The following is a 55,905-nucleotide window of genomic DNA, read 5'->3' as shown; positions in this document are numbered from 1 at the left end:
CTGGGCACAGCGAATGAACATCTTGCCGACCGAGGTCGAGGGTTTTTGCAGGGTCATTGAGACTCCTCCAGTTCAGATAGGGAATTCGATGGCCAGCCGAAGCGGGGACATCGGAGAGGTATAGCGCCGCGCCCTGAACGGGCGCGGCTCAGACGGAAACCTTGGCCTTTGCAGACTTCCGGGTCTTTTTCACAGGCGGCTTTGGCGCGTCATAGCCAAAGCGCGCCCATGCCGCCGGGTCGATCGGAATCGGATTCGTTCGCCCCGTTGCGAGGTTCACGAATACGCCCGAGAAGTTGAGGCCACCATTGCGAAACAGCGACCACAACAGATTGAACGCCTGCACCGAGATCGCCTGATTGATGACCAGCGACTGCTTGCGCAGTGCATCGGCCATCGAGCAGGACGGCGCATCGTCGCCCTTGTCATTCTTCGCATTCAGCAGGTCGGGGAACAGGTCGCCCACATGGGGCAACCTGTCATGCCGCGCCTTGCCGAATTCGCCGAGAATCACCTGGCCACGATCCGTCTCGTTGCCGCAGTCGAGGTAATAGCGAACCTTGCCTCGCTTCGCTGCCTGCGCGATCGCGTGACGCGCGCGACGTGAGTCGACGCAGCCGATCACCATATCCGCGTATAGCTTCAGCTTCGAATCCACGCGGCGCGGCTCGGCTTTCCAGTTCGTCCCCATCAGCAGATTCAGGCGATTCACCAGCAACGTCGCCTTGTACTGGCCGACGTCGTTGGGATAGAAGCCCTGCCTGCCGACGTTGAACTCGCTGACCGTGTCGTCGTCATAGACCACGCATTCGATTCCGCCCGGGTGCCCGAGCTCGATCATTGCGTGATGCAACCGCGCAAGCGAGGGAAGCAACGCGCTGCCGGTACCGCCAGCGCCCACAACCACGATCTTCCACGGTCCGCTCAGCATGTGCGGCGGTGTCGTATGTAAAAGCGTCATACGACCTCCGCCGCCGACGTAGCCAACGCAGCCCGCCAGCGCTCAGGTACAGCACGCTGGACCTCGAAGCGGCCCTTCGCGCACAACCGCAGCGCGACGGACGGCACCTGATGGCAGTGACCGAGCACCAGCGCCAGCTTCACATCGTGCTGATCGTCACGATCGTCGGTCGATGAGAAGTACGCCCGGCCGCGACCATGCGAATGACAGTCAACCACCAGCCATTCGTCAGCTTCCAGCTCCGGTCGTTCGTAGTGCAGGTGCGCCGGGCTGTGCGACAACGAAGGGAGCGGCACCAGCCGGAACGCGCCGGTCGACGCATTCCACGTGATCCACGCGCCGACCTCGTTGGGCAACGCTGCGCGCGCCATACGAGCGAAACCGGCCACCAGATCGGTCGGCACCGCGCCACAGCGGACTTCCGTCGCGTCGGCCGCCTCGCCATACGGCACGGGCGTGCGCCAGCTGAACGAGCCCAGTCGCCGCACCAGCCGTATCCACGGACGGTCGATTTCGAGAAACACGCCGTTGGACGCAATCAGCAGCCGCTCGCCCGGTGCGGACATCGGGACGACCGGCTCGCGCGTCGGCACCATGACGGACGGAAACGAGCCCTGTAACACCTGATCGACTGGATTCATTCCTGACCTCCAATCGCTCCGGCGACGAGCTTGCCCGCCGTGGCGTCTTTCATCTGCACCAGGACCTCGAGCGGGAAAGCCTCGAAGCTGCCGTCGAGCATGTCTTTCCAGAACGCGTAGAAGCCGTTCTTGTACTCGACCCGCTTGCCGCCGTGATTCGGGTGGGTGAACGCGGAGGCGAAGAAAGCTTCCTCCCATCCGGCGATCGCCGAGACCTCAATGCGCCGCGGAACATTGGCCGATCCGATGCAGATCTTGCCGCGGTCCCACGTGTTGAAGTACGGAGGCTCGAAAAGCGCCGTCGATGGCTCCGGTCTGCCGTCGCCTTTCAGCGCGAAAACCCGGAAGCCATTCGTGCTGGCCTGAAACACCAGCCCGGGATGAGGCACCACCGAACTGCGCTCGCCAAGCTCCTCGCACCTGAAAAACACGCGTCGGAGCGCCGGCGGGCACCACCACGTCACCGCGGCCGATGTGACGCCCAGCACCGTGGCCGGGAGAAACTCAGCCTTGGGCGCGGCATTGCGATCCAGTTGCGCGAGGGCCACGACGAGCGCCTTGCGATCCAGCGGCCGGCCTGCACCGATAATCGGTCGTCCGGTCTTGGGCTCGGCCCCGACCGGATGCGCCGTTGCATAGTGCGCGCCGTTCGGACCGGTATAGAGCAACAGGGCCGATGACAGCGTCACGTCGTGACCCGTCTGGCCAATCGAAACATCATTCATGGGAAAACTCCTAGGTAGGGTCCACCACCAGCGCCATCAGGTGATCGAGGTGATGGAGCATGCGTAAGCCGAGGCTCCATTGCGCGTACTGCGCGCGGATAGCCCGCCGGTTGTCGGAAAAGGAAATGAAACGGCTGTACTCGGACGATTCGCCTGCCGAGAACGCGTTGTTCATGTGGTCGTCGAGCAATTCGCTGGTCCGCTCGTTGTGAGCGAGCACGAACGTGCAACCGGAATAGATGGGCTGTGCGTCATAGCCGTCAGCCAGACAGTCGGACTTACCAGCCTTGCGCAACAGCTGCTTCAGAACGAGAAGGTGATCGCAGACCCTCGCGACCAGTCCAGGTGAAGCCGTGCGTAGCTGCCGCAACTCGTTTTCAGAAAGGACCGAAGAGCGAACCCGTCGCCCTTCGACCTTGTCCGGACCACGAATCTCATTGGGACAAAGCAGCGGCCGCAGTACGGATGGCAGGTAGCGCCCTATTACGTCGTCATCCCCACCATAAACGTCCTCGAGCCACTCACGCGCGTCGTCATCCGTCGCGCTCTCGTTACCCTCCCAGTGCAGGCACGAGGCCTCGCACAGGAACCAGCCGGGAGTGCGAACAAGAACCGTCTTCCCGGAAACCCGATCGACGATATTGAAAATCGTGTGCCGCAAAAGCGGATGGGCTCGGCGCAGCGGTTCCGCAAAAGCGCCCACCTCGTGCACCCACTCATCGGTGCACTTCACGCCCAGATGCAGCGGCGTGCGAGGTTTGAAGTCATCGTGCTCATACTGATGCTGGATGGCATCCATCACCGCCTTGGTGTCGCAAAGCTCGAGTCGGAACGACAGGAAGCGAAGCGGCGCCGGCAACTGCCGGCGCACCCACGCAAAGAATGCCTGCTGAAAAGCGTCAACCGGACTGACCGGAGCATCAACGTCCTCCGCCCGCAGCGGACCGTGCCGGAACTGCTCGAGCACGATCGCATCAAGCGATGCATCGTCACGCCATTTGACCGACGCACGCGCGGGCACTTCCTCACAAACATCCGGCAGCGTCAGAACACAATCGGCAGGTCGATGCTGGGCAACGGCAGCGACTGGCGGTTGCCAGGACGCACCGACGCCTGCATCGACCGCTCTATCAGTGAATGAAGGATCGAACAGCATTGGCGGACCTCGTCGTCATATAAAAAAACCGCCCTCTCGGGCGGTTCCTGATTGAACCCGTTGGCCGGGTCGGCAAGAGCCTTGAGAAGCGTCTGCTTACGCATACGAACCCTTGGCGCCCGCCGCGCGGACAAACTTGTAGGTCGCGACATCTCCGGAAATCTCGGGGCCATCGACGGACGCAGTCGTCAGCTCGGGGTACTGCGCCGAGTAGAGATCGCGAACGTCTTCAGCCGAGAACGCCGGACCGGGATCGGCAAATGCAACGCCGTTGTACGAGAACTGGCGAACGAGAGCGGTGATCGAAATCGACATGACCGTGCCTCCTTAAAAGAGCGAAGCGAGGTCGGTGCCGCTCGAAACAGGCTCAGCAGCCGCCGGAGCGTCCGTTTTGCCTTCGTTCCCTGCGGCGGGCGCGTCCGACACCGACGATTCACTGTCGTCATCCCCTGCGTCCCCGTCTGGCGCCCCTGTGGCAGCGGCCTGCGTGCTTCTGCCTGCCTTGCCCGAGAGAGCTTTGGTCGCTTTCGTGACCTGGGCTTTCTGCGCCTCACCGAGGATCGCCGTCGTTGCGGCCACCTGTTCGGCCAGCGACACATGAGCGCCGGTGTACGTCGCCAGATGTTCGGCGAAGCCGGCATCCAGTTCCGCCGCCGTCGCGGTCATGACGAGCGGCTGACGCAACGCCGTGTCTTTCGCCTCGCCTTCCGGCATGACGACCACGGCCATCGCATCACCCTTCATCTTCAGAGCCAGCTTCAGCCCACCGCACGACTTCAACAGCGCTTCAAGTTCAACGAACATAAATGCTCCACAAATAAAAAAGGACCGCCCGAGGCAGTCCATGAAAGAAATGAAGCGGGCAGGATCTATCCGCTTCGGTCGATGCACCAGAGAGTGCGTTAATACTTGAGAACCTTCGGAACCTTGCCGTTATAGTCGAAGCCCTTGACGTTGAGCAGCGCATCGATGACCTCCGCCTTCGATTTGCTGAACACCTTCTTGAACTCGTCGCCGAGCGCGGCACGGATGCCAAGCTCGTCGGCCACCACCATCATTTCCGACTTCGTGATCAGTTCCAGAAACTCCTTGCAGAGCTTCCAGTGCTGGTTGAGGTCGAGTCGATGATGACGACACAGACTGGTCAGATGGTGAATGTCCAGACCCTGGATCGCCGCGATCGTGACGCCGGTGACAGCAAGCGCGAGCTTGGCATCATCAGCGGCGGCCACAGACGTCGCAGCCTTGGCCACGTCGGACACCGCGATCTTCTCTTCGGTCAGCTTTTCCCAGATGCCCTTCATCGTCGAATCATCGACGCAGCGGGCCTGTCCGGCGAGAGCGAGCGAGACAAGGTATCGCTGGGCAAGCACGGCATTGCGGCCAACCTCGCTGCGCAGGGCTTTACGCCACAGCGCCACGCGATACGTCTTGATGCGGTCCGATTCGGCAACGACTGTCGCCGGCGGATTGCCCGTCGTCGAGTGGGCGGCGCCGGAGGCCTTGGCAGCCGGCTTCGCTGCACCAGTTCCGCCGCCCTTCGCTTCAGGCTTCGGCTGGGCAGCAGCTTTTTCAGCCTGCAGGCGCTTCGCAACCATCTTCATGTTGCAGACGGTGTCGAAGCACTGGCCCTTGTAGACCTTGCCGATCGAGTCAGGCAGCCCGCTCACCGCAGCGCCGTAGTTCTGGCATGCGTGGCAGGCTTTCGCCTGTTCCTCGCCGACACCCTTTGCACCCTCCACCGCAAGCTGTATCCGGGTGTGGTTGTCGCCCGCGCGCACGATGCGCACGACCGGGAAATCATCGCGAAGATTGGCGGCGACCGCCTCGAGCTGTTTCTCCGTTTTCTCGTTGAAACAGGTACGGTTCGTACAGTTGCCCGTGGCGATGGATTCGCCGAACATCTCGCCCTGCGTGGACGAGTTGTGGGCACAGTTCGCGCAGTCGGTCTTGTCGAAGATAGCGGCAGACAACGAACAGGCAACCTGTTCGATCGTCTTCTTCAATTCGGGGACCGGCTTGCTTTCCTTGATGATGACGGGCACCAGCTTGTCCTGCGTCTCCTTCGGAAGCGCGGCCAGCAGCTCCGCGTGACCCAGAAGGATCTGGCGGGTGTTGAGCGCTTCGAGAACGGAAGCACTGCAGTTCATCAGTGCCAGGCGCTTGTCGAGCGTGGCGCGCGACCATCCGAAGATGCGCGCGACCTCGTCGCGGTCGCCCTTGCACAGGCCAACCTGCTCGGCCGCGGCTATCGCCTCTTCAGCCGGCGACATATCCGCACGCTGGATGTTTTCGATGATCGCAAGCTGTTTGGCTTCGACCTCATCGATCTCCCTGACGACGACGGGGATCTCGTAATCCTCGCCATGTGCCGTCATGGCCGCCCTGTATCTGCGGCCACCTGCGACGAGGGCAAATCCGCCATCGTCGAGCGGGCGAACAATGACAGGCTGGATGACGCCCTTTTCGCGCACCGAAGCCGTCAGCTCTTCCATTTCCGCCGCGTCGAAGTACGTGCGGGGATTGGCAGCGATGGTGATCTGTTTGAGGGAAAGAGTAGGTTGCTGTTGCATTGTGGGTCTCCGGGGAGGGAACCCAGCCCAGCCGGGAGTGAGTTCCCGAAGGGTTGAACAACAATAGACCGGCCAAAGCCGGAGAGTCGATGCGTCAGGGACGCGGGTGATAACGCAAAGATACCGCCGTCCACAGCGCCAACGGCGCGCAAAGCTTGCGTAAACACCGTGCCTCTCGCATAAACGAAAAAACCCGGCGCGTGGCCGGGTTGTGGAGGGAGTGAATGTTTCAGATGCGTGGGCATTGAAAGACATTGTGATCGTCGAAACAGAAGGAGCACATGTCCCCATACTCTCCGTCCGACTCCCACTGGATACAGCCGTCCCGCCATGCCTGGGCAAGGGTCGGCTCGTCGGCAAAAAATGTCGGGATCGGCGGGTCGCTGAGCAATGAGGACTCTGCGTCGCGATAGCCCAGCGCCTGAGCGTCGGCCAGTGCGAGTCCGAGCAGACCGGTGTTCGGGTCGGTGAGACTCGCGATTTTTGCCAGCGCAAACGCTAGGCGGACATCTAGGTAGGCGCATGCCATAACGGGTTCTCCATTGCCGGAAACCCGTCCCGTACGGGATCGGGCCCCGAACGGTTAAGGAAATTAGAACAGCGCTAGCTGGTCGATCTTCGCGAAAAGCTTTACAGACGGTTCAGCCTGCACGACATCGAAGTCGAAAGCGGCGTGCGCTGCTTCGATTTCTTCGGCGATGGCCACGTCACCTTCCGTATCGATTCCCGGCTCAACCGCTTCCGGCACGTCTAGTCGTTCGGCGGACGCAGGCGCACGAGCTTCCACGGGCACTGCTCCAATCGCCTCGGCCGCAGCAGCTTCAGCTTCCCGGCGGCGCAGCTTCCAGCTCCATCCTCCCAGAATGTGTGCGGGCGTGTACCACGTCCCCCAGACATCGAGAGTCAAGGCATTGCCGTGGACAATTACAGCAGGAATGTGAAGCAAGGCCAACTGCACGTAAGCCATGTGCACACAGCAGGGGTCGATATCCACGCACGTAGCATGCATCGCCTGCTGATAGTTGTGCCCGGCGTCGTGAAGCGATTCCGCCACTGCGACGACCATGCCACCAGCGCCGCAGGCCGGCTCCTGAACACGGATGAAACCGTGCTCCCGAACTGCCGGACCGCCGTCTCCGATGGTCATCATCGCCATCATGCGACTGACGTGATAAGGCGTAAAGAACTGACCTGCCCGCGAGTTGCCAAGCTCCAGCATCATGTACGTTTCACCGAGCACATCGGTCAGCCCGGCCAACCCGACGCCTGTCCCACCGGCTTTCCGCATCATCTCAACCCGATGCTCGAATGACAGCGTGAGCTCGCCGAGCATCTGGGGAAAGAGAGCCTGCTCCGTTGGGGAATACTTCGCGATGATTTCGAGATAGCGCTTCTCGCGCGGCTCGAACTGCTTCAGGTCAACGCTGTTGCTGATGCTAAGAGCGCACATCTCCACGAAGTCCGAAAACACCGTGTGCGTGTGATGTCCATAGCTGAAACGTTTAATCAGGGCGACGAAGTTCTTCTGATGCGCGTCACCGGTTTGCTCATGTTTGCGCTCTGCGCTCTTGCGGCTCATATGATGTCCAGATGAGTAGGACGAGCACGCGCCCATAGGAGCTTGTGCCCCTACGGGATTGAAAAGATTGGCAGTGGATGCCGTGGTCGATGCGCGTGTGCGCGGTTGATGTGAGAACGATACGGCGCGTAGGCTCCTCGGCGCGGTCGAATGACGGCGATTTCGCCTAGCCTCTTTCCCCGGCCCGCTCAGAGTTATCCCCACTTTCGGGGGACAAACTTGTGGATAACTGCGACACCGGACTCGAACGCGGCCGATGCCTCTGACGCTGCGGAGCAACCGCCCTTCAAGGGCAAGTTCCGCCATCGTTTAACGCGTTACGGACCTATCCCGGGAATGGTGGCAATTTTGCTATCTCTTTCCAGCCATGCATTTACATCACGCTTTCAAACTATCGGCATTGAACAGGTTGAATGGTCCGGTTTTTCCGGTCCCTTTGTCCGGCCGTGAGAAGGGCGTTCGCCTGAAAATAGCGAGCAGTGCCGCCCTCGCGGCACCGACAACATCGGTCATCATGAAATTCAGTCAACGCGCCACGCTGTCCATCCTCGCCATCGCCGTGCTCACGTCGACGGTCACGATCGGCCTTGCTGGGATCCAGTTGCAACCTCAACGCGCAGCCGTCGGCGTTGTGGTCGACACCGCAATCGTTGCGGAACTGACGGGCGTCTCGGATGCGATCGAAGATTTGCCGCCTGACCTTCGCTCGGGCGTTCTGGCCCGTCACGAAGTGCGCTCGGAAGAGGCGCTGCGCCAATCACTGACTGCGCAGCGCGCCAATCTTGCGGTAGCCGAGCGGGAGCGCGCTCAGGAGATCGCGGCGCACGACCGGCGCGCAGCGTGGCTGATCGCCCTCGCCCTGTTTAATACATTCGCTACAGCGGTCGGTGCCATTTCGCTCCTCGACGCGTATCGGGCGAAGCACAAGCCCACGCGGCCCTGACCGGAATGCGACTGGCGACAGATCAGTTGGAGCCCGCCACGGGCTATTGCATCGAGACGCGCGCGCGCGCTGTCTAACGGCTACTTTCCCGGCCTCGTGCTTGAGCGCACCTTCATCCAGAAGCATGTCGTCGAAGGCGTGACCTTCCTTGAATTCCAGAACGCGACAGGCGCGCGCCACGTTATCGACGCTTCGACCATCGAGCGCATCATCCCGCTCGGGCGGATGGCCCGGCACGGCGACGCTCTCCGTACCGCAGAAATTCCATGACCAGAATCGTCCTTGAATTCCTAGATACAACGCGTGGACAAGGTGCCAGCGGTGCCACCGCGCCAGGCCTACCGGACTGCTGGATGGACGCGCTAATTGGCGACGGACATGTCGAGGAGCGCGACTACATCGCGCCCGGCATACTGCGGCGCGTAGTGGCTCGCTTCCCGACCGAACATCACCTTAACCAGTTTGCCAGCAGCGTTCGTCAGGTGAGCAAGCTGCTCGGTACGCGGGCTTTTCGCGCTGCCAACGGCATCTCGATAACCGATTTCCTCCGGAACTGACCGATGACAAACGTCCGATTCGATGGCCTGGTGACGTCGCTGGAAGACGTGCAGGACAATCCCGCGCGCTTCGCGATACGGCTCGAACGGGCGAAGCGGTCGCCGGGCTACGCCGAGTGCCTATGCCGGTCCGCCGCCGGCGGACAGCCGTTACGGCTCGTCGTTCGCAGGTACGGCGCACTGTTCCATCTGGCGCGCTGGCCGGAGGAAGGGGCTCATCACGACCGCGACACCTGCTCCTTTTTCGCCGTGCCCGCGGAATCGGGAGCGTCTTCCGGGTCCGAACTCGAAGCAATTCGCAGCACTCCGATGGGTATCAACGCGAGGCTCGACGTCTCACTTACCGTTCGGACCGTAGGTACCGTAAGAGGCGAGCGCGCGGCAAGCGACAGCACACGTTCCGCGACGCGCCGATCGGCGCCCCTTCTCGGATTCCTGCAGCGCCTCTGGCACGAAGCGCGCCTGAACCAGTGGTCCGGCGAAGCGCAGCGCAACTGGGGAACGTGCAGCGCGCAGATCCTTGCCGTGCTCGGCGAGGGTAAGATGAACGGGAAACCTGTTCAGGATGTCGTTCACGTCATGCGCCGATACGAAGAAAGCGAAATCGCGACGATCAAGGCCGAGTTCGACGCATTCCTCGGCCGCATTCACACGACTCCCACAACCTCGGATCGCGGCGTGATCATCGCGGAGATAAAGGCGATCGACCCATCGAAATACGGTTTCGTCATTCGGTTGCGCCAGACCTTCGAAACGTTCTATGCATCGAAGACGTTGATCGAGAATGCGGCCCGGTCTTTCCGGCATGCATGGCCGATGATCGGCAAGCCTGAAGCGCGCATCGTCGCCGTGCTCGTCGTTGAACGCACGAAGGACGGCAATCTGCGAGCGATCGATCTCGCGCTGCAGCTTTGCAACCGCGCATTCATTCCCTGCGACTCGAGCTACGAAGTCGAGATGGCGAATCGTCTCGTCGTGGAACGCCGGCGGTTCGACAAGCCGCTACGCCGCGACGAGTCGGACGACATGCTGCCCGACTTTCGCCTGACGGACACGGCGCGCCCAACCGCCATCGAGATCTATGGCATGGAATCAAACGATGCCTACCGCGCGCGCAAGTTGCAGAAGCAGGCGCTGTACGCTTCACGCAACGAGCCATGCGTTGAATGGGTACCGCCGTCGCCGCTCTCCTCGGTCGCGCTTCCGGCGCCGGCTTGACTTGCTGACGATTTCGATAGGGTGAGCACACTAGCTCAAAACAGGACCGTCACAGTGGAATCCAACTCTTTCTTTCTCCAACGCACTGTTGCGCGCGGTGCCGACTGGCACGTCAGTTACCCGGCACTCTGCATGGCGAGCTCGACGGACCCCGTCGACGAGCGGCGCAAACAGATCGTCGTCGCGACCGCGAACGACAGTGGCATGCGGATGGCCTTCTTCAGCTCACTCGGCGCCATTCTCGACTTTCAGGCGTCCTGGGCAGAAATGGATGGGGCCACGCGCGGCTGGCTGAACTTCACGACACGCTGGAATAGGTGGTGGTTACCGGACGCGGCCGCTCTGGGCAACATCGAGCGTCACGCCAACGCGCCAACCGACGTTCGGTTCACTGCGAGCAGCGGGCGCGTCGCGCCTGCCGACACGGACGGATTCCGTCGTTACCTCGACATCATCGAGCAGCATTACCGCCGCGACGAGACCATCTCGCGCACCCTTTTTCCACCCGACGCCGCTTCCGCGGTGCGGTCGCGGGCCACCGCCCCATAAATCACTACCTTTACGACCACGCGCATGAGCAGTGTCATCCCGTTCGCGCGCCTGCGCGTCACTACCGACCAACGCACCCACCGGCCCGGCGAGTGCGACCATCACAACATCCGCCTTGACCCACGCGGCGGAATCGTTACCTGCCGGGATTGCTCGGCCGCGCTCACGCCTTTCTGGGCGCTCACCATGCTCGCCGACCAGTACGCCGTCGCTCTGGCTCACATAGAGCGCCTGGAGAGAAGGCTTGCGGGCGCGGACGCGCGCATTCTCGACCTGTCGGCCGAGCTCGATGCCAAACAGGCAAAAGAGCCGTCAAAACACTCTCCAACCTTCCCTTGACTGAAGGACCCTTCATGGTCGAATGAGCTATCAGCTATCCCAAGGACAACATCACCATGAAGCGCAACTTCCCCTGCGGCCACTCGGGCAAAGGCAAGTACTGCCATACCTGCGCCGCCATCACGCAAGCGAAGGCGGCACACGCGCGCGAGCGGCAGCACAAGCGTCGCGCCAAGGCGGAATCGGCCGCAGCCGATCCGATCGATCTGTCTTGCGTCGAGCACCTTCCATCGGTCCAGAACGAGGCTCGAATGGTCCTGGCGAAGGTGCGGGACGGCACGCACCCGTATGCCCTGAAGGGAAAGCCGATCCGGTCCTCGAATGGGCAACTGCTCTCTGTGCCGGTTGGATACGCCTACCGGCTGATGTTCGACTGTGAGTCGTTGCGCCCGCTGCGTCTGCTCTCTCACGAGGCGTACAACCGGGCCGCCGACATCCTGCGGGCCTAACCGCCGCAATCAGTGCTTTTTCCTCTCATCTCATGCGATTGACGCCGGTCAGTGAACATTACAATTCACACGACATACACTGACCCGCGGAAGCTCCATGACTGATGAACTATCCCCCTGCGCACACTGTGGCGGCAACTGGGCGTTCGGCTGGTCCCAACGAGTGATTGGGGGCCGCATCAGGCCTTCCACCGATGTTTTGCAGATCAACGCCAGTACCGCCCCCGTGATGAACGATATGGAAGCACGGTCTCTGTCGGAGCCGCCGACCGAGAAGCTTTGCTGCATCCTGTGCGAGGACTGCGGGATGCAGACGCCGTGGATCCCGTTCACCGACAACAAGCACGCCGCGCTCGATGAAGCCGGGAAAATCTGGAACACGAGACTGAATCGACCGGCCGCTTCGGAAGGCGACCTGCTTGATCTTGTCCGCAAGGAGATCTCGCCGATCGACGCGCCGTACGTCCTTGATCTGCTCGCGCGGACAGCGGAGGACTGGGAGAAGCGCGGCCCGATCCTGTCGATGCTCGCTCAGAAGATCGTCGACGGGAAAATCACGACTCGCGACTTCTGGCCCATCGATCCGGTGCTGGAGGACGCCGCGCGCTACCGCACCCTGCAGCAGATGGCACGCTTCGTCTACATCGATGGCGTGGCGTCCGTGCAGTTTCCGCGCATTCCGGCGACCGGCGGTGACGAGGAGTGCTCGTTCGAGACACGCGTCTCGGCAGCCGTCGACGATCTCCCGGATCGCAACCGCTGGTGACTTGACTTCTTGGGAGCGGCGTCATACTGAAATCAGTTCTCGCCGCATCGGTGAGCGAACAACCTTTCGGAGAAAATATGTCACCTGTCGATTACATCCGCGCCGCGTACCGCCACCGCGAGAAGCTGGTGCCGCAACTGCTCACGCTTCTCGCGATCGGCATCATACTCACCTACCACGCTTTGACGAGCCCAATGCTGAACTGGCTTTTTCAGTGACAGCCCCGTTCTAAAGACTCCGTCCGGCCGTGTACACGTAAAACGCGTTTTTCTGCGCAAGTTCCTACGCCTTTGATTGCACAGGATTTTTAATTGTGTCGTTTATAGACCAGCGACCAAAACGGCACATTGTGTGTACACGTTCGGCTGCAGCCGGCTTTCACGCGTGGTATCGCAACGCCACGATCGCAAAACGAACCGGTCGCGTTCTGCCGTTACGAGCCCAATAGCTTGTAGAGAGTCTGACGCGACACTCCGAGCGCTACAGCGGCATGAGACTTTATTCCGCCGGCACGGGTCACCGCTTCTTGTGCCATATCCCGCGTGATCGAACGTTTCTTTCGAGCGTTCATCGCCGCATGCGTTGACAGGTAAGCGTTCGCCTTTGTCGCGCGACTGTGTCCGGCTGCCTCGACAATGCGCTGCATCGCAGCCTTGTGCGCCTCACGGTCTACCCGTTCCGTGGGTTGCTTGATCGGCGCCTCAACGCCAGTGATCCGCTCGTACATTTGCTGTAGGTACTGGTGGCGAAGACCATGGCTCGTAACTCCTATACCTGCCTGGGTGACACCGTGCTTTTTGAGCACATGATAGTAGTGTTCACGCCACTGTTTTTTTGTGTATCCATGCGGGATCGTTGACCCGGTATAAGGGTTCGAAAGCGTCGCCGCTTCCTCGAGCACGGCAAGCTTGAGTTCTATCGGCACGACGCGCTCACGGCCGCCCTTTGTGCCGTGGCTGACGTCAAGCAGTTCGTCGTTACGCACGGCCTCCAACGGTCGAAGCAGGAAACTCTCTTCAACGCGAAGACCAAAAGCCGCCTGGAGTTTCAGTTGCACTGCCACGTTCGGGTGACTGACAGCGATCTCGTTGATCTTGGCTTCAGCGTCGATTCCATTTCCTTCCCACGACTTGTCTCGCAACGCGACGTACGAGCGTACGAGGTTGTGCTGCTCGCGGTCGACATAGTCCGCCAGCGTGCCGATCAGATTCGGCTTCTTCATCCACACACACAGGGCTCGCAGATACGTCAGCTTGTTTTCGATCGTCCCTCCTGTCTGTTTCGCATCGATCCAGAACTTGACGAGAAACTCGACGTGCTTGTGCTTCAGTGAGTACGGAGATTGCAGCGAGAAGCCATTCCGGCGCAACTCTTCAAACGACTTGCAGATCGCCAATGTCCGGCGCTCCTGCGTCTTAATCGAAAGCGGCTTGGCGCTGATTCTCGTCCGGCTATGGACGCGATTCACGTTTTCCAGAAGCAGTTGTTCCAATGCAGCCTTGAAGTCGGCACCCAACCAGTAGTCGCGCAGCACCGCGCGCACGTTCAATATCGCTGACATCCTGATGTCCCCATGCATATAGCGCCGCGCAGCCATCGTTGCACAGCTACCCGTCCGCACGCCGCGGCGCCGGATACCGTTTTCAACGTGACCGCTTCGCACGGTCATCGTCGTTTGCGCTGCGGGCGGGACGCCGGGAGCCTATCCCCTGCATCAACCTGACCGCGCTGCGCGTTGCGTGCCCCGCCGGGTACTGCCTTCCCGTCCTTTAGCGATTCCATTCGATCAGCCCCGCACGTGGAAGAAACGTGCATCGACTGTCCAGATTGCTGCCTGCTGCGAGACGCCGCGCTTACGCGCGATGCCTGCCTGCGATATCTGCTTTCCTGCCATCACCGCACCGGATCTGCCTTTGCAGAGTCCATCGTCGTTGATCTGGCCCGCTGTATCGTAGGTCGGGCAGAGCTCTTTCGCTCCGCGATCCCGACTCCGCCGACTGCTCTGGCTGCCGTGCCGGCCTATGACACGCTTCGCGTGCCCGTGTGCTCCTGTCTCTCGACTCGCACGACTGCGGCCAACTGCCCGGCAATTCCTTTTGCGCTCTTCTTTCTCCGGCTGCGCCCGCCGTTCGTCTTCCGTACAGGGATGTGCTCGCTTTCACGGCGACCACATACCCCCACCCCCAAGTCCGTTCAATCTGCCGCTGTGTATCGGGCTTCATGCAACGGTCCCAGCTTCGTGTGCTGAAAGGGTGTGTCCATGCGGGTCTGAGTCGTCGTCCGCAGTGTCAATCTGTCAACACTGTCAACCGTACACAACGCCTCATCGCGCAAATCCGGGCAAAACCGCCCGCAAACCCAATGGATATCGCGTGTCCATGGTCCTCAGTGTGGATCAGGGTGCACTTGATTTGATTCAGAAAAAGGCCGCGTCAGATTGCGGCCGTTGACAGGAAGGGGTTTCGCCAGGCAAAGCGATCCCTTCAATGGTGAAACTCGGAGGTCGATGCGCTGATCGCGCGGTGGGTAACGAAGAGAATAGCCGTGCGCGGGGCTTCGAGCCCTGCGAAAGCTACGTAAATGTAGCGGGCTTAAGTTGCCTTGACTTTGCAGAGCGCGGGATAGACTGAAATCAGGCAGAACTGACAGAAAAGTATCAGTTAAGTGTCACTTTCGGCTTCGGCAATCTTCTCGCCCCAGCTATCTGACACTTAAGTGTTAGATAAGTGTCACTTTGCCATTAGCGCAAACTAACCTTCGAATGGAGTCACATTGAAAACTTCCGTCTTTGCCGTCGACGTCGGCTATGGCAACACCAAATACGCGTACCGCGCGGCAAGCGGCACGATCGCCACCGGCATGTTCCCGTCGCTTGCACCGCTCGCGGCCACTCGCGCTCTTTCCGCTTCCGGCGAGGCCGTGCTTACCTCCCGCAACGTCGCAACGATGATCATCGACGAAGTCGAATATGAGGTGGGGCCAGACGTGCCGTTGACCGCCGCCTATGGCAATACGGGCCGCGCGCTTTCCAACGATTTCGCTCTCTCGGATAACTACGCCGCGCTGCTTGCAGGTGCGATTCACTTCTCAGAAGTGACACACGTAGAGAGGCTTGTTCTCGGGCTGCCGGTCCACACGATGCATAAGCTCTCCGAGAAGCTGAAGGAGCGCTTCACTGGCAAATGGGACTTCGGCGCTGGGCGCGTGACAGTCGACAAGGTCGTCGTCATTCCTCAGCCGCTCGGGTCGCTCGTATCGGCGTCGGGCAACCGGCAGAAAGAGTTCGGCCGCGATAGCGCGCATCTTGTCGTTGACGTCGGATATTTCACGACTGACTGGGTCTATGCAAACGGCTTCACCATGGACGACAGGCGAAGCGGCGGAATGCCTGGCGGCGCCTCGCAGATCTACCAGCGTATTGCAGGCCTGCTCGCCCGCGACCAGGACGAAGAGGTCGAAGATCTGGAGCTCATCGACAAGGCTCTGCGGGAGCGGACGCCTTTCCGGTTTAATGGCCACGAGATCGACCTCGACCCGTATCTCGACAAATCGCAGCCTTTGATCACTGGCGTCGTCAAGGAAATGCAGAACAACGTCGGACAGCTTACCAACGCGAGGTCGATTATTCTGTCGGGCGGCGGTGCCGCGCTTTATGCACCGGCGATCCGGCGTGCGTACCCCCGTGTCACGATGGAAATTATCGACGCCCCCTGCCTTGCCAACGTCAAGGGCTTTCTCGTCGTCGGCGAGGCGGGGCTTGCACGTGAACGCACTCGCGAGCCTGCGAAAGCATGAGCGACAAGCTCCAGATGAAGGTGGTCATCGACGAGGTGACCACACCGCTCCTTTACGCGAGACTATCGGCGGCCCGTTCGCCTCGCGAGCGGGCCGCGCTACTGCGATCGATCGCGGAAGCTGGACTGCGAGACGCAGTCAACGGCGAATCCAGCCGTGCCACCCGCGCCTCCGCCGATGGTCTCGTTGTTGCTGGGCGGCAGTCGGAATCACAACCGGCTCCGTTCCGCGAAGTGCAGTCGCGGCCCCACGAGTTACCGCTCGAAGTCACTTCCGTCGACAGCTTTGATCATGCACACGACACCGACGCGCTGGCCAACGAATTCGCATCGTTCTTCTGAGCGCGGAAATCCCCACTTGACTTCTTCCCGTGGCTGCGAAGATAGGTCCATCGGCCTGCGTGACGGGTCTTTTCAATGAGGTAGGAAAATGGATTTTTTGCACGTACTCACCAACGCGGACTGGACTCGTGCCGCACGCTTCTGGCTCCTCGTGGCTGCGGGCGTTGCTGCCTGGGAATCGGCGTATCACCTGCGCGGCGCGGTACTGTCGTGGCTTCGAAAGGATCGCGACCATGCTTGAGAGATTCTGGGCTCTCGATCCTCTCGCACGGCGCGCGGTTACCGCCGTCGGCCTTTTCGGATTGATGTTTATCGTCCTTCTCTTTCCGACGTGCGATTTCACGGTTTGGCTGTTCTTCACACTCAGCACCGCCTTTCTTTGGGCGATCGGGATCCTTCGCCCGTTCCTTGTCATGATGTACTACCTTCTGCAGACGGTCCTGCGCATCAAGACGCGGCCGTGGTGGTGGTGATAGAACGACGAGCGGTTCATACAGGCGAAAAAAAACCCGGCCATCGGCCTAATGCCGTTCAGTTAAGCGACTGAACGGCATTTTTGTTTCCCGCGCAAAGTAGTTGTAAACGGGGCATGGCGATGTTAACTTGCATCGCCATGCTGGTTGATGATCTGCGCCTCCTTGTCGACTCACAGCCGCCGCTCGAATGGGACCGGCTGGGCCAGCATCTGCCATACGAATGGATCGAGTCTGCCGTGCAGGATAGTGGCAGCGCCAGCGTACGTCGGCGTCGACTTCCCGCGCAACAGGTCGTCTGGCTGGTGATCGCGCTCGCGCTGTACCGGCACCGGTCGATCAGCGAGGTGGTCGATGAACTGGACCTTGCCTTACCTGTGGCTGATGCGTCGTTTGTCAGCAGGAGCGCTATCACCCAGGCGCGGCAGCGCGTCGGCGCGGCGCCCCTGGCGTGGCTGTTTCACGAATCAGCCAGAAACTGGGTTGCGCAGGATCAGGAGCGGTACCTCTTCAAGGGATTCTCGCTGTTCGCGATGGATGGCACCACGCTGCGCACCGCCGACAGTGCCGCCAACCGCAGACATTTCGGCGCCTCTGCCGCCGCTCATGGCCGCATTGGCAGCTATCCCCAACTGCGCGCGGTTACGCTCACCGCCCTTGCCACGCACCTGGTACGCGATGCAGTGTTCGGCCCTTACGACATCAACGAAATGATGTCGGCGCGCGAGCTCATTGCCCGTGTGCCGGCCAATTCCATCACCGTATTGGACAGGGGGTTCATGTCGGCCCAGCTCCTGTGCAATCTGGTCTCGGGCGGCGAGAACCGGCATTACATCATCCCGGCCAAATCCAATATGCGGTGCGAGGTCGTGAGCGGGCGCGACGGTGACCAGATCGTGCGTATGCGCGTCTCACCGCAGGCGCGCACGAAGTGCCCGGATTTGCCCGAATCCTGGCAGGCGCGCGCCGAGCTCGCCGTGGATGCAGGTGGGCGGCAACGCACGCTGCAGACCTCCCTGACTGATCGAAGGCGGTTCAAGGCTGCCGACATCGTGTCGTGCTACGAGCGTCGCTGGCAGATCGAGACCAGCTACCACGAGTTCAAGCAGTCGATGCTGGGCATGGAGCTGACCCTTCGCAGCCAGACCGTGGAAGGCGTCTATCAGGAATTCTGGGGCGCCCTGATCGCCTATAACCTGATCCGTCTGGAGATGGCCAAAGCGGCGATCGACGCCGGGCACGCGCCAGATGAACTGAGCTTCACCCGCGCGTTCCACACCATCCAGTACGAAATGACATGGGCGGCCGTGACGCGCTCCTACGGCAAACTGCCCGCACTGCTCAAGCGACTGCGCGAACGGCTCAAGCAACTTCCCAACGAAAAACGGCCCGGACGCTCTTGCGTTCGGGCCGTCAAATCCAGACCATTTCGTTATACCGTTCGAGTCCTCAAAAGAGACCTTAACTGAACGGCATTACGGCCATCGGCCGGGTTTGTCTTTATGAGTTTGAGTCAATGCAACAACGCGATACCGCGAGCTCGTCCCTGATGGCGAACGCAATAGCTCCACGCGTCATCCAGTTCCAGGCCGACCTTTTCAGGCTTCGCATTTACTGCCTGACGCCGGTCGAGCACATCGTAAGCCTGCGCTTCCGATTTGCCGACTCGCGCCGAACCGTTTTTGATGCCGGACGTAGCAACAATCTCGAACCGGCCAACAATCATCTTGAACATGCTTCTCTCCATGAGGGAAGGCCCAGACGGATTGCGGCCCCGGCGGGGACGAATCCCCACCGGGCGGTTAAGAACAACTACTTAGCGGCCAAAGCCGCCACTACTCAGATATGCAGTGCCTCGCGCGTCCTGCCGAGCCGGACCGGGACGGCAGGACTGCGAGGCTTGCTACATGTCGCCACCCATTCGTCCGCGAAGTCGGTGCCGCGGACTTTTGGGCGGTGAACGATCGCTGTATAGCCGTCAGCGCGGAGACGCCTGGCAAGCACCAACGCATCAGCCATCCCAGGCGACTTTCGCGTTTTCGGATCAACCGCATCAAAATCCGCGAAGATGTGCACGACGCGAATCCCAAGGCCATCAGGTACAACGAAATCCGAAAGCAGCACGCGGTTAAGGCAGTACCAGACGGGCACACCGAAAAGCATGTGCGCGCCGAGCACCGATTCCAGCCCTTCGCCCACGCCGATCTCGCCGTTGACCGGCTCCATCAGCCGGACTGCGCCGCCGTTGAGTTTGTTCAGCGTCACGTCGTTCATCTTTGAAGGCAGAACTTCGCCATCGTTAGTGATGATCGTCGCCTTCGCGGGCTTCGACCGATCGAGGAACGTCCGGTGAAGTGTGCCGAGGCGTCCATCGGGCAACGTGAATCTGGCCAGAATGCCCGGCCACTCTCCAATGACCTTCTTTTCGTGCCGGTACTCGAGCATGGCCAGACGCAGCGCCGGCGACGGCAACAGGTCAAGACCAGGCACACGCGCACGCAGATACCTGGACATGAGATCGTCGCGCCCGTGCACAACGGCGCTGTTCCACATCGACTCGAGCCGCTTTCGGGCCCATGCCGGATCGGCCTTTCGGCCGGGCGACGGCGCTGTACGTGAAAATCGCGGTGTGTCGCTCGCCGGCAGCGGTATGCCGCCGGCGAGCTCGAGCATCAGCTCCCGAAAGGTGATCCCCGCTGCTTTGCAGATAAGCTCGAACCCGTCGCCGGCCTTCATGCTTCCTTCATTGCATTTGCGGCACACCCAGTCTCCGCGGCCGCGCTTGTTGTCATAAGTGAAGCGGTCGTTGCCGCCGCAGATGGGACAAGGCGCGCCTTTCCCGGTCAATGAGGTTGCGGGCACTCCGTACTTCTGGAGCAACGCTACCCACTGTTCCGGGGACAGCTTCAGGTCCTTAACATTCATATGTCACTCCAGTAGTGGTGTGGTTGAGGTCGATGCCTTTACAGGCGGTGAAACCGTTGCTCAGAGAAGCCGTCCGTTACGCGCACGTCACGCGGAACGGCTTTTCGCAGCAAGGACGGCGCTGCCGGGTTGAGTTACTGAAAGATGCGAGGAAGAAGAACTCACCCTTCGCGCCCGCCCACCCCATGAGGGATGGTCAAAGCAGCGAAAAGGTGAGCCAATACAGGAACGAAGGTGAGGACTTTCGGGATCAGATGCGCTGAATGTCCATTACGACTTCTTTTTGATGGACCACAGCCACTTGTCCCACAGGACCTGAGCGCCTGTTGCATCAAGAATGGGCTCCCCGCGCGAATTGACTGCCGGCACCTTCGTTTTTCCGAGCCGCCGGACCTCGACCCGATCACCAATGCGGCAATGGGTCTCGGCGATTGCGTCACGCAGGCCTTCGCCCTGCAACAGGCGGGTCTGGCCACGGTTCTCCAGCGTCAGGCAGAAGGACTCATAGGTCTTGCCGGGACGCTTTCCATCGGGGAACACGCGCTCACCCCACGCCGTTACCACGCCGTAATGCGAACGCTCCGTGCGATGTGCTCCCGGCACTTTCGCGGACGATGCCAACGCTGGCGCCGCATTCTCGGTCACGACCGGTGCGGTCGCTGGCTTGACCTGCACGGGTGCACGAGGACGCTCTGCCTCTGCGGCCTCACGCTCCCGGGCGACCGGCGACGCCGCTGCCTTGATCGCCGCAGCGATCGCGTCCCTCAGCGGGCCGGGATGTTCGTCAACGACGGCCCAGTGAGGTTCGAGTGACGGCACGAGCTTCATGCCGACAGGCGTGTCGCGCAACTGGTAATCGAAGGCCGGCCGAAACTGAACGACCACATCGCCCTCGTCGCGAAAGAGCCGCGCCTCGCCTGCGATCATGACCTGACGCTCGTTGCGGCCGCCCTGGCCTACCACTACCGGCGCGGGTTCTGCCGACGCTGATACAGGATCGCCCACCCCGAAGAGTCCGCTCAGGACTTTGCCGAATATCGTTGCTGTCATCTCCGGCTCTCCTACAGCAACGAGCCGAAGCAGCAGCGACGAACATCTTCCATGTCGCGCTTCAGCAGCGGGTTACTGACGATCACGTCCTGCAGGATCTCGGGGTCGACGCCGTTGATAAGGCAGACGTACCGGTACGGCACAGCGCCGTCCCAGAATTCCATCACCCAGCCGAGGGTTGCCCGGTAGTCGTCGAGTTCGAGCTTTTTGCGGTTCCGAAGCCTGTCGCTAAAGAGCGTGCAGCAGTCCATCAGCGACTCAGGCATGTTATCGCCGCGACGACTGTCAGTGGCGAGGCCGACGAGTGCGTCGACCATCTTGTCTCGCACCGCCTCGCTCCAGAACTGCGGATCGGGAAGCGGATCAGGCTTGACAGGTGGGGGGGCAAGGATCGGCGATTCCCCGCCGAACATATCCAGTTGCCATGCCGTGATTTCGGTTGCCATGGGTTAACTCCGGTGAACGGGAACCCATGCCCGCAACGGGTTGGTTCCCGTTGGGGTGAAGTTGCAAAGACGCCCTTGAGGGCATCTTTGCGATAGTGGCGAGCCGACTATTCGTCGGTGCCTGTTTTAAGCGGAACAACGACAGGCGACTTGGCGTACTGTCGTTTGATAGGAGTTACAGCCGCCGTCGCGACCGCTTCGGCCTGAGGCTTGGCAGTCGTGGACGATGCCGGTGTTGTATCGCTCGTCTCCCTTTCGTCTTTCAACGCGTCGCGGATAGCTGTTCTGATCCACGGGATAGCGAGGAAGCCGACAAAGAGTGCGGCGAAAAACGAATGTGCCGCGAGCCAAAGCGCAAAGCACACTGCGAGAAACGACATGGGCGAACGGGTCGCCTTCATCAGGAACTGCTTCGGCATTTTTCTCTCCAGAAAAATTAACGCACTAGGGGATGTCCAGGCTGGAAGGCACTGGACCGTTTCGATGCTCGTGTGAGCAGGGAAATCGGGCGCGCGGAGAGACGCTTTCCTCACGACTCGGTCAAGACGTGACAAAAGCAACTATCGGCGGAAGCAACACGGGGATAGAGCGCGGCCGCAGCTACATCAAGGGCCAACACACTCGAGTCGATGCGTCCAGGACGCGGGGATAGGAGTGACTTTACGCATCGCCACTCAGGCCGGCGGCGGAAAAGCTTCAGAAAAGAGGTGTCCTTTCGCCTTTGCAACATGAATTCGGCGTCTTTCGCTTCCTTGACTTTGGAATAGCCGTGTCAAGCTGATCTCATCATCAACACATGGGGCAGCAATGTTTCTTGAGATTCTGCTGGGAGTCACCGCGTGGCAACTCGTCACTCGAAAAAAACGCCCGTCGTTCGGCAATCTGTTCCGCCCAAAATCCACGGACCGCAGCGCGACGCTCGGAAAAGCAGGGGAAGCGAAAGCCCACGCCGCGTTGCGCGACAGCCTGACCGCTCTCTGCGGCGCTGATTACCATCTTTTCAACGGCCCGATCATTATCGAGCACGCGCCTGGCGCGGACTTCCCCACCGCCGAGATTGATCACCTCGCCGTTACTCCATTTGGGATCTTCGTGTTCGAGACCAAGAACTGGTCGGGCTACGTCGGTCCTGCCTCGGTCCCCGGCTTCCTGACGAGGACAGATCGTGACGGCAACGCACAGGAACGACGTTCACCGCTCAAACAGAACCGGACAAAGGTCGCGTTTTTCCGCGGACGCCTTCCCTCGCTGTGGCCGGTGGCCGGCGCAGGGCTGCTCGTTTCTGACGATGCACATCTCAGCCCCGCACTGCATTCCGACCTTCTGGCTCTTAGCGACCTACCGCACTGGCTGCGCGCGCGACGCGACAGCTACGGCGGGATGCCACCCGTCGATGTTCAGAAGGCAGCCGGAGGAATCGCGCTTCTGATCGATACGTCAGGTGCTGCGATGGACTCTCATCGGGCGCGGCTCACGAGGCAAAACTTACCATTTCGCTTTCCGCAATAGAGTAAACGTTTCACAGATATGACTAAATGTTTCCGTAATGATACCGATAACTATTCTTAAGCGTTTGCCGGAAAGCCATGTATGGCCGGCTTTCCCCTCGAAAGACGGCATGAAAGCGCCGCCTTTCGCAGGTTGAAGGCGGTTTCGCCACGTTACTCTCTCTTACGAATCGCGCAGTGAGGTCTTCACATTAGTGTGGAAAACGACGACGAGTTCCCCGCTATCACCAATATGCGCAATGCATGACGGCGCGAAACCGCGCCTCAAACGAGGGCAAAAGCCCTTCACACGGCGACTACGAGGGTGGCCGTTCTAATAACTAACTTCTGGAGAGAAGAATGCAAAATGGCAAGACGTCCAGAACTGACCTCCGGCTTTCTGGCCGGGCTCCAGTTCCGGGGTTGATTTCGAAAACCACATACCAAGACAATGACGCGGCATCCGCCGCGGATTTGGTTTCGTTCGACCCGATGACCGAGTTTGTCTTTAGTGTGCAAGACCCCAACGCGGTGACGCGCGACAGGATCGCGGCCGCCGCACGGGAGATCTTTGGCACGGGGTCCGAAAGCAGCGATTTCATCGCCAAGCTCGTCGAGCATATGCTGTCGGTTGCAGAGTCACGCGCGAAGATAGTTCAGGAACTGATCATCCTCGGCGGGAACCTTCAGCAAATGGTGAACATGGCCATTACTCATCACACCGGCAAGGTCGGTGACACTCTTGCCGCGCGCAGGAAGGCTGCACAACTCTGCTTTGCATTCTTCAAGACGGTGCTGGGTATCACACAGCCCAGCGCTCGGGGCTACATCCGCTGCCATCAACGATTTGCGGACGATGCTGAGGCGATCCGGATCTTCAGCTATGGGGAGCTTAATCTGCTAGCCGCCCAGGACGTTACGGACGAGCAGATCGACATCATCAAGCTGAAGAAAAAGGAAGCAGAGGAGCTTAAGGACCCCAGCAAGAAGATGACACGGGATGACGTCGAAAAGCTGCTGCGAGAGCTACAGCTCAAGGACGAGCAGGTCGAAGACGCCGCCCGCGAACTCGAAAACATCCACGAAATACTTGAGGATCACAAGACGCAACTTGAGGTCACTGAGCGCGAGAGCCAACACCTCAGGGAGCAGCTTGCGACTTACGAGCGTCACCTTGCAGAAAAGGAGAGCAGCATCGCCAACCTGCGCACCGCCCTGACCGAGCGCACATCCGGCTACCCGGCGATGGAGCAGGAACTGGCTGCCAAGAACAGGAAGGTCGCTGAGCTTACCGAGCAAGTCAACGCGATTGCCAATGCTCCGGCAAAGGTAGAAAAGGTCGAAGTACCTGTCGAGGTCCTGCCTGCAGGCTACGCAACTGCGAAACAGGCAGTGATGGCCGCGTACGAGGAGCTCGAGGACGTAAAAGGAAAAACGCACGATCTTCTCAGCCAAAAAGCGGAGATCGAGGCGGAGATAAGTCGCCAGCAGGCCGAACTAAATGCCGGTAAGGCGGTGCAGACTTCTCTTGAGACACTGACCACCGCCTGGGAAGACGTCAGCGGCAAGATGAGTTCTTTTCAACTGGCGGTGCTGGCATCCGCGGATCCTACGCTGTATCACCCGGCGCTCGAAGCCCTGGCTGCGCAATTGCGCAAGTACGTCGCCGAAATTGAGGCTGCGTTGCAACGGCAATAGCCCGCGACGCGAGAGAGAGGCGCCTTAGACCAGACGCCGGATCAATGAAAGAAAAAGCAGAAAAAAATGTCTACTGAAAAAGCACTCAGCACCGAAGCACGCAACGTCTTGCTCACCCCGTGGTTGGCCGAAAAAATCCAACGCACTAACTTTTCGCTTACCGACTTCATGTTCCTCGCGCTCGCGGGGCACTCCGAGCTCGAAGGCATCTTTGGTGTCTCCCACGCGAACATGGACACCTTCCGGCAGCATTCCGCCGCGAAGGCTACGCTGATGAATCTCCCGTTCGTCGCGCTGGCGCCAGTTCTTGAAGATCCACGCGACTGGGAGACCTTCGTCGACGGCGCTATGGACTCGCATAAAGTCGCGCGGCTGACCAGCGAAATGCCGCGAGTGGATCAGATCACTAGCCGCGACATCTATCACTACAATCAGGCTTACGTCCAGTTGCTTAAGGACGTATTGCACATGAACGTCGCGGCGATCCCCCTGCTTGGCATCTCGAAGGAACTCGCCACGTATCTCAAGGCGCTGCCAATGGCGCGGCTCGATAACGCGATCGGCGCGATCAAATTCCCTTTGTTCCGGTGGCGCTTTCACGACTCGAATTTCTGGATGGAATTCAGCGCTGGTTGGCTTACGGAAGAGACCGTCGCCCACTATCTGATGAGCACCTCGCCGGTGCGCACTGCATCGCTGCCTTATCAGAACGCCTGGACGGATCTGCGGCTTGAACGCAGTGACAAGGAGGTTTTCGCACGAATGATGATGGCGCAAGGCTGCCGCGCGTCGACTGCAACAAACCTTTTCAACCTTAATCCGGGCAAGGCTCGCGCCACATATAAGCACATCCACGGCGTTAGCTCTCCCTGCGGATGCAACCCCACGTCGCTCACCTGGTATGTCGAACAATCGGTTCATCGGCTTCAGGCGACGACATACGTGTGGCTGTACCGTAGCGCGCTGGACAACGGCGGGAATATTCCCGAAGCGCTGATTGCAGCGAACGACATCATGGCCAAGACGTTCGGCAAGAGCCTGGTGATTACCGCTGATCGTGGAAACCACCTGACGCGGGCGATGGCGCTCGACTCTCGCCTCACGATGGCGGCCTGTCGCGGTTGCGGCACCGACTATGTCCTTTCCAACGGCGAGGGAAAGATCGAACTGGCGAAAGACTTTAGCTGCCCCGGATGCAACTACCTTCTCTCGCCAAAGAGCCAGGTCAGCAAGCGGAAGCAATCACATTAAGGGAGGTCGCGCCATGCATCACGATTTCGCGGTTCAGATGGGATTGGTGGTCTTTTCGCACGATGGCCGCATCCAGTTCGGTTGGCGCGACATTGAAACCGGCGAATTCCACGCCGAAGCCGACGGCCAATGCATCCCGGGTGTCATCGGCGCCGTCGAGTTCTGCGCAGACGTGATGCACTGACATGCAGGACTTCGCCTATCTCTTCGGCGACAGCGTCGCGGCCTGGCTCCGAGGCCGCGGCGATGCTCGCTTCCAGCACTACGAGCGGCATTACAGAGCGGAGCGTCAGGCGAAGCCCGAGACGTTCGACCTCGAAGTAGCCAACGAACAGTATGCGAAGCGGTGCGAGCGACGATCTGGCGGCCGGTTATTGCGCGTGCTGGACAGCAAGGCATTCAAGCATCTGGTGTTCTTCCTCATCATGGCGTGGGGAGGATCATTGCTGCTCACGACGGTCGGCAAACAGCAACCCGCTATCGCCGGCACGGTACTCGCCGCGCTTTTTATCGCAATCCGCATAAACCGACGAAGAAACCGCTCGGGGCGACCATGGCAAACGGTTGCAGCTACGCAACGGCATTCTCGGCGCAACTGCCTACCGCTCTTTACAATGCGTTCGCACGCAAAAGTTGCGGTAAGAATTCGCACACTCGAAGGTTTCGGCCGCCGCTGCCTTGACTTTGGATTGCGCTCGATAAGATGAAAGTATGCAGATCGCGGGGGCGACTGCACTAACGACTAGGGCCACAAAACATGACCATCAAAAGCACTTTCGCACTGACTTCGGCTGCGGTTGCAGCCAGTATCCTCGTCGCCGCCTGCGGTGGAGGCGGCGGTGGTGGCGGGGACACCAACTCCGCCGGCGCCGCGACCCCCGCGAGCGCCGCGACGCCGTCGAGCGCCCCGGCCGCGTCGACACCGACTAGCGCTAACACCTCGACGCCGCAGTACGCCGCTAACAGCGCGCAGCTCGCAGTATTCAATACGATCAACCAGCAGCGTCAGCAGTGCGGGTTGCCGGCTCTCGTTGAGAACACGCAACTGGATCAGGCCGCTCAGGCACACGCTGCGTACATGGGCCAGAACGGAGGCACGATCACAGATACCGAGGTAGCCAGCAATCCTGGATTTACCGGCGCCACGTATGCTGATCGCGCCACGCACGTCGGATTTCCCGGATCGCAGGTCTATATCGGAGGTGAAAGCGCAGGGTATTACACGAACGCCACGCTGACCGAAGCGGCGTACGGACAAGCGATTGCCTATGCATGGATGGGCGGCGTCTACCACATCGCTATCGCCTCCTGGCCGGTTACGGAAATCGGCCTGGGCTGGAATGAAACGACGGTCAACGGGTTCCCTGAAATCCAAGCGTCGAATTCGATTGCGAACATGCAGCCGCTGGCTGGCAATTTGCCACTGACGTTCCCGTGCCAGGGGACCACTGGCGTCGCGTATAAGACGATTGGCGAAACCCCAACGCCACCGAATACGTCGGGTGCGTACGGGGCTCCAGTATCCGTAGTAGGTAACGCGGCCGATACCATCGTTCTGACGTCGGGCACCTACACCGACTCGTCGGGTAACGTAATCAATCTGCAACTCTTGAATTCGTCGACCGATACGAACCACGAATTGCCGGCGTTCGAGGCTGTTGCCTACCCGGTCGCCCCTTTGAATGCGAATACCACCTATACCGTATCGCTCACCGGCACACGTAACGGTACGGCCTTCTCGCGGACCTTCGCATTCACAACCGGAAACGTTGTCGGGTGACACCTCCAAGCAGACAATGAAAAGCGCCCACTCGGGCGCTTTTTTTCTACCTGTGATCGTGGGGCTGTTCTTTCCGAGGAACAGGACGATGGATCCTAAGAGTCGCTAACAAAACCACCTCTCGAATTCACGAACGACGGTCGCTTAACGATAGCGCAGTACAATAAGTGCTTGTCATTCCGTTACTGAGATAACTATGTCACTTCGTCTTACGTGCCTATGCGGTAAGGTCTCTGTCGAACTGCATGGAAGACCAACCGCGCGTGCGAACTGCCACTGTTCGTCATGCAGGGGCTTTTACGGCACTTCCATATTTGCCGCAACGGCTTGGGAGGCTGATTCAGTCCGGATTGGAGGTGGCGTGGGACGAACATTCAAACATCCCGAAAAACAACTGACGAAGACATTCTGTGACGTTTGCGGAGAGGTTGTGTTCGGTACCAATCGACTGGAAATGCGTGTGGTCCCAAATGCTTTGGTCGCCCGCGCAACCGACGGGAAGCTTGACGCGGCCTTGGCTCCAACGATGCACCTGTTCTATCGGCAACGTGTAGTTGACGTGTCGGATGATTTGCCGAAGTACCTCGATGGCTGGGATGGTCCCACGTACACACCGTAACAAGTCATCGGAAGTAGCGCTCAAGATGCCGGGAACAAATGATGGAACAAGCCAGCATTAGCAATGCTGTATGAGTCTCGATACTTCGCTCGAACCGGATACGCAGCTTGCCGAAGCCGGCGAGCCACGCGTGGGTACGCTCGACGACCCAGCGATGACGACCGAGCCTTTCGCTACTCTCAACGCCGCGTCGGGCAATACGGGCCATGATTCCTCGCTCCGCTATCGCCTTCCTGCATCGCGGGTAATCGTAGCCCTTGTCGGCATGAACCTTGTCTGGACGCATACGTGGTCGGCCACGTTTGCCTGCAACCGGCGGAATGGCGTCTAGTACGACTTCCAGTTCCTTCGAGTCGTGCCGGTTAGCACCTGTCACGACCACTGCCAGAGGAATGCCCTGACGGTCTACCGCGATGTGTCGCTTGCTGCCGAGTTTGCCCCGGTCAGTTGGATTTGGGCCTGTCTGTTGGCCCCCCGGGGGCTGGCCACGCTCGCGCTGTCGATGCTCACGCGGCCCCAATCAATCGCGTCGTATCCGCGAAGGCGTGACAACATCATCGCATGCAACCGAACCCATACACCGCTGTCCTGCCATTCGCGCAAGCGACGCCAGCAGGTCATCCCGCTGCCGAAGCCCAACTCTTGCGGAAGGTCTTCCCATGGGATGCCTGTGAACAGCACGAACAGAATGCCATTCAATGCAGCACGGTCATCAACGCGTGGCCGCCCGCCTTTTGGCGAGGAGCGTCGTTGCGGCAGCAACGATTCGAGCGTTTCCCACAATGATTCACTAATTCGGCTTCTTGTCATCCGCCTTCAAACGTATACCCCACGATTTCGGATGACATGGTTTTGTTAGCCACTCTAATGCAATACACAGGGGGTCTGTCCGCTCGGACCGACCCCGACAGCTCCGACTACATCCACCTGCCCGGACGAATTGACCAAACAATTCATCATGTATACGTTGCTCGGTCCGCAGCTGTAATTAACCAGTGGTCCGGTTGCATACGTGTGGTACACCGTGTCGCCAGAGTGGCCAAATACAGCAGTGGCAGGGACCAGTCCTCCATTTCCTTGAACCCAGCTGGTGCCAGCAGGAACCGAAAACCCGCTTGCGGGAATGATGTTGCCGTTCACGTCGTCGAGCAAGATGTTGCCCGCCGATACACTGGCGGTGCACATTTGGTTTGGATCTTTCTGCGGCGGAGTCTGAGGGATGCAAGTCAGATTGACCCACTTCGATCCATCCCAATCCGGGCCAGCCTGGTTATATCCGTCAGGGCAGCGCGGAGGCACCTGATAATTACACTGCGGCGAAGAGAAATGAGACCCCTGCCACGTGGCAGCCGCGCCTGTTGTCCATCCTGCCTGAGTCGAACAGGTAGGCGGAGTCTGGTAGCCCGTGTTGAGTCTCCCGTTGCAAGTCGCATCCCAGTACCCCGGTGAGCATACGACTGGGCCGGCGGTCGCAATCTGTGCGACCAGCACCGAGCACAGGACCGTGCCAAGAAGTAGCGTTGTGTGATTCTGTTTCATAGCTATTCGCTAGTAAGAGCAGTAGGTGCCGGCACTCGCCATTGCGAAAATACCGGCGCCTGACCCGTCCGTGATTCTGATGTACCAGTAATTCCCGTAGTCGGTGGCGTTGTAGTTCACGGTGGCAGACTCGTTGACGTACCAGTACTGAGGTGTCAGCTCAATAATGGCTGTTCCGCCTGCGGGACAGGCCGGCTTTGCGAGGTTCCAGCCGTCATAAACTGGGGAGTAACCCATCCGCAGCAGATTCCCGCCGGTCGGCAGCCAGAGCCCGTTCTGACACGTGAATTGCAGCCCCGAGCCATCGTATGCGCTCGCCGTCGCACCGTTCGTGTACGGTGAACAGGAAGCGCGTGGCACTGCGATATTTCCGGCCTGTAGCGTCGACGTCGAGGTGACGGAGTTGCCTTTTATGGCCCCCGTGGCGGTCATGGTTGCAGCCGTCACCGCGCCGGTCGCCGCCACGCTCTCGGCGGTCACCGCTCCGCTCGCTTCGAGGGTCTGCGTCTTGATGTCGTTGACGTTCTTGAGGCTGACATTGTTGACGTCCTGGTCGCCGGTCCAGGTCAGGCTCCCATCGCGCCGGATATAGACAGAATTGCCGTCTGTGGCCGGACCGTTGGTCCCCATGATCGACGCGGCTTTTGATCCCAACGGGTTAGTCGCCGTGAACGATCCGTTGATGCCAACGATCTGCGCGGGATTCTGCGCGTTCGAATAGCCGAACTGGCTTGTGCCGGCGAGCCTGGAAGCCGCCTGCGCTATTTGGGCCGCGCCTGCAACGTCCGCCTGACCGCCCTTGAGCAGCTGCGCGGTTGGGTACATCGTGAAGGCGACGTGACAGTTCCCGGCGCTTTGCGTGCAACCGGACGGCACCATCGTCATTGTGGTCGCGTACGAGCCGCCCCAATAAGGACCGTTCTTATGCGCCTGTTTGAGGTTGCCCGCCGTCGCCAGTTGCGCGATCGTCGGAGGGGTGATCGTCGGATTGTTTCCCGACGCGGTGTATTGCGTCAGGATCGCGGCGAAGTTGTCCGTGATCCACCCCTGGAAAGCCGTCACGAGCGTGGCCTCGTTCTGCCCTTCCAGCGCCAGCATCGTCGCGCGCTTATGCTCAATATCGAGCTTGATGCCCTGCACCGTCAGGATCGCCGATCCCAGCAGCACAAACATCATTTCAAGCAGGCTACCCATGTTGCGCCCGTCCCGTTAGGTGCGCGAGGTGTATAGCTGGAGTGTCGCGTAAGCGCCCGCCGACGCACACGCAGTACCGGCGGTGCTACTGTTGAAGGTCGTCGTCGGACCAGCGAGCGTCGTGCTATTCGCGCCGACCTGCGAGAACGTGTTGGTCAATGCGGCGATGCTCATGGCGCACACCGCGGCGGGGACCTGGTAGCTGAGAATCAACGAGTCGTTGGCGGTGCTCAGCGTGCCCACGCTCACCAACACGGGCTGATTGAAGATGCCCTTGAGCGACGAGTTGTCGCTCGCGAGCCGGGACCCAGCGGAATCGAACGCGCGGTTTTTCGCGAGCGTAGTCAACGTCTCGGAAGAGAAGTCCGCGTCATTTTGCGTTGCGTTGAGAATGCCCGTATGGAACATCTGCGCTTCGCTCGTGAATTGCTGCGACTTGATGAGCGTGTAGACGTACGCACTGCCTTTGATCACCGCGATCGCCAGCAGCGCGGCGCCAGCCATGTATGCGCCGGCCTCGATCAGCGAAAGCTCACCGGACTGCTTCTTGCGCCGTGCCATCCGGAGCAGATTCAAACGGCGAACGGACGAGATTTTTTGTTGTTGCATGTGGTTCTCCCGAAGGTCATGCCCTCTCGAGGGCAACTAGATGAAAGATGCGTTGAACGAGACTACTGGGCGCCGGCGACAGGGATTCCGCCCGTCATGTTCACGGCACCTGTCACGACGTACGAGCCGACGCCGATCGTCAGAAAAAGCGCAACGGCGAAAGCGAGCAGCACGTAATGGGTCAGCCTTGCGTTGCGTTTGACGGCTTCCACGACGCGCGCCAGCGATTCGCGACCGAGCGACTTGATCGCCGCTTCGAACTGGTCGCGGCCCGCCGCATCGGTGATCGTGTCGACGATCATTTCCGAGAAGATGCCCGTGTCAAGGGCGCGCATGGGCTGATCGGGGCGCTGCGTCAGACGCCTGCTCATTGTCATCAGGTGCCAGCGCAGCCACGGATCTGCGGTATGCGCCACACGATTGATGGCCGCCCGCAGCGTGAGGTTCGAGTCGAAAAGACCCGCGAGCGAAACGATCAGCAACGCTGCGCGCATGTCACGGCGGTTGCGCCACATGAGCGGGAAGTTATCGAACCGGGCTCGGACACGTCCGACCCAGCGTTTGAGGCTATAGAAATACGCAGCGATCGCTCCCAGGATCAGCGACGCCGACACCCACCAGTATTCGTACGCGGACGTGTCGATGTGGTACAGCAGCCTGCCCGCGTCCGGCCACTGCTCGAGCGGCCGGATCTCGACCACCTGCGGATAGATCATCCCGCCGAACATCATGCAGAAGCCGTACAGATAGACGAGCAGAAAGGTCGGATAGGCCACCTGCATCGCCGTCTGCGATGACAGTGTGCGCTTGGCGAAAGCGGCCATTTCGGCAAGCTCGAATCCGCGGACGACCGCGTCTTTCTGCGTGGACTCGTCAGCAATATCGAAAAGCGTGTATTCGTCGCCCGGAATGAACGGCTTGATCGCAGCCGAAAACGAATCGCCCTTGACCAGACGCTCGCGAACCTTCGCAAACACTTTCCATTCAATACGACCGCGCTTGCGATTGCGGCTCTCGTATGTCTCGAGCCGCTCGCGCAGCGTTTCCACGTCACGCAGCCCTTTCTTCTCGATGTCGAGGCGCGTTTCCTTGTAGAACGTCTCGCGCACGCCCTGGAAGCGCCAGCGTGCGATTCGCATCTGCGTCACTTCAGGCAGCAGAGCAACCAACGAACTGAACATGACTCATCAACCTCTTAGAGTTTTCCGTCGGCGCCGGGGAATACCCGGTACTGCGCGAACGACTGCATGGAACGGTTCATGAATTGTGGGTCTATTTCGCCGCGCGAAGCCTTGAAAAGAGCGTGTTCATATACCGTCTTTCCAGTCATGTCCTCGTTGTCGAACGTGGTTTTCCTTTCACCACGCCAGACCTGACGTGCGCCGGCCCAATCGCGGGCCGCTATCCGTTCGCGAAACTCCTCGGTCGGCCGGTACAGTTCGGCAGCGAGCGTGGGCCGCTTCGTGCCGCCCGCGACCTTGCCATCACGCGAGAACAGACCATCGAGGCGGCAGTGCTGGCAACCTGCATGATTGCGACATGCCATGCGCGACGTGTCGAGTCCGAACTTCGTGCGCAGCAGAGCGAGGTCGGATTGCTGCATCACGTCTTCGGCCGGCAGCTTGCAGTGCGGACAGAGTGTCGGAATCAGCTTCTGGTTGCCTACTGCATTCACAAACCCTTCGGCAGCGAGCTCATCGATCGGCAGCATGAGACGGCCGCCCGCCATCCGCATGAAGGCAGAAATGATGTCGCCTGCGTGCAGCGAAAAACGCACCGGGTGCCCGGTCAGCCCAAGCTCCGCCACGAGTCCCATGACCACGCGGTCCCGCACTTCCGAGATCGTCACATCGTCCGGGTCCATCCGCATCAGCGTGCGCACCACTTCCGCGTATTTGCGATTGGCCTCGTCGTCGGATTCATCCGGTCGGCGGATGATCGAGATTTCAGACAGCCACGGCAATGGATATTCGGACGGCTCGCTGACGGCAAACTGCTTCTTCAGTTCGCGATCGGGCAGCATGTACGACAGCGCGCGGAGCAGCGTCGTCTTGCCCGATCCAGTCTCGCCGGTCAGAACAGTGATGCCCCCGCTCACATAATTGAGCGCGTCGATCAGCGCGAGCTGGCTCGGAGCGAGGCCCATCTGGTGCGGCATCAGGACCGAGTAATTCTTGAAATTGCCGTCGAGAAGACGAAGCGCAACGTCATAGCCGCCGACGGTCGGTGCGGACTGCCAGCGCAGGTTGATGGTGTCGCGTCCCACGACCAGCGGGATCATGGCGGACTGCGGCGCGCTCGGCTGGAACGAATTGCCCGAGTTGGTGTTCTTCTGCACCAGATCCGAATATGCGGCAGACAGCGCGCGCCGCACGATGTTCTTCGGCAGACGGCGATAGGTGTACTTATCGCCGTTGACGCGGAAACGCACTTCCACCTCACCGCGAAAATCTCGTGGCTCGATCGCGATGTCGCTCGCACCGTAGGAGTGCGCGGCTTCAATGATGTCACGGAAGTTGCCGATAGCGCGCGACGCTTCGCGCTCGACGTTGCCAGTTACCTCGCGCTTCTTTCCTTCGTAGATGGCCGCGATCACTTCCTCGGTCGCGATCATCTCTTCCTGCACGAGCAGGTCGCGTGCGGCAAGATCCTTCACGAACGTGGTGAACTGGGCCCGTTCGCTAAAACGCGCGGTCGCGGCGACGATCGCGATGCCAGGCTGGATTTCGACCGCGACGAATTCCTTGCGCGCAGCAGCCGACAGTCTGAGGGTGGCGTCGCTGTCGGTGCCTGTGACGATCCGCTTGAAATCGGGCAGTGCGTCGGCCGATGCCAGCACCGGTCTGCCGTTTTGCTCGCCGGTCGGCTCATCACCGTCATCTTCCTCGACCTCGGCGGCAGTCGCGGCCGCCACCGCAGCGCGCGGAACGGCTTGCACCGGCTCGGGCGAGTCGGCCCGTGCCACCAGCGATAGATCAGCAGGGTCGGGCGTCGTCGCTTCAGTATCCTGCCGATACTGGGGTTGCGGTTCCGGCTGCTGCGGCTGCGCTTGCGCAGCAGTCCGCGGCTCGGAAGCGAAAGCTTGTGCTGCGGGAGCCGAAACTTGCTCAGCAGTGCCTTGTTGCGCAGCGATCAGCGCATCGAGCTCGCGCAACGCCTTTTCACCTTCAGCGTACGCATCGCCTAGCGTGCTGGCCATGTCAGCGCCAGCAGCGCTTGCAGACGAGTCCTGCTCGAGAGGAGCCGGTCTGGCGCAATCCGCAGCCGCCTCTGACGTGGTGACGGGCAATGTCGGCTGTGTCGACACGCTGGGCGCCGGCGCATCCGCGACCGCCTGGCGGCTGGCCGGTACCGCGTGTCCGGCGTCGAGCTCGGTGAAAGACTCCACGTCCTCGATATCGTCGCCGGAGAGTTTTCGCCCGAGAAATGACACCGTCGGGTTGATAGCGCGCATCGGCTCCCTGAAGGTCGGTTCCTGACCGGGCTGACCCGTCGCCTTCCCCGCCGCCTTCCCTGCCGCCTTCCCTGCCGCCTTCCCTGCCGCCTTCGCTGCGGCCTGCCCCGGTTCGACGAACGCGTTTGGCCTGACACCACGGAACCTTTTCAGGAAACCACGGCTGGATTGGACGTCATCCGATTCAACACCCGAAAAGATGCTCATGATCAGTGTGCTCCCGGAAAGATGCCGACGTTGGTGGCGACCGGGAGAGGCCCGCCGAGATCGGTGATTGCCTGAATGGCCGGGTTGTCGCCCACAGACGCAGCGCCCCCTGGGACCGAGATGACGTCTGACCAGTTGCGTTTGCCTTCGGCGACGGTGACCCGATATCCATCGACATGCGTCACTGTCCAGCCGTTCAAGAGCTTCTCTCCGCGACTTGCCGTGTAGACACCGCCCTGATACTCGTAGAGCACATGCGCGCCCGACGCATCGCTATAGGCGCCAACGAAAGACACCGGTACAACGCGCTTCGCCGGCGCGTCAGCGCGCTTCGGTTTGGCGACGACTGTTGGACTCGCGGCAGCGGGCGGCGCACCCATGATTGGTGCGCTCAGTGCGACCCCGCCCGCCGACGGCTGTACGCCATCCGATTTGCGCATCGAGTTGACCAGGTTCTGTCGCGCCAGAGTGTCGATGTCATCGAGCGTCAGCTGCTTTTCATCGGCGTGTGCGAGCCCAACGGCGCAGAACACGAAAAGCGATGCCGCCGCGAAGCGGCCAAGCTTATTGGAAAACATAGTATTTACCCTTCGCGGTGAAATGAACGCCACTGCCGTCTTCCTTGAGCTCAATATCCATCGAATCGAGCGCCATGTTCTCCGGCAGCTTCTGAAGCAGGCGGCTCTGCCACATGTAACCCGCGATGGTCCAGTCTCCCGCCTGCAGGAGCTGGCCGCTTATCTCGCCAGGATTGGGCTGACGGGCGAGCAGACGTTGCGGCGGCCGTAGAGTGACGACATAGCCATGACTCATCAACTGGTCGGGCTTCGTCGACAGCCGTTGAGGATCGGTCTGAAGCAGCTTGATCAGCGCCTGCGCGGTTGGCCACTGCTTTTGCCCGGTGAGCGCGAGCTTCTGCACACGCGGAACCGCGGGGCCTTTGACCTGCAACTGCAAACCGTTCGGATCAAACACGACCGGACGCATTTCGGCCGGCGCGCGCGCGTCGAATTCCTTGTAAGTGCCGCCCTCACGCTTGAACGTGATCGAGCAGAAGCCCGTGGCGCCGCACGAGGCTTTCTGAAACTGCCAGCCGGCGACGTTCGTTTCCTGCCTTGCAAAGGTGTCGATGAGCGCCGGTGCAAGGGCCGAAGCGAGCGGGACCGCGCCGTTGAAGGTCCGCGCCACAGCGGCCTGATAGTCCTGCATGTAGGTCGGCGGGGGCGCGGGCGGCGGCGGGGGCGGATTGATGTAGGTCAGCGCCTCGCTGCCCACATACACCAGTGCGACCGCGATGACGGCCAGTGGAATGATCTTCGGCACCTTGACCGGCAGCTTTCTGATCAGTCCAGTGCTCTTGCCTCGCAGCAGCTCCGCGGGCGTGAACGGTTCGTCCAGGTCCGTCAGGTCCGCGCCATGGCCGATTGTGACGAGACGCACCCGGTCTTTCGCGCACTCATCCTCGAGCGCGTCACGACGGTCCCCAAGCGCGTTCAGCGCGACGGTCTGGTCGACGCGCACCGCGCCGCGAACGACGAGGATGATGTGCACCCGCTGGCCGTCCTGTACCAGGACCAGGACGGCGGGCTTCGACCGTACACGATCAAGACCTGCCACGCGCGCGGCAGCCGAATACAGCTTCAGGCCCTTCCATTCGGCAGGTTCGGGCGCGCAGAAGCCCGCGACCGTCTCTTCCTTGCCCTTGATTTCGACGTAGTGCGTCGCGTCGAGCTCGTCGGCATAACGCCGGCGCTCGCCCGATGCGCCCTTGGTTGCATAGGCCCGCCAGTCAAGCCCGAAGACGAGCCGCGCCTTTTTCTCGTTGGGAATGGTCTCGAAATGCATCGCGCCGCTCACATCGACGGCACGACGGTCGCGGTCAGCATGATCACCTGGAACGTCTTCGCCTTATTCCATGCGCCACTCGCGCCGAGGATGCCGTTGTTGCTGGAACCGTCGTAGTTGTTGGTGGTTGCGCCATACATGACGACCGTCTGGCCGTCGGCGAGTGCGATCGTCTGATCGTTCTTGCTGCCGACAATGTCCGGCAACTGGATCTGCTGGGACGACTCGCCCGAGCCGGTGCCGATTGTCGTGAAGGGACCGTTCAGCTTCGAGTTGTCGCTCCAGTAGGACAGGATGATCTGGTTGTGATCGTTCACCGACGGCAGGATGTTCACGAAGTCACCGACCGTCACCGAACCCGGCGTCAGGCCGGGCACTCCGCCCGTCGTCCCACTGATCGAGCCGACCGATGGCGTCGTCGCGGCAAGATAGCCCTTCGTCTCGAATGAGCCGATCGACACGGGCAGACCATTGAGCGTCATCTTCGTCTGTGTGTTGTCCGAGATCGTCTTGCCATAGGTGTTCACCGCACTGATGACGGCGTTCGTGCCCGTCAGCGGCGCGTTGGGCTTCAGGATCGATAGACCGACCTGGCCAGCCGAGGTCGCGAGTGACGTCGGCGACGTCACGCTGATCGAGTACTTCAACAAGCCGTCAGAGATGCGGTTGAAGATGATGTCTGCACTCACGCCAGCCTGTGATCCGTCGTTGAGAGCAACCTGCAACGTGCGCACGCGGATCGATACCTGGCGCGTGAAAACGGCGTTCTCGTGCTTGAGCACGTCGTTCATCCGGTCCACCGCTTCCTTCGTATCGCGCACGGTGACAAGCCGGGTCTGCGGATTGACGGTGATCTTGCCCAGCGGTGTCTTCAGGCTCTCGAGTTCCTTGGTGATCGATGCGATCTGGTCGAACGTGCCGTCCCGTCCGGTCGAGGTGACTGCGGAGAATGCGCCGGTACTCGCGTTGGTGGTACCGGTGCCATTCGACTGCGCCCCGGTCGAGGTGTCGGTACCCTTCGAAATCGTCGACTTGATGCTTACGGCGCCCGGGATGGCCGCAATCTGGAAAGTGCGGGTGACGAAGCGCGAGATATTGATCGTCGCTCCATCGAAGCTCCATGCAAGACCGAGGTCTTCTGTCACGCTGTGCAGGTACTGGCCGATACGCGCGTTTCCGGGCTGCCGGTAGACGGGCTCAACGTTGCCGCTTGCTGGCGCAAACTGGCTCCTCGCCTGCCCACCCGGCGCGCCCGACGTCGTTTCGATAAGCGAGTCTCGTGAAATGAACACGTCGGGGCTCAGGTGAACGGGATAGCCAGACGCATCCGACACCAGTGTTGCGATTTTCGTAATCGGAAGGTTTGCCGGTAGCGTGATGGTTTTCTCGCGGAACACAGCCGGCAGCGTGGCCTCATACGCGACGGGCACCAGACGGTCACCGAGGAACGCAGTCGGCACATGCTCAACGAGCGGCATGGCGTCGCCTGTGTTTGCCATCGCATGCGTCGCGTCATGCGTCGCCGAGTCATAGGCGCCATTGATGTCGGACTGCGATATCGCGCAGCCGGTCAGGGCCGTCGCGACCACGAGGGAAACAGCAGCCTGGAAATGGTTGAGACGCATGGTTGAATTAATCCTGGCAGTTGGCCGCGCGGGCGACCACGCGAATGACATTGTTGGTGTGCACACAGACCCGCGTCGGGGTGCGCATGTGGTTTGTCGCACGCATGAGCTGCGTCAGCACCGAATCGAAGTCGCCGCTGAACGTCGCGTTGAATTCGAGCGGCAGGTCGTCGTCGATCTTCCAGGCAAGTTGCCATCCTTGCTGCTGCAGCCAGCGGTCAAGTGCGTTGCGCAGATTGATGTCCTGCGGGGTAATCGCGAGCGTCAGCGTATGGGGACCCGCTGGTGCGCTCGCGCCCGGCAGAACGACTGGCGTAACGTCGGTCGACGCAACTGCCGGCGTCGCTGCCGGTGTCGCTGCTGGCGTGCGGGCAAGAGAGGTCGATGACGCGGATGGACTCGGTGCCACCATTGCGAGTGAAGCGACGGGCGCTGCCGCCGGCGCGGCGCTCGCGGCTGCGCCAAGCATCTGCCAGCCTTCGCCTTCGGGCGGTGACAGATGCGACTGTGAGAACGAAGCGTTCGCGAAACCCGTCAGCGTTAGAAAGGCGAAGATCTGCGCGATGCGCGACGCGCGACGACGGGTGGGCATAATGATCATTGGCTTCATGAGAGTCAGTGGGCCGCGCGCACGACGCGCCGATAAATGTGATTCGCGTACACGAGTTGTTTGCCCGTCGAGACGGCGTTGTACGCACCTACCGCCTTCCACGTCGGCCCGAACTGTTTGATGTTCGACGCCAGAATCCATGTGCCGACGTATCCGTTGACGCATGCGTTAAACAGCGACTCCCGCGTGACGCCGTAGCGTCTGAGCTTCGGCAACCACGAGGAATTGATCTGCATCAGGCCGATGTCCTCGGAACCATCGGTGTTGCGGTTGACCGCATCGGTGCGCATTCCCGACTCCTGCTGCGCGATCGCGCGCACCAGCACCACGTTGACGTGATGGAACTGCGCGGCATCGTCGAGACAGTCAGCGAACGCGGGCTGCACGCCTAGTAAAGCCGCACCGACCGCGGCGACGACTCCCGCTCTCATGACTTAGGCCGGTCAAAGAAACGCACGTCATGCTTGCGCGTCACGTTCACCACATTGCCGTCGGCATTCACGATGAACTGGTCTGCGGTGCCGTTGAACTTGTAGAAGCGGCCCTTCTGCTCGCCCAATCCCATGTGGGCTACGTCCGCCACCTTCACGTTGCCAACCGTGTCCGCGAACTTGAAGTAGGTCGAGCCTTCCTTGTCGAACACCGCTTCGAGGCCCGCGCTGTTCTTCGCGTCAAACGCGTAGACGAGGCCTGCGACGCGCGCCACTTCAACACTATCCGAGCCGTTGGACACGACAAACCGCTCAGCGCGGTTGATCGTCACAACGTTGCTTGAGTCGTCCCATTTTGGCTTGAGCGAGTGCCCTTCCATGTCCCGAAAGACGAGTACTTTTGCAGGCCTTTGTGCAAAGCGGATCTGGATATGCGTGTCGTCGCCGTCACGAATCGCGAGCGCGCCAAACTTCGCTGCGAGACCACCGTCCTGCGCTTGCGGCTTGTCATTGTCAGTCGCTGCTTTTGCTGCCTCCTGGCCCGCCGTCGCGATTGCTGCTTCCGCTGGCGAAGCGCTCGCGACATAGTTCACACCGGTTGATTTGACGGCCGCCCGCCGCAGCGTGACGTGGTGCGCATTGAAATCGACGTCGGCATACAGATCCACCGCCGCGAGCAGCCGGTCCAGCGACTGCATCCAGTTCTCGCCGTCACGCGTGGCGAAACTTTGTGCACCGGTCAGATCGACGTCCTTCTGCGCGGAGCCTGTCCAGCCCTGCGGCACCAGCGACTTGACCATCTGCGCGAGCGGCAGCGTCGCGCTCATCGGACGCGTCGTCTCCAGCCGGGGGCGCGGTCCGATCAGCGCCAGACGATTCGAAAATCCTGCGAACCCGGGAGGCATGTCGCCGCTTCGATTGCTCGCCTCGGCTGTAAAGGTGTTGGCTTTTTTCCATCGCGCTGTAGCGCTCGAGCCGCCAACCGAATACGAGATCATTTCCGGCGTCCCGGACACGACGATGTACGGGCCTTCTGGATGACCACCTTCCACCTTCAGGGTCTGCCCCGCCCGCGGCTGCAGGTACGTGTCCGTTCCGTCGTTGAAGATCAGTGCAGGCCGTTCGGTCATGTTGCCGTTGACCTGATAGTCGAAATCGAGCGGATCGGTGCTCGCGGCGGGGGCTGACAACGAGAAGACTGCCAGCGCGATAAGGGTTAGCGTTTGCTTCATAGACCGCGGTCAATTTGGGAGAGATGCTGGATGAAGCGCGCGAGATACTCGCGGCCGGGCTGCGGATTGGCGCTGTGGTAATACGCGACTGCTTTGACGGCCGACTTCGTCTTGCGATAGTTCTCGTTGAGGATGTCTTCGGCGACGCGGATATTGGTTGCGGGCGCGAGCGCTTCCCACGGCGACGCAAAACGCTGCCGGTGGTAGCACCAGTTCACCTGCATCAGGCCCACGTCAAAATCGCACCGACCATCGGAGATGAGAAAACGGATCGCCTTGTACGCATCATCCCGCGTGCGAAAGAAGAAGCCTCGGCCTGCGACGTTGAGCGTCCACGGCCATGCCCGACCGTTATAGGCGGACTCGTTGAGCGCGACGCCCGCGAGAATCTTTGCGTCGACGCTCGTATGCATGACGTCGAAGGGTGTGTGCGCGGCCGCACAGGCCCACCCACCGCGGCGCTCGGTCAATGCAGCCTGCGCGTCATCGTCAAGCGCTGCCGGCTGCAGCCAGCCATTGCGCACCAGTAGCCCCTGCAGGCTTTCCGGCGCGCCATCAACGAGCACAGATGCGAAGCCGCGCGACCCTGGGGTGATGCTCTGCCCTTTCAGTGGTAGCGCCCACGACAGGAAGCGCTGCAAGCCGCAGGCGTACACGGGTGTGCCGGGTAGCTCCAGCACCGAGCGCTCGCCGTTTTCCTCAACGACAAAGCGCGTTGGGCTGATCACAGTGTCGATCACCGCAGCGCCCGCCGACGAGCACGCGGCCGTCATCAGCAGCGCAGCAATGGCCCGCCTAGTCATGGTACGGCTCCATGACGATGTCCTGCGTCACCTGGACAAGAAACTGCTGCCCGGGCGGCACCGTGATCGTCGGCGGGATGTTCTGGTTGCGTTGGAGCACGGCCTGCGCGGTCGTCGCAGCCACCTGCCCCGCGGTGCTTCCGGTGGTCGTTATTCCGATCGGGCTTGCCGTCGTCGAGGTAGTCGATCCATTGTCGAAGCTCTTCAGCAGAACTGCGGTAATAAAGCCCGCGCCAAAGATCGCCAGGAAGTGGTTATTGACGTCGCCGGAAAAGCCAGCGGCGCCATTCTGATCCGCACCCTGCATGCCGTTCATCGGCACGCTCTTGCCGTTGGGCAGCCGCAGACTGGTCGACGCGACAAGCAGCCGCTCCTGTCCGACCTTGATGTCGGCGCTGTACGCGCCGTTGATGAACGAACCCTTCGGGATCATCAGGCAGTCGCCACGCACGCTGTCATAGACGTCCTGGTCGACCATCAGCGCCACACGGCCGGGCTTGTCCGAGTTCAGGCCTTCGACAGTTTTCACGTGAATGTGGTGGGGAGGTGTGAGCGTGCAGCCGCCAGCCTGTCCGTTGAAGGTGGTGCGCTCGATACCGCCCTGCCCCGCCGTTTCTTTCAGGAACGCCTTGTCACGGTCTTCAGGCGCCTGCCCCTGTTTGCCCAGCGCGAGCGCCAACGCGTCGGCCGGGTTCTGCACGCCCGACGTTGCGGCAGCGCGAGCGGCCCGAAAATCATCCAGAGACGGAACGCCCGCCGGTGTTGCCGTTGCAGACTGGTTCGAACTACGCGACGCACCGGACTGCTTGAAAACTGACGACGTATAGATGGCGTCCTGCTTGTTGCTCGCAGCAAGTGCGGCGGTATCTTCACCGCCCGATCCGACCTCGCGCTGGAAATCATTGCCCGTGAGCATCGGCTTCACAGTCGGACGCTGCGCCGCGGCGGCATCGGACGCGGCTCGCGCGGCCGGCTCAGATGCGGCCGCGTCCTGCTGCTGCCTGATCATCCTGTCGATGTCGGAAGTGCCTGCAGCCGGTATCTCGGTGCTGCTTTTGAGGGCCGACGCTTTCTTTAGCCGCGCTTCTTCCGCCGCCTGATCGCTCGCCTTCAGCTCGTAGTAAAAACCGAGCGCGCCGATAATCAGGGCCGCCAGCAGGCCAATGCTCATGATGGCATTGCGGGGCGTCTTTCCTTTGACGATCGCGGCCTGCTCGGCGTTGGGCGTCGCCTGTTCGGTCTTTTTGGCCACGATCAGAACACTCCGAACACGCGCCGGCGCCCACGCGTCACCGTCACCTCATCCTTGCCGGAAACGAGGACGATCTCGTCAGCGAGACGCTGGAAGACCAGGAAATCACCGCGGCGGATGAAGTTGCCGACGACGCGATCGCCGTGATCCTTGTACATCGGCACCGGCCACGACTGCGCTTTGGCGGGCATCCGCATCCAGATCGAGTGACCGTCATCAAATACGACTTCCGGCTTGAATTCGGCGCTACCGTCCACCGAGTAATCCCAGTTGAGCTTGTCGGGCGCAACGCTAATCGCGCCCGAATCGCCGCCGCGCTCACCATTCGCGGCGCCCAGCCCTGCTCCATTGCCTTCGTCGCGCAAGTTCGCCCGAACCATCGGGGCGTGTGGATACTGGAAGCGCACGGTCTGATAGAAGAACCCGCCAGCCGGCGACGCGATCAGTGTGAAGTCGTACTCACGCCGGTTCGTCGTCAGGTGCAGCGTGTTGACGATGTCAGCCTTGTGCGGCTTGATGAACACGTGGTTCATCTTGTCGTCGTCGACTTCCCACTGGATGCTGTCGCCCATCGCCGGATCGGCGATCAGCTTTTCGCCGGGCTCAAGCTCGATGGTCGTGAGTTTGAGCGGCGCAGTCAGCACGCGAAAAATCTGGTCGCGGCTGTACGGGAAGACGCCGATGCGGGCGTCGCCCGGCATCGTGAGCGGATCGGAGCCGCCGTTGAACGGATTGACCGGGCTCATGGGGTCGCCCGCAATCATCGCGGCGTTGAACGAACCATTGGTCGGCTGTTTGGCGTTCGCGATCGGCAATGCCGCAGCCGCGAGCACGACAAGAAGGCCGAGCGCCGGCCTCTGATATGGGAAGGTCATGCTGGTCAAGCTCCACCGGTCCGCTCAACGCGGAAGAACGGAATGTAGATGCCGAAGGGATTGGCGGTGAGTGCCGCGTCAGCGGTTGGCGCGACGATCTGGTAGCGCAGCGTCAGCGCGTACGACTTGACGTCGGGCTTGCCGGAAGCACCAGCCTGGGAGGTGGTCGTTGTGAATTCAACGAGGACCGTCTGGTCCTCCAGCAGCGCGATGTTGCGCACGTTCACTTCGCGGATCAACTTGGGATTTGCCGAGATCTGCTGAAAAGGAGCGTCGTCGCGCAGCCAGCTTTTGAACTGGTCAGAGGCGGCGCCGATCATCTGGGCCTTCACCGAGTTGATGTTCAGCGACATACGCGACGTCTGAAGGCTGTCGGTCAGCACCGGCTCGATCGTGAACCACCGCACGGCCATGTCGCGCATGCTTGTGCGCAGCGCCTGGGAATCGGGCTTGTAGGCGACGAGTTCGGTCACCACCGGATGACCGCTTACGTCGGCCGATACCCCGACCACGCGCGTCACGGACGGCGGCGGCTGCCGGGTCCACACGGCACCGGCAGCGACCGCAGCGCAAGCGAAGGCGATAAGCATCCAGCGGTTGCTCTCGACCTTGAGCCGCGTGCTCGTTTCGAAGATGACTTTCGATGGATCTTCCTCGGCATACATGCCGGGGGCCGTGGATAGCGCGGCCTGCCGCTTGTTCCTGAAAATGCGCATGGCAACCCTTGATGAATGGCTACCATTGAAGCAATTTCTAACATGCGATTTGCGGCAAAAGGCACACGGTTTTAGCCGCCTTTTATGTTCGCCGCTTTTGCTTTCCGATCCGGTTGAATTCGCGGCGTGTAACGCGTTACGGATCCAACCGCGGAAAGACCATCGTTTTAGATAGTCTTTTCGAATGCCGCAACTGCGACGTTGTGCTACTGCACGTACACGTAATGTATCGGTTACTCGGTTGGTCGATAAACGATACACTTACGACGCGCGCATAATCAATGGCTTAGCCGCGCACATTGAAAAATGCGTTATACGTGTACGCGATCAGGAATCGCTTCATCTTCAAGGTCGCTTTGATCCCTTCCAAGACCTCTCTCGTTCGCGTAGTACCGAACGAACGTCGGTCCCTAGCCGTCGGCCGGCCTCCGCAAACTCCATCCGCCCTAGATCTTTGCGCGCGGCACGTCGAAGCCCAAGTCTCGGTCATTCCCAATTTCAACGCGCGTGTTAAAGCCGTCGTGCTCTCAGAGCGAACGACGTGGCGAAGGTCGCCTTCGCTGAGGACATTGTCCCCAGTCGATTTCCCGCCAACGCAGCTTGTTCGGATGCATCGGCGAACGCCCGTCGCGAAACTGTAGCGTTTTAGAGTCGCTAGAAGTCCTCTTGCGCAGGCACGTGGTCTTGATCGAGCCACGAGCGTCGATAATATGATTGAAACCGTTAAACGAAAAGCAACGGATTGGCGCAGGTCTTGGCTTCTCTTTGTGAGGAGGCTGAAGTTGCGTGCACTGACCGAATCGTGAGATTGAATGACCGAAATGAGTAACGTGGCGAATAGCAGGACCAACAGCCTACGCGACGACCCGCTGGCGCTGGCGGCTCTGTATCGTGCTGGGCTCGGGCTAAAGTGGGGAAGCCAAGCAGAGGCAGCAGAGAGACTAACGAGCTTGGGCCCCCGTGTCCGGCGGGCACAAATTCAACAAGCGCTAGCTGTTTCGGCGTTTCCTCCCGAGATTTTGGCGCTATTTTCCGACGTTGGCATATTGCACGAGACAGCACGCCAACTTGTTCGAGCGCGGAACAAGAACGGTATTGCTTGTCTAGTGAGTCGTGCTGCACTTATTGATCCGGCTGGGAAGTCGCGTTCTGAAATCTTGGCACATTTATGCGGTACCCATCGCGTTTCCGGCTTTCGTGGAACATATAAGACGGACAGCCCCGTGGCGCTGTACGGGCGCTATCTCGAAGGCCTTCGGCTGAAAACGTGGGCGACGACGCGCGAAGCTGCCGAGGTGATGGGCATCGCGCATTCGCGAATCGTATCGGCCTCTGCCGTGGCCAATTTACCCAATGAGTTAAAGGCTGTGCTCCCGGCGGATTGCCTGACCTTCGAAATGGGGCGCGCCATTGCGGACTTAGTTGCTGTGCGAGGGGTTGAGGCTATTCGCAAAGAGGCCATAGCCGCTCGGAGGCTAGTACCGCAACTGAGCCCGCAACGTATGCTCGCTCGCCTTATGGGAATCGAAGCCTCAGAATTCCTTGCCAAGGTGCGGCGAGCGCCCGGGAAGCGCGGCCGACCGGGGGGTATATTCGTGGAGATGCATCTCGACGCGCTGGATCCGGACAGTGAATCGCGCCTTGAAATGCTCGTGGGCTGTCTGAACATGGAGTTCGCAAGCCGCTTGGCGAGCGCGAATAGCGTGGCAAGAGTAAGCCGCCGCATCGTTAAGCCGCGCGTAGATCCGCGCCTGTCGTACCTCGCTGAGCAGCAGCAGCGCCTTCACAGGCCGGTTCCCCTTTCTCGCCTTTCACCACCTCCGCATCTGTCCGGCTCTGTGGGATCGAACCGTGGCGCTGCCAAGCCTCCTCTTGGCGTTCACGACGATCGATCTGCCCTGGAGCATTGGTTGTCTCTTTACGAGAACCCAACCACCAGGAACAGATATCGAAACGAGGTAGAACGTTTGCTGTTGTGGGCCCTTATTGCGAAAAGAAAGCCGCTGTCGAGCATTGATGTCATGGATGCTGGCGAATACATCAATGAGTTTGCCGTGGATCCTCAACCGCGATCCGTCTGGGTGATGATGGGGCGGTGCTCGCGCGATGAACCGTTGTGGCGTCCCTTCCGTGGACCGCTGTCGTATGAGAGCCGGGGAAAAGCGCTCCAAACACTGAGAAAGTGCTTCGACGATCTAGTCTCGTATCAATACCTTGTTGCGAACCCGTTCGAAACCATTAAGGTCGACTCGCATCGGGCTACGCTGCGGCCGTAGCATTGATACGCGACGTTGCAGACAGTCGCCGGCACGCCCATGAAGCGGCCGCCTCGCTGTCGGCGTGACGCCACGCCTGCCGCAGGCACTGTGAAGCACCGTTGGCTAAGCGATGTCAGAAAGACGACTCCCAAAATTGGCTACCTTTCTTGGGATGCGTTGTTCAACAGTCGTTTGCGTATGGGCGCCGTTTGGACTTGCCCCTGCATGACCGGACACGCGGTCTCGCTTAGTCTTGACGAATCGCGACGAGAGCAGTCTCACTTGATGCCGAGCTTTGTCAGTTCGCGCGCCCAATGTTGGGCGCCCCCACATGCCTCCATTCCACTAAGGCAAGGGGCTCAATTCGCGAAGTAGTGCAGGAAGCTGGCGCGCTTGATGGCCTTATTGATGATCTGACCCGTGTCCGCGTCTATGTGGTGAATCTGAAACACCGACTTCGCGATATCAATCCCAACTCGAGTGAGCAGCATATCGATCTCCAATCTGTACCAAGACTCCTTGTCCGTCCAACTATAGTCCGGCTGCCGAGGGTGTCGGCGTAGGTGGGAGGCGTTCATATCATTGCTCGAGCGCAATGGCTAGGTTCTGCAGCGCGTTGGGCCATGGGCGTGGGCATCCACGCAACGTAAGCGCGCTTCATCGTTTTGACGAATCGCGGCCATTCGGTTGCTCTGCGGACTTCTGACGGGTGCCGTGGCCGGCTTCAGGCCGATTTCACGCAAGAACATCATTGTCTCGCCGGCAATGTTGCAGGATCGTTGCCGCTCAACCACTCGATTTCGCTGTCGGCCTTCAACACACCGGCGAAACGGTTTTCGACCTCCTGAAGCATCACGTCGCGCACCATGTCACCGGTGTAACCGCCGGTGGTCGCAGCCCAGCTCATGGCTCCCCGGTCGCAGCAGTCCAGTGCAAAGACGACGCGCAAAGAAGCACCGACGTCGCAGCGGAATTCGAAACCGTCCAAGCATCAGCTCACGTTGCTTCTGTCTGCTATCTTGCCATCGTGCCAACGCGTCGATGGGACATGATGAGATCGGCGTTCGAGCAGCAGGCCGTGGCGACGCATGACGTGATACACCCGCTTCGCATTAACGCGAGGTTGACCCAGCGCGGCCCGGCTCCGCCTCAGCTGCGCCCATGTGCGCCGATAGCCGTACGTGAGCAGATCGGCAACCAGCTCTCGCAGTTCGGTGGCGAGCGGCATGTCATCCAGACCGGGCGTCTTGCGCTGGTGGACGCACTCAGCAGGACGCTGCGACTTGACCGCGAGATTCGAGCATGACACACCCGGGACTTCACAGGCCGTCTTTAACGGTCGTCCCCGGCAGCAATGGTGAGCGCGCAATTAAATTTTTTGCACCGTGCTTCACTGCTTCGCGGAGAATTTTCACTTCGATCGTTTTGCCTAATAGTCGCTAAAATTCGCGAATATGTTTCATCGCTTCGGCCAGGTCCGATGCCGGCACCACCTGTTCACCACACTGTCGGCCGACAGTTTTCCATCCTGATAGAGCTTGCGCGAAGCGAGGACCTTATTGGCATTCACCTGATGGCGACGGGCAACACGGGAAACCGTCGCGGCGGGCTCGAACGTCTCGCGCACTATCGGGAGCTTCTCATCGACAGAAAACCGGCGGTGCTACTCCGGATGGGATAGCACCTCGATCGGTTCTAGGTTGTGGTTAGGCTTGACCATAGGCAGAAGACTACCTCTTCATTCAACCGTCACTCCATGTCTGGTTTTTCGCGAGGGCCGGCCCTCGCGCTGCCCCAGCGGTGAGGTTTAGCTCATTGCGCTTGGCCCACCGATTTATTAAATCTACAAAAGTTTAATCATCAAAGCGATGATGCTCCGGCCAATCTTCACCCCGTCGTTGCCACGTGGTAACGTGCCGCTCGCTGACGTGATAACGAAATCGGGCTCCTGTTTCAAGCTGGAGGCGTCCATATAAAGACCATAGAGAACGAGATTCTTCGCGAAGCAGTCGAGTACGGGCGGGCAAAAAAATGGATAGCGCACTCGCCCTCGCTGCCGGAGGACGACCGGTGAAACAGGTTTGTGAAGTTCTCGGCGTGTCGCGCTCGAACGTATCGGCACGGCTGTCGCGTCCGGCGACGTGGCGCGATGGCCGTCAATCGAGGCAGACTGACGACGCGGCCGCGGTCAAGGAAATCCGCCGGGTCGTCGGCGATTTGCCCAGCTATGGCTATCGCCGGGTTTGGGGCATATTGCGCAACGAGCGCGTCGCGGTCGGACTGGCGCCGTTTAATGCTAAGCGAATCTATCGCATCATGCGCACACATGGGCTGCTGATGCAGCGCCGACCGATTCCACCTCGGCCCCAACGTCGACACGACGGCAAGGTAGCCGTAGCGCGCAGCAATCAGCGATGGTGCTCGGACGGCTTCGAGTTACGCTGCGATAACGGCGAGCCGCTGCGCGAAACGTTCGCTCTGGATTGCTGTGACCGTGAGGCAATGAGCTCGGCGGCTACGACGGCAGGCCACAGCGGCGACATCGTGCGCGACGTGATGCTGGCTGCAGTGGAAAATCGGTTTGGCAACGCGCTGCATACGACGTCCGAAATCGAGTGGCTGAGCGACAACGGTTCGGGCTACACGGCCGACGACACGCGTCGGTTCACAGTGGCCATCGGCCTGAAGCCATTGACCACGCCGGTATGCAGCCCGCAAAGTAACGGGATGGCCGAGAGCTTCGTGAAGACGATGAAACGCGGCTACGTCGCCTTCATGCCGAAGCCGGACGCAGCGACTGCGGCACGCAACATGGCTATCGCGTTCGAGCAATGATATGAACGCCTCCCACCTACGCCGACACCTCGGCAGCCGGACTATAGTTGGACGGCCAAGCAGTCTTGGTACAGATCGGAGATCGATATGCTGCTCACTCCAGTTGGGATTGATATCGCGAAGTCGGTGTTTCAGATTCACCACGTAGACTCGGACACGGGTCAGATCATCAATAAGGCCATCAAGCGCGCCAGCTTCCTGCACTACTTCGCCAATCGAGCCCCTTGCCTTATTGGAATGGAGGCATGTGGGGGCGCCCAACATTGGGCGCGCGAACTGACAAAGCTGGGGCATCAAGTCAGGCTGCTCTCGTCGAGATTCGTCAAGGCATTCAACATTGGCAACAAGAGCGACGCGGCGGATGCACGAGCAATCTGGCTGGCTGTCCAACAGCCGGGCAAGTGTGTTTCTGTGAAAACCGAGGCTCAGCAGGCAGTGCTCGCCATGCACAGGATGCGGGAGCAATTAGTGAAGATGCGTACGATGCAGATAAATGCGCTGCGCGGCCTGATGACCGAATACGGAAAGGTTATGGGGAGAAGCCGTGCGGTTCTGGAGAGAGAAATGCCAGGCACTTTGCACAGGCTCTCGGAACGTCTGCCAGCGATGCTGATCGACACGCTGCGTGACAGGTGGAACGAAGTTGCAAGAATGGACGAGCAAATCGCGAGGATCGAGCAACGGCTTCGCGTCTGGCTGAAGCAGGACAGAAGTTGTTCGGCCATAGCCGAAATTCCTGGCGTTGGTCTGCTTACCGCAACGGCGGCAGTGGCCACAATGGCCGATCCTAAATCGTTCAGATCGGGGCGAGAATTTGCGGCGTTTTTAGGGCTCGTTCCGCGACAGCATGGCTCCGGGGGAAAGGTAAGTCTGTTTGGAATCAGCAAGAGGGGCGACACCTATTTACGCACGCTCCTGACTCACGGCGCGCGCTGCGTATTGGCAAATGCCAGGGACCCGGGCCTCTGGGTCGAGCAACTGAAGAAGCGAAGGCCGGTGAACGTGGTAGTGATCGCCCTGGCGAACAAGCTCGCACGGATCATCTGGTCCTTGCACACGGGCGCCCCTATGAAAAGGGTTACGCGAGCGTTCGGCCAGCCTGAGCACGTTTGCCGGCGGGCCCTGGAATCAGCAGGTTTCGTATCAACATCATCGTATAGCACGTGAACCATCAAGAGGTTGCGCAGGCGCTTCACCTGGAATGACAGAACAGGTAAGACCGGGACTCGCTGAACCTGCGTTGTAGTGAGAGCTTCGAGCTCGTTTGAGCAATGAGGTGCGAGTCAGCGGATTTCATAGTGGCCAGCAGCGGTAGTCTGAACTGCAATCAGGCCGGATATACAGTCGCAGCCCGTCTTGTTCTGGAATACCGATCGAAGCCTCTCGCAAAGGGAGGCGTTCATATACATTACAACGAGAAGCATCCCCATAGCGCGCTGAAATACCGCTCGCCTCGCGAGTTCCGGCGCTCGATGGATTCAGCAACCTTAGTGTGATGCTGTGTCCGGTATTACAGGGTCAACTCCAAAACCCATGCCACCCTCAGCGAGTTTGCGCGCTACTCCTGCGATGGCCGCAATCCCTATTCCGGCAGTTCCTTGCCGCGTGGCCTCCGCTCCCCGAAAGGGCCGTGCGCTGATTGCGGCGAGCCAGCGCAGCGACATCGTGCCCTGGGAAACGCTGAAGTTGCCGCATGAGGTCGACGGCAGCAACGGCGTGTTTCGCGCGCCGGCGACAACCTGCACGCTGGACGCATCAATGACACGAGGCCCTGCAAACCTGGCTTGCGCTGCAGGAGTCGCCCGCGACCCGGTGGACCTATCGTAAGAAAGCTGAACGTCCGATCCTGTGGGCGATCGTCGAGCGCGGTCGGGCGCTGTCGTCGCTCACCACCGAATACGCGATCGCGTACCGCTCGTTTCTGCGGCGCCCCTCCCCACACGCCCGCTGGGTGGGCCGGTGCGGCCGCGTACGTCGCCGGAATGGCGGCCGTTCAACGGCAAACCGTCGGACCGTTCGGTCGCGCACGCGCTGTCCATGCTCGGCGCGCCGTTCCGCTGGCTGATCGGGCAGCGCTATGTACTCGCCAATTCGTTCGCGGGTGTGAAGGTGTGTGGCGGCAATGGCGCGGCGACGCTCGATGCGTCGCACGTAATCACGGAAGGCAATGGGCGCTGATGCGCACGATCGCCGACGGACTCGAGTTTCGCAAAGACGCTTCAGCTCCATCCGCCTCGCCCGGCTGGAGCAAGGCGGCCGCGCAGCGTCTCCGCTTCCTGCTCTTCCGGCCATGCGACCGGTTTGCGCGCGAGCGAACTGGTCAACGCGACGCTCAGGACGTCCGTGTCAACGCCGATTAGAAACTGACCCACTGGGGGTGCGGATAAATTCTTGGACTGGTTATGCCGCGATTCCAAGACTTTGCCGGTATTCGACCGGACTAAAAGAGCCGAGCGAGACCTTGATCCGCGTTGCGTTGTACCACCGGATATAGGAGTCGAGGACCTCGATAAACTGATCAACGGTCGTAGCTCGCCAATCACGAAGATAAAACATTTCCGTCTTAAGTCGCCCGAAGAAACCTTCACAGACTGCGTTATCAGGCGAACATCCTTTGCGTGACATCGAGCGAACAAGCCTGGCATCGCGCATTCGGGATAGCCATCCCGGCCATCGATAGTGAGCACCACGATCGGAGTGGACCACTGGCCGATCATTGCTGTCGGCTACCGACACGATGGCAGAATCCAGCATCGCATTGACGAGTTCAGCATCGGGCCGCGTGCCGATTGACCAGCTCACAACGAGTCCGTCGAAGCAGTCTATTACCGGCGACAGATACACCTTGCCGGCAGGGATCTGGAACTCGGTGATGTCCGTGAGCCATTTTTGATTCGGGGCGGCTGCACGGAAATCACGATTGATGAGGTTATCCGGAGCGGGAGTGATTTCTCCACGATAGGAGCCATAGCGACGTCGTCTCGTTGTGGCAGCGGCCAAGCCTTCCTGTCGCATCAAACGTCGCACGACCTTCTCTGAGATGAATACCTGCTGCCTGCTCAACGCCGCTCGCATTCGACGATAGCCATAGCAACGGTAATTACATTCGAAGATGTCTGCAATCACGCGACGCGCGTCAGCATGCCTGTCAGCGACAAGCAGACGTGCACGGTGGTAGAAGTAGGAGCTGCGGGCAAGCCTCAGGGTGGATAACAGCTCTGGCAACCGATAGGTTTGTTTCAGGGCATCAACCAGCATCGTTTTCTCCCGGTTGCTCAGGAGATGCGGGTCGATGCCCATCCCTTTTTTTACCAGTTCGTTCGCTTTCTTGAGGATATCGCGCTCGAGCTCCAGCTTGCGGATGTCGCGTCGAAGCGATTCGACCTGCTGCTCCAGCTCCGCCCGCTCAAGGTTCGGTGCTGGCTTCTTCGGGCGTTTCATGGATGCTGGAACCTCCCGACCAAGTAGCTGGTTCTTCCAGTTGTACAGTAGAGGCCTGCTCACGCCCGCTCTTTGAGCAATCATACTTGCGCTTTCATCTCTGGTGCACAGTTCAATCACCGCCGCCTGCCTGGCCTCGCGCGATTTCGGAACGCTGCCCGCCACTCTGCCGACAGTACGCTTTCCGATCTCGGGACACAATTCTTCGATCCATTTGGCAAACGTCCCACGACTGGGGTAGCCGAAAACCTTCAAGGTCGCAGCAGCACATCGGTCATGGCTCAGATAGTAAGCGACGGCAGCCTGTTTCTCTTCGGTCGAATACCTCGGCGCGGCACGAACATAGCCGGGTCGCAAATCATGGCACTGTTCGTATTCGCGATGCCACGCCTTCAGAGGGTTTTTTGTCGGGTACCCCAGCTGTCTGATGGTCGCCTTGATACGCTTGCCCAACTTCAGATAAAGCTTAACTGCTCGAATGCGGTCTTCGTACAAGTACACGGACTACCTCCAGGTAGTCCAAGATTTTGTCCGCACCCCCGTTCTCCCAGAACCGGACGTAAATGTTTCGATTCATCCGGCTCCTATTGGCCACCGTTTTGTGCCGGAATCCGGTGAGCAAACGGACCGGTTCTGTCGCGGTAGGGCGATTTGGGTGAATGATAGCGATATGATGAGGAGTGCTTGCATCTCCAGCGGGTACTGTTACGTTATCGGTGTGTCGTCGGAAATGCGGCGACACACCGATAACGTGACCTTCTCAGTTTCGACTCGGATGGCCCGAGCGCGCAGCTCGATGTCTACCGCTTGCCCAGTACTGAACGCGCATCCGGTTGTCTACGGCTTCCTCATGAACCGGAAAACAAAAAACAGCACACCGATTGGAACAAGATTTCTGCCACTGAAGAGGTTTGGGATACGCAGGATCTCAAGCAAACCGACGTACAGCGCGGCATGGGCACAGCACCAGAATCCGTCGCCTGAGCGCCAGCCCGTATAACTCTTGTTGAAGACCCAGCCGATAAACACTGCGATGAAGAGCGCAAACCAACCCCACTCATAAAAGTGAACGAAGATTCCCGACGGATTGTTGAATTCGGGATCGGCGTAGCGGTTCAGGAATTCGTCAATATCAGGACTGGAATCTAGCAAGGGTTTGACGAAATCCCCGATGATCGGAAAGTGGATCAACCAGTCGAATGTGAACATCGGGCGACCGTTGCCCCACCCAAGGACACCGAGCAAGCCTGCACCATTGTTCAACGCGGTTGAGTAATACAAGCCCAATCGTTCAATGGCGAAGTCGAATACGTTGTCGTAGAGGTTGATGTAGTAGGCCTCCCATGACCGGTGGTACTCGTTCGCGATGAAGAGACCTATCATGGGGCCAATCGCAGCGAAAGGACCGAGTGTGATGAGCTTTGAACGCCGGGGGCTGCCCCTGAATCTCACATACATCAGCACGGAGGGCAGCGCTACTTCGATCAATGCGAGACGTTCCGCAAAGATGAAACTTCGGATGAGCGTCAGTACGCCGAGTATGATCAGGTACAGCTTGTAGCGGTTGAAGCCTCGTTCTACCTGTTTGAACACATAAAAGTAAAGTGGCACATACGCCATCGTCGCTTCGGTCAGCGTACTCAAGCCAGCGATGCGTCCCTTCATCGCAAGCAGATCATAGACACTGGTGCCTCCACTAAAGAAAGACAGGATCAGCGCGGGATGGGTGAGAACCTCGCCCATCATGATCAGGTATCCAACGAGTGCCAGTCCGAACACGAAATCAAGTACGTGCACGGGAATTTCGGCCGGAACAGGTTTAATGACCGGCCTGGCCGATCGCCCCAACGACGACACTACCATCACGACCACGAGGAACAGGCCCCCTGCGAACGCATAAAAGCCAGTATAGTAAATATGTTGGATGGCCTTCGGTTCGCCGAGCAACTCTATCGAAAGCAGTGTGTAAAGCGGCAGGATAAAAAACAGCAACAACCGTGAAGGGTCTTCCCACCAATACCCGTTGAACGCGGCCGTCGCATATGAAAATACAGGGCCGGGGTTCCAGCCACGTATTTTCACCGAATCCTGACTTTCATCCATTTCATTTCTCTTGTGACCATCTCAAAATCTCAAAAAGCTGCCCCTGTCGGTCCGCTTCCGAGCGACCGGGCCGCCATGCGCTGTGACAATAGCAAAACGACTTCCGATACGGAGTCTGGGCAAATGTGTGACCTGTTTCGACGTACCTGAGAACACAGCACTGTAACGGCGCCACTTCCACGATCGATGGGTTCAACCAACCTTGCACTGACCAACGGAATCCTCGTTGCAGCGAGCCGCGACTGTTGAACCATCTAACACGGACATGGAAATCGCCAATGCGATGGCTGAAAGGTTTATCGTCTGCAAAGACTGCAGTTCAGGGAGACAGAACGATTGCGGTGACGAATGGCAACCTAATTTTATATACGCTGAACCGTCTTTGATGTCAGTGCGTCAGCTTACTGTTTGAAGAGCCTCCCACCATTGATCTGACCTTGCCCCTGTTTGACGAACCCCATAACCGCGGGAGTTATGCGGCCTGGCCTTGTTGGGCTGCCAGCCATTTCTTCTCGAACGTCATGGGGCTGACGTAGTCGAGTGTCGAGTGTAACC

General features: G+C 60.1%; 57 protein-coding genes and 4 pseudogenes (1 of these 61 only partly in view). 24 read left to right on the top strand and 37 right to left on the bottom strand.

Annotation, left to right across the window (positions count from 1 at the left end; all coding sequences use genetic code 11):
• The 10 genes from LJ656_RS32490 to LJ656_RS32445 all read right to left on the bottom strand — a co-directional run.
• Positions 1-57 carry the 5' end (the start) of a hypothetical protein gene (locus tag LJ656_RS32490; protein ID WP_230513550.1) on the bottom strand. The gene continues 414 nt to the left of window position 1, outside the view, so 57 of the gene's 471 nt are visible here — the first part of the coding sequence; its start codon is at positions 55-57; its stop codon lies beyond the left edge, outside the window.
• A gap of 91 nt (positions 58-148) precedes the next feature.
• Positions 149-961 (bottom strand): PRTRC system ThiF family protein, encoded by an 813-nt coding sequence (locus LJ656_RS32485; protein ID WP_230513549.1) that lies wholly within the window; start codon positions 959-961, stop codon positions 149-151.
• A complete protein-coding gene (locus LJ656_RS32480; RefSeq protein ID WP_230513548.1) occupies positions 958-1,602 on the bottom strand; it encodes a PRTRC system protein A in 645 nt (214 codons plus the stop codon). Before LJ656_RS32480 ends, LJ656_RS32485 begins: the two co-directional genes overlap by 4 nt.
• Positions 1,599-2,327 carry a PRTRC system protein B gene (locus tag LJ656_RS32475; RefSeq protein WP_230513547.1) on the bottom strand — a complete coding sequence of 243 codons (729 nt, stop codon included), beginning with the start codon at positions 2,325-2,327 and terminating at the stop codon, positions 1,599-1,601. Before LJ656_RS32475 ends, LJ656_RS32480 begins: the two co-directional genes overlap by 4 nt.
• Before the next feature lie 10 nt (positions 2,328-2,337).
• The gene (locus LJ656_RS32470; protein ID WP_230513546.1) at positions 2,338-3,483 is read right to left on the bottom strand and encodes a PRTRC system protein F; all 1,146 of its coding nucleotides are present in this window, start codon (positions 3,481-3,483) and stop codon (positions 2,338-2,340) included.
• 96 nt (positions 3,484-3,579) lie between these two features.
• The gene (locus LJ656_RS32465) at positions 3,580-3,798 is read right to left on the bottom strand and encodes a PRTRC system protein C (RefSeq protein WP_230513545.1); all 219 of its coding nucleotides are present in this window, start codon (positions 3,796-3,798) and stop codon (positions 3,580-3,582) included.
• A gap of 12 nt (positions 3,799-3,810) precedes the next feature.
• Complete coding sequence (locus LJ656_RS32460; protein WP_230513544.1) at positions 3,811-4,287, bottom strand: PRTRC system protein E; 477 nt, start codon at positions 4,285-4,287, stop codon at positions 3,811-3,813.
• A gap of 98 nt (positions 4,288-4,385) precedes the next feature.
• On the bottom strand, positions 4,386-6,056 hold the full coding sequence (locus LJ656_RS32455; protein ID WP_230513543.1) for a PRTRC system ParB family protein: 1,671 nt from the start codon (positions 6,054-6,056) through the stop codon (positions 4,386-4,388).
• 229 nt (positions 6,057-6,285) lie between these two features.
• Positions 6,286-6,585, bottom strand: coding sequence for a hypothetical protein (locus tag LJ656_RS32450; protein WP_230513542.1), 300 nt, complete (start codon positions 6,583-6,585; stop codon positions 6,286-6,288).
• 63 nt (positions 6,586-6,648) lie between these two features.
• Positions 6,649-7,635, bottom strand: a complete 987-nt coding sequence (locus LJ656_RS32445; RefSeq protein ID WP_230513541.1) for an N-6 DNA methylase — start codon at positions 7,633-7,635, stop codon at positions 6,649-6,651.
• 514 nt (positions 7,636-8,149) lie between these two features.
• On the opposite strand from LJ656_RS32445, the gene LJ656_RS32440 reads away from it, so the two are divergent.
• From LJ656_RS32440 to LJ656_RS32400, 9 genes are all read left to right on the top strand, one after another.
• Complete coding sequence (locus LJ656_RS32440) at positions 8,150-8,578, top strand: hypothetical protein (protein WP_230513540.1); 429 nt, start codon at positions 8,150-8,152, stop codon at positions 8,576-8,578.
• 96 nt (positions 8,579-8,674) lie between these two features.
• Positions 8,675-8,848, top strand: a complete 174-nt coding sequence (locus LJ656_RS32435; protein ID WP_230513539.1) for a hypothetical protein — start codon at positions 8,675-8,677, stop codon at positions 8,846-8,848.
• Positions 8,845-9,135, top strand: a complete 291-nt coding sequence (locus tag LJ656_RS32430; RefSeq protein WP_230513538.1) for a hypothetical protein — start codon at positions 8,845-8,847, stop codon at positions 9,133-9,135. The genes LJ656_RS32435 and LJ656_RS32430 overlap by 4 nt, the downstream gene beginning before the upstream one ends.
• A gap of 3 nt (positions 9,136-9,138) precedes the next feature.
• Positions 9,139-10,353, top strand: a complete 1,215-nt coding sequence (locus LJ656_RS32425) for a DUF1173 family protein (RefSeq protein ID WP_230513537.1) — start codon at positions 9,139-9,141, stop codon at positions 10,351-10,353.
• Between the two features lie 54 nt (positions 10,354-10,407).
• Positions 10,408-10,902 carry a hypothetical protein gene (locus LJ656_RS32420; protein WP_230513536.1) on the top strand — a complete coding sequence of 165 codons (495 nt, stop codon included), beginning with the start codon at positions 10,408-10,410 and terminating at the stop codon, positions 10,900-10,902.
• 24 nt (positions 10,903-10,926) lie between these two features.
• The gene (locus LJ656_RS32415; protein ID WP_230513535.1) at positions 10,927-11,241 is read left to right on the top strand and encodes a hypothetical protein; all 315 of its coding nucleotides are present in this window, start codon (positions 10,927-10,929) and stop codon (positions 11,239-11,241) included.
• 56 nt (positions 11,242-11,297) lie between these two features.
• Positions 11,298-11,690: a DUF7682 family zinc-binding protein gene (locus tag LJ656_RS32410; protein ID WP_230513534.1), complete on the top strand. Its 393-nt coding sequence runs from the start codon at positions 11,298-11,300 to the stop codon at positions 11,688-11,690.
• A gap of 97 nt (positions 11,691-11,787) precedes the next feature.
• Positions 11,788-12,456, top strand: a complete 669-nt coding sequence (locus LJ656_RS32405) for a Lar family restriction alleviation protein (RefSeq protein WP_230513533.1) — start codon at positions 11,788-11,790, stop codon at positions 12,454-12,456.
• Between the two features lie 77 nt (positions 12,457-12,533).
• Positions 12,534-12,674 carry a hypothetical protein gene (locus LJ656_RS32400; protein ID WP_230513532.1) on the top strand — a complete coding sequence of 47 codons (141 nt, stop codon included), beginning with the start codon at positions 12,534-12,536 and terminating at the stop codon, positions 12,672-12,674.
• A 215-nt stretch (positions 12,675-12,889) separates the two neighbouring features.
• Here the strand turns inward: LJ656_RS32400 and LJ656_RS32395 are convergent, their stop codons facing one another.
• Positions 12,890-14,017 (bottom strand): integrase domain-containing protein, encoded by a 1,128-nt coding sequence (locus LJ656_RS32395; protein WP_230513578.1) that lies wholly within the window; start codon positions 14,015-14,017, stop codon positions 12,890-12,892.
• Positions 14,018-15,228: 1,211 nt separating this feature from the next.
• On the opposite strand from LJ656_RS32395, the gene LJ656_RS32390 reads away from it, so the two are divergent.
• From LJ656_RS32390 to LJ656_RS32375, 4 genes are all read left to right on the top strand, one after another.
• Positions 15,229-16,251: a PRTRC system protein D gene (locus LJ656_RS32390; RefSeq protein ID WP_230513531.1), complete on the top strand. Its 1,023-nt coding sequence runs from the start codon at positions 15,229-15,231 to the stop codon at positions 16,249-16,251.
• Positions 16,248-16,592 (top strand): hypothetical protein, encoded by a 345-nt coding sequence (locus LJ656_RS32385; protein ID WP_230513530.1) that lies wholly within the window; start codon positions 16,248-16,250, stop codon positions 16,590-16,592. Before LJ656_RS32390 ends, LJ656_RS32385 begins: the two co-directional genes overlap by 4 nt.
• 233 nt (positions 16,593-16,825) lie before the next feature.
• On the top strand, positions 16,826-17,065 hold the full coding sequence (locus LJ656_RS32380) for a hypothetical protein (RefSeq protein WP_230513529.1): 240 nt from the start codon (positions 16,826-16,828) through the stop codon (positions 17,063-17,065).
• Between the two features lie 140 nt (positions 17,066-17,205).
• Positions 17,206-18,534, top strand: coding sequence for an IS4 family transposase (locus LJ656_RS32375; protein WP_425606058.1), 1,329 nt, complete (start codon positions 17,206-17,208; stop codon positions 18,532-18,534).
• A 44-nt stretch (positions 18,535-18,578) separates the two neighbouring features.
• Here the strand turns inward: LJ656_RS32375 and LJ656_RS32370 are convergent, their stop codons facing one another.
• From LJ656_RS32370 to LJ656_RS32350, 5 genes are all read right to left on the bottom strand, one after another.
• Positions 18,579-18,800: a hypothetical protein gene (locus tag LJ656_RS32370; RefSeq protein WP_230513528.1), complete on the bottom strand. Its 222-nt coding sequence runs from the start codon at positions 18,798-18,800 to the stop codon at positions 18,579-18,581.
• A 104-nt stretch (positions 18,801-18,904) separates the two neighbouring features.
• Positions 18,905-19,990 (bottom strand): primase-helicase zinc-binding domain-containing protein, encoded by a 1,086-nt coding sequence (locus LJ656_RS32365; protein ID WP_230513527.1) that lies wholly within the window; start codon positions 19,988-19,990, stop codon positions 18,905-18,907.
• A gap of 270 nt (positions 19,991-20,260) precedes the next feature.
• A complete protein-coding gene (locus LJ656_RS32360) occupies positions 20,261-21,040 on the bottom strand; it encodes a hypothetical protein (protein ID WP_230513526.1) in 780 nt (259 codons plus the stop codon).
• Positions 21,041-21,051: 11 nt separating this feature from the next.
• Positions 21,052-21,486, bottom strand: coding sequence for a hypothetical protein (locus LJ656_RS32355; RefSeq protein ID WP_230513525.1), 435 nt, complete (start codon positions 21,484-21,486; stop codon positions 21,052-21,054).
• 107 nt (positions 21,487-21,593) lie between these two features.
• Positions 21,594-21,905, bottom strand: a complete 312-nt coding sequence (locus tag LJ656_RS32350; protein WP_230513524.1) for a hypothetical protein — start codon at positions 21,903-21,905, stop codon at positions 21,594-21,596.
• A 388-nt stretch (positions 21,906-22,293) separates the two neighbouring features.
• On the opposite strand from LJ656_RS32350, the gene LJ656_RS32345 reads away from it, so the two are divergent.
• The 7 genes from LJ656_RS32345 to LJ656_RS32315 all read left to right on the top strand — a co-directional run bounded on the left by LJ656_RS32345 (position 22,294) and on the right by LJ656_RS32315 (position 28,321).
• Complete coding sequence (locus LJ656_RS32345; protein WP_230513523.1) at positions 22,294-22,995, top strand: nuclease-related domain-containing protein; 702 nt, start codon at positions 22,294-22,296, stop codon at positions 22,993-22,995.
• A gap of 338 nt (positions 22,996-23,333) precedes the next feature.
• Positions 23,334-24,671, top strand: a complete 1,338-nt coding sequence (locus LJ656_RS32340) for a hypothetical protein (protein ID WP_230513522.1) — start codon at positions 23,334-23,336, stop codon at positions 24,669-24,671.
• A gap of 66 nt (positions 24,672-24,737) precedes the next feature.
• Positions 24,738-25,922: a FlhC family transcriptional regulator gene (locus tag LJ656_RS32335; protein ID WP_230513521.1), complete on the top strand. Its 1,185-nt coding sequence runs from the start codon at positions 24,738-24,740 to the stop codon at positions 25,920-25,922.
• A 13-nt stretch (positions 25,923-25,935) separates the two neighbouring features.
• Positions 25,936-26,106 carry a hypothetical protein gene (locus LJ656_RS32330; protein ID WP_230513520.1) on the top strand — a complete coding sequence of 57 codons (171 nt, stop codon included), beginning with the start codon at positions 25,936-25,938 and terminating at the stop codon, positions 26,104-26,106.
• Between the two features lies 1 nt (position 26,107).
• On the top strand, positions 26,108-26,629 hold the full coding sequence (locus LJ656_RS32325; protein ID WP_230513519.1) for a hypothetical protein: 522 nt from the start codon (positions 26,108-26,110) through the stop codon (positions 26,627-26,629).
• Between the two features lie 50 nt (positions 26,630-26,679).
• Positions 26,680-27,702 carry a CAP domain-containing protein gene (locus LJ656_RS32320; protein WP_230513518.1) on the top strand — a complete coding sequence of 341 codons (1,023 nt, stop codon included), beginning with the start codon at positions 26,680-26,682 and terminating at the stop codon, positions 27,700-27,702.
• Between the two features lie 196 nt (positions 27,703-27,898).
• Positions 27,899-28,321 (top strand): GFA family protein, encoded by a 423-nt coding sequence (locus LJ656_RS32315; RefSeq protein WP_268998859.1) that lies wholly within the window; start codon positions 27,899-27,901, stop codon positions 28,319-28,321.
• A 4-nt stretch (positions 28,322-28,325) separates the two neighbouring features.
• Here LJ656_RS32315 and LJ656_RS32310 read toward each other — a convergent pair.
• From LJ656_RS32310 to LJ656_RS32240, 15 genes are all read right to left on the bottom strand, one after another.
• A protein-coding gene (locus LJ656_RS32310; RefSeq protein ID WP_230513517.1) for an IS5 family transposase occupies positions 28,326-29,131 on the bottom strand; the annotation gives its coding sequence in 2 pieces (ribosomal slippage) (positions 28,326-28,801 and positions 28,801-29,131; 807 coding nt in all).
• Positions 29,132-29,869: 738 nt separating this feature from the next.
• Positions 29,870-31,054 (bottom strand): hypothetical protein, encoded by a 1,185-nt coding sequence (locus LJ656_RS32305; RefSeq protein ID WP_230513516.1) that lies wholly within the window; start codon positions 31,052-31,054, stop codon positions 29,870-29,872.
• A gap of 15 nt (positions 31,055-31,069) precedes the next feature.
• Positions 31,070-31,663: a hypothetical protein gene (locus LJ656_RS32300; protein WP_230513515.1), complete on the bottom strand. Its 594-nt coding sequence runs from the start codon at positions 31,661-31,663 to the stop codon at positions 31,070-31,072.
• A gap of 62 nt (positions 31,664-31,725) precedes the next feature.
• Positions 31,726-32,844 (bottom strand): type II secretion system F family protein, encoded by a 1,119-nt coding sequence (locus LJ656_RS32295; protein ID WP_230513514.1) that lies wholly within the window; start codon positions 32,842-32,844, stop codon positions 31,726-31,728.
• A gap of 14 nt (positions 32,845-32,858) precedes the next feature.
• Entirely contained in the window at positions 32,859-35,324 is a 2,466-nt protein-coding gene (locus LJ656_RS32290; protein ID WP_230513513.1) for an ATPase, T2SS/T4P/T4SS family, read from the bottom strand.
• Between the two features lie 2 nt (positions 35,325-35,326).
• The gene (locus tag LJ656_RS32285; protein WP_230513512.1) at positions 35,327-35,902 is read right to left on the bottom strand and encodes a hypothetical protein; all 576 of its coding nucleotides are present in this window, start codon (positions 35,900-35,902) and stop codon (positions 35,327-35,329) included.
• Positions 35,889-37,169, bottom strand: coding sequence for a type IV pilus inner membrane component PilO (locus tag LJ656_RS32280; RefSeq protein ID WP_230513511.1), 1,281 nt, complete (start codon positions 37,167-37,169; stop codon positions 35,889-35,891). Before LJ656_RS32280 ends, LJ656_RS32285 begins: the two co-directional genes overlap by 14 nt.
• 8 nt (positions 37,170-37,177) lie before the next feature.
• Positions 37,178-38,794 carry a type II secretory pathway protein gene (locus LJ656_RS32275; protein ID WP_230513510.1) on the bottom strand — a complete coding sequence of 539 codons (1,617 nt, stop codon included), beginning with the start codon at positions 38,792-38,794 and terminating at the stop codon, positions 37,178-37,180.
• A gap of 7 nt (positions 38,795-38,801) precedes the next feature.
• Entirely contained in the window at positions 38,802-39,395 is a 594-nt protein-coding gene (locus tag LJ656_RS32270) for a toxin co-regulated pilus biosynthesis Q family protein (RefSeq protein WP_230513575.1), read from the bottom strand.
• 14 nt (positions 39,396-39,409) lie between these two features.
• On the bottom strand, positions 39,410-39,835 hold the full coding sequence (locus tag LJ656_RS32265; RefSeq protein WP_230513509.1) for a lytic transglycosylase domain-containing protein: 426 nt from the start codon (positions 39,833-39,835) through the stop codon (positions 39,410-39,412).
• Positions 39,832-41,067 carry a TrbG/VirB9 family P-type conjugative transfer protein gene (locus tag LJ656_RS32260; RefSeq protein ID WP_230513508.1) on the bottom strand — a complete coding sequence of 412 codons (1,236 nt, stop codon included), beginning with the start codon at positions 41,065-41,067 and terminating at the stop codon, positions 39,832-39,834. Before LJ656_RS32260 ends, LJ656_RS32265 begins: the two co-directional genes overlap by 4 nt.
• Positions 41,064-41,870 (bottom strand): transglycosylase SLT domain-containing protein, encoded by an 807-nt coding sequence (locus LJ656_RS32255; protein ID WP_230513507.1) that lies wholly within the window; start codon positions 41,868-41,870, stop codon positions 41,064-41,066. Before LJ656_RS32255 ends, LJ656_RS32260 begins: the two co-directional genes overlap by 4 nt.
• On the bottom strand, positions 41,863-43,122 hold the full coding sequence (locus LJ656_RS32250) for a TraB/TrbI/VirB10 family type IV secretion system protein (RefSeq protein ID WP_230513506.1): 1,260 nt from the start codon (positions 43,120-43,122) through the stop codon (positions 41,863-41,865). The genes LJ656_RS32255 and LJ656_RS32250 overlap by 8 nt, the downstream gene beginning before the upstream one ends.
• 2 nt (positions 43,123-43,124) lie before the next feature.
• Entirely contained in the window at positions 43,125-43,997 is an 873-nt protein-coding gene (locus LJ656_RS32245) for a TrbG/VirB9 family P-type conjugative transfer protein (RefSeq protein WP_230513505.1), read from the bottom strand.
• A 5-nt stretch (positions 43,998-44,002) separates the two neighbouring features.
• The gene (locus LJ656_RS32240) at positions 44,003-44,713 is read right to left on the bottom strand and encodes a VirB8 family type IV secretion system protein (protein WP_230513504.1); all 711 of its coding nucleotides are present in this window, start codon (positions 44,711-44,713) and stop codon (positions 44,003-44,005) included.
• A 1,223-nt stretch (positions 44,714-45,936) separates the two neighbouring features.
• Between LJ656_RS32240 and LJ656_RS32235 the strand changes: the two genes are divergently transcribed.
• The gene (locus LJ656_RS32235) at positions 45,937-46,989 is read left to right on the top strand and encodes a hypothetical protein (protein WP_230513503.1); all 1,053 of its coding nucleotides are present in this window, start codon (positions 45,937-45,939) and stop codon (positions 46,987-46,989) included.
• Positions 46,990-47,223: 234 nt separating this feature from the next.
• Here LJ656_RS32235 and LJ656_RS32230 read toward each other — a convergent pair.
• The 4 genes and pseudogenes from LJ656_RS32230 to LJ656_RS35170 form a co-directional block, all read right to left on the bottom strand.
• Positions 47,224-47,462: pseudogene (locus LJ656_RS32230) on the bottom strand (IS110 family transposase); the annotation flags it as partial.
• Positions 47,463-47,719: 257 nt separating this feature from the next.
• Positions 47,720-47,959 carry a hypothetical protein gene (locus LJ656_RS35180; RefSeq protein ID WP_425606057.1) on the bottom strand — a complete coding sequence of 80 codons (240 nt, stop codon included), beginning with the start codon at positions 47,957-47,959 and terminating at the stop codon, positions 47,720-47,722.
• A gap of 3 nt (positions 47,960-47,962) precedes the next feature.
• Entirely contained in the window at positions 47,963-48,199 is a 237-nt protein-coding gene (locus LJ656_RS35175; protein ID WP_425606055.1) for an IS3 family transposase, read from the bottom strand.
• 231 nt (positions 48,200-48,430) lie between these two features.
• Positions 48,431-48,619 (bottom strand): annotated as a pseudogene (locus tag LJ656_RS35170) (transposase); the annotation flags it as partial.
• Positions 48,620-48,946: 327 nt separating this feature from the next.
• On the opposite strand from LJ656_RS35170, the pseudogene LJ656_RS32220 reads away from it, so the two are divergent.
• The 3 genes and pseudogenes from LJ656_RS32220 to LJ656_RS32210 form a co-directional block, all read left to right on the top strand.
• Positions 48,947-49,800, top strand: a pseudogene (locus LJ656_RS32220) (IS3 family transposase); the annotation flags it as partial.
• Between the two features lie 93 nt (positions 49,801-49,893).
• The gene (locus tag LJ656_RS32215) at positions 49,894-50,973 is read left to right on the top strand and encodes an IS110 family RNA-guided transposase (RefSeq protein ID WP_425606054.1); all 1,080 of its coding nucleotides are present in this window, start codon (positions 49,894-49,896) and stop codon (positions 50,971-50,973) included.
• 427 nt (positions 50,974-51,400) lie between these two features.
• Positions 51,401-52,140: pseudogene (locus LJ656_RS32210) on the top strand (integrase); the annotation flags it as partial.
• Between the two features lie 66 nt (positions 52,141-52,206).
• Here LJ656_RS32210 and LJ656_RS32205 read toward each other — a convergent pair.
• Positions 52,207-53,748 carry an IS3 family transposase gene (locus tag LJ656_RS32205; protein ID WP_230513502.1) on the bottom strand — a complete coding sequence of 514 codons (1,542 nt, stop codon included), beginning with the start codon at positions 53,746-53,748 and terminating at the stop codon, positions 52,207-52,209.
• Positions 53,749-54,084: 336 nt separating this feature from the next.
• Positions 54,085-55,350: an O-antigen polymerase gene (locus LJ656_RS32200; RefSeq protein WP_230513501.1), complete on the bottom strand. Its 1,266-nt coding sequence runs from the start codon at positions 55,348-55,350 to the stop codon at positions 54,085-54,087.
• Positions 55,351-55,905: the final 555 nt, after the last annotated feature.

The sequence above is a fragment of the Paraburkholderia sejongensis genome, assembly GCF_020880815.1.
In the GTDB taxonomy this organism is placed as follows: Bacteria; Pseudomonadota; Gammaproteobacteria; order Burkholderiales; family Burkholderiaceae; genus Paraburkholderia; species Paraburkholderia sejongensis.
This window is presented reverse-complemented; position numbering and strand designations above follow the sequence as displayed.

What these genes read in the sequence shown, in the direction of transcription:
- LJ656_RS32485 (WP_230513549.1), bottom strand. Translation starts at nt 961, where the DNA reads ATGACGCTTTTACATACGACACCGCCGCACATGCTGAGCGGACCGTGG.
- LJ656_RS32480 (WP_230513548.1), bottom strand. Translation starts at nt 1,602, where the DNA reads ATGAATCCAGTCGATCAGGTGTTACAGGGCTCGTTTCCGTCCGTCATG.
- LJ656_RS32475 (WP_230513547.1), bottom strand. Translation starts at nt 2,327, where the DNA reads ATGAATGATGTTTCGATTGGCCAGACGGGTCACGACGTGACGCTGTCA.
- LJ656_RS32470 (WP_230513546.1), bottom strand. Translation starts at nt 3,483, where the DNA reads ATGCTGTTCGATCCTTCATTCACTGATAGAGCGGTCGATGCAGGCGTC.
- LJ656_RS32465 (WP_230513545.1), bottom strand. Translation starts at nt 3,798, where the DNA reads ATGTCGATTTCGATCACCGCTCTCGTTCGCCAGTTCTCGTACAACGGC.
- LJ656_RS32460 (WP_230513544.1), bottom strand. Translation starts at nt 4,287, where the DNA reads ATGTTCGTTGAACTTGAAGCGCTGTTGAAGTCGTGCGGTGGGCTGAAG.
- LJ656_RS32455 (WP_230513543.1), bottom strand. Translation starts at nt 6,056, where the DNA reads ATGCAACAGCAACCTACTCTTTCCCTCAAACAGATCACCATCGCTGCC.
- LJ656_RS32450 (WP_230513542.1), bottom strand. Translation starts at nt 6,585, where the DNA reads ATGGCATGCGCCTACCTAGATGTCCGCCTAGCGTTTGCGCTGGCAAAA.
- LJ656_RS32445 (WP_230513541.1), bottom strand. Translation starts at nt 7,635, where the DNA reads ATGAGCCGCAAGAGCGCAGAGCGCAAACATGAGCAAACCGGTGACGCG.
- LJ656_RS32440 (WP_230513540.1), top strand. Translation starts at nt 8,150, where the DNA reads ATGAAATTCAGTCAACGCGCCACGCTGTCCATCCTCGCCATCGCCGTG.
- LJ656_RS32430 (WP_230513538.1), top strand. Translation starts at nt 8,845, where the DNA reads ATGACCAGAATCGTCCTTGAATTCCTAGATACAACGCGTGGACAAGGT.
- LJ656_RS32425 (WP_230513537.1), top strand. Translation starts at nt 9,139, where the DNA reads ATGACAAACGTCCGATTCGATGGCCTGGTGACGTCGCTGGAAGACGTG.
- LJ656_RS32415 (WP_230513535.1), top strand. Translation starts at nt 10,927, where the DNA reads ATGAGCAGTGTCATCCCGTTCGCGCGCCTGCGCGTCACTACCGACCAA.
- LJ656_RS32410 (WP_230513534.1), top strand. Translation starts at nt 11,298, where the DNA reads ATGAAGCGCAACTTCCCCTGCGGCCACTCGGGCAAAGGCAAGTACTGC.
- LJ656_RS32405 (WP_230513533.1), top strand. Translation starts at nt 11,788, where the DNA reads ATGACTGATGAACTATCCCCCTGCGCACACTGTGGCGGCAACTGGGCG.
- LJ656_RS32400 (WP_230513532.1), top strand. Translation starts at nt 12,534, where the DNA reads ATGTCACCTGTCGATTACATCCGCGCCGCGTACCGCCACCGCGAGAAG.
- LJ656_RS32395 (WP_230513578.1), bottom strand. Translation starts at nt 14,017, where the DNA reads ATGTCAGCGATATTGAACGTGCGCGCGGTGCTGCGCGACTACTGGTTG.
- LJ656_RS32385 (WP_230513530.1), top strand. Translation starts at nt 16,248, where the DNA reads ATGAGCGACAAGCTCCAGATGAAGGTGGTCATCGACGAGGTGACCACA.
- LJ656_RS32380 (WP_230513529.1), top strand. Translation starts at nt 16,826, where the DNA reads ATGCTTGAGAGATTCTGGGCTCTCGATCCTCTCGCACGGCGCGCGGTT.
- LJ656_RS32375 (WP_425606058.1), top strand. Translation starts at nt 17,206, where the DNA reads ATGCTGGTTGATGATCTGCGCCTCCTTGTCGACTCACAGCCGCCGCTC.
- LJ656_RS32370 (WP_230513528.1), bottom strand. Translation starts at nt 18,800, where the DNA reads ATGTTCAAGATGATTGTTGGCCGGTTCGAGATTGTTGCTACGTCCGGC.
- LJ656_RS32365 (WP_230513527.1), bottom strand. Translation starts at nt 19,990, where the DNA reads ATGAATGTTAAGGACCTGAAGCTGTCCCCGGAACAGTGGGTAGCGTTG.
- LJ656_RS32360 (WP_230513526.1), bottom strand. Translation starts at nt 21,040, where the DNA reads ATGACAGCAACGATATTCGGCAAAGTCCTGAGCGGACTCTTCGGGGTG.
- LJ656_RS32355 (WP_230513525.1), bottom strand. Translation starts at nt 21,486, where the DNA reads ATGGCAACCGAAATCACGGCATGGCAACTGGATATGTTCGGCGGGGAA.
- LJ656_RS32350 (WP_230513524.1), bottom strand. Translation starts at nt 21,905, where the DNA reads ATGCCGAAGCAGTTCCTGATGAAGGCGACCCGTTCGCCCATGTCGTTT.
- LJ656_RS32345 (WP_230513523.1), top strand. Translation starts at nt 22,294, where the DNA reads ATGTTTCTTGAGATTCTGCTGGGAGTCACCGCGTGGCAACTCGTCACT.
- LJ656_RS32340 (WP_230513522.1), top strand. Translation starts at nt 23,334, where the DNA reads ATGCAAAATGGCAAGACGTCCAGAACTGACCTCCGGCTTTCTGGCCGG.
- LJ656_RS32335 (WP_230513521.1), top strand. Translation starts at nt 24,738, where the DNA reads ATGTCTACTGAAAAAGCACTCAGCACCGAAGCACGCAACGTCTTGCTC.
- LJ656_RS32330 (WP_230513520.1), top strand. Translation starts at nt 25,936, where the DNA reads ATGCATCACGATTTCGCGGTTCAGATGGGATTGGTGGTCTTTTCGCAC.
- LJ656_RS32325 (WP_230513519.1), top strand. Translation starts at nt 26,108, where the DNA reads ATGCAGGACTTCGCCTATCTCTTCGGCGACAGCGTCGCGGCCTGGCTC.
- LJ656_RS32320 (WP_230513518.1), top strand. Translation starts at nt 26,680, where the DNA reads ATGACCATCAAAAGCACTTTCGCACTGACTTCGGCTGCGGTTGCAGCC.
- LJ656_RS32315 (WP_268998859.1), top strand. Translation starts at nt 27,899, where the DNA reads ATGTCACTTCGTCTTACGTGCCTATGCGGTAAGGTCTCTGTCGAACTG.
- LJ656_RS32305 (WP_230513516.1), bottom strand. Translation starts at nt 31,054, where the DNA reads ATGGGTAGCCTGCTTGAAATGATGTTTGTGCTGCTGGGATCGGCGATC.
- LJ656_RS32300 (WP_230513515.1), bottom strand. Translation starts at nt 31,663, where the DNA reads ATGCAACAACAAAAAATCTCGTCCGTTCGCCGTTTGAATCTGCTCCGG.
- LJ656_RS32295 (WP_230513514.1), bottom strand. Translation starts at nt 32,844, where the DNA reads ATGTTCAGTTCGTTGGTTGCTCTGCTGCCTGAAGTGACGCAGATGCGA.
- LJ656_RS32290 (WP_230513513.1), bottom strand. Translation starts at nt 35,324, where the DNA reads ATGAGCATCTTTTCGGGTGTTGAATCGGATGACGTCCAATCCAGCCGT.
- LJ656_RS32285 (WP_230513512.1), bottom strand. Translation starts at nt 35,902, where the DNA reads ATGTTTTCCAATAAGCTTGGCCGCTTCGCGGCGGCATCGCTTTTCGTG.
- LJ656_RS32280 (WP_230513511.1), bottom strand. Translation starts at nt 37,169, where the DNA reads ATGCATTTCGAGACCATTCCCAACGAGAAAAAGGCGCGGCTCGTCTTC.
- LJ656_RS32275 (WP_230513510.1), bottom strand. Translation starts at nt 38,794, where the DNA reads ATGCGTCTCAACCATTTCCAGGCTGCTGTTTCCCTCGTGGTCGCGACG.
- LJ656_RS32270 (WP_230513575.1), bottom strand. Translation starts at nt 39,395, where the DNA reads ATGATCATTATGCCCACCCGTCGTCGCGCGTCGCGCATCGCGCAGATC.
- LJ656_RS32265 (WP_230513509.1), bottom strand. Translation starts at nt 39,835, where the DNA reads ATGAGAGCGGGAGTCGTCGCCGCGGTCGGTGCGGCTTTACTAGGCGTG.
- LJ656_RS32260 (WP_230513508.1), bottom strand. Translation starts at nt 41,067, where the DNA reads ATGAAGCAAACGCTAACCCTTATCGCGCTGGCAGTCTTCTCGTTGTCA.
- LJ656_RS32255 (WP_230513507.1), bottom strand. Translation starts at nt 41,870, where the DNA reads ATGACTAGGCGGGCCATTGCTGCGCTGCTGATGACGGCCGCGTGCTCG.
- LJ656_RS32245 (WP_230513505.1), bottom strand. Translation starts at nt 43,997, where the DNA reads ATGACCTTCCCATATCAGAGGCCGGCGCTCGGCCTTCTTGTCGTGCTC.
- LJ656_RS32240 (WP_230513504.1), bottom strand. Translation starts at nt 44,713, where the DNA reads ATGCGCATTTTCAGGAACAAGCGGCAGGCCGCGCTATCCACGGCCCCC.
- LJ656_RS35175 (WP_425606055.1), bottom strand. Translation starts at nt 48,199, where the DNA reads ATGCCGCTCGCCACCGAACTGCGAGAGCTGGTTGCCGATCTGCTCACG.
- LJ656_RS32215 (WP_425606054.1), top strand. Translation starts at nt 49,894, where the DNA reads ATGCTGCTCACTCCAGTTGGGATTGATATCGCGAAGTCGGTGTTTCAG.
- LJ656_RS32200 (WP_230513501.1), bottom strand. Translation starts at nt 55,350, where the DNA reads ATGGATGAAAGTCAGGATTCGGTGAAAATACGTGGCTGGAACCCCGGC.